The organism is Staphylococcus simulans, from assembly GCF_002994445.1.
In the GTDB taxonomy this organism is placed as follows: domain Bacteria; phylum Bacillota; class Bacilli; order Staphylococcales; family Staphylococcaceae; genus Staphylococcus; species Staphylococcus simulans_B.
Window position 1 is genome coordinate 172,140 of the sequence record NZ_MRZJ01000001.1, and the last position, 57,671, is coordinate 229,810.

The following is a 57,671-nucleotide window of genomic DNA, read 5'->3' on the forward strand; positions in this document are numbered from 1 at the left end:
AACCAGCAAGTCATTTGGAATGCGATAGAGCAATATTTATAATCGTTCTAATGTAGCAGTCAAAAGTGCCATGAAAGTGCAATAACAATCTATGTATACAAAAAGCACAGCAAGCGTTATAGCACTTGTGTCTAAAATATGAATGATTTTTACATTGATTCTTAAATTTGACGAATTTTTGACTGAACAAATGCTAGATTAGAATATTTCTAAATAAACCGGCTTGATGACTTTAAGGTTATAATTTGTGTGTTATAATGTAGGTATTGTCAATAGTATGGAGGGCGTTATAAATGCATATAATTGCGATAAGCATCAACCATCGTACCGCTGATGTAGCACTGAGAGAAAAAGTTGCTTTCAAAGCTGATGCCATACATGAATCGCATATTGATTTGTTTGAAACAAAATCAATATTAGAAAATGTAATATTGTCTACGTGCAACCGCACAGAAGTATACGCTGTTGCGGATCAAATCCACACAGGCCGTTATTACATTCAGCGCTTCTTAGCTCGTAAATTCGGTTTGGAAGTAGATGAAATCAAGGCGATGTCAGAAGCGTTGGTTGGAGACGAAGCTGTAGAACACTTATTTAATGTAACATCTGGATTAGACTCAATTGTGTTAGGGGAAACACAAATTTTAGGTCAAATGAGAGATGCGTTCTTTACAGCACAAGAAGTAGGTACAACAGGTACGATATTTAATCATTTATTCAAACAAGCAATCACATTCGCTAAACGCGCGCACAACGAAACAGATATCGCAGATAATGCGGTAAGTGTTTCTTATGCGGCCGTTGAGCTTGCTAAAAAAGTGTTTGGTAACTTGAAATCACAGCATGCGGTGATTATCGGTGCAGGCGAAATGAGCGAATTGTCATTGTTAAATCTGTTAGGTTCTGGAATTGAGAAAGTTACAGTCGTTAACAGAACTGCTGAACGCGCACGCGAATTAGCAGATAAGCATCAAGTAGATTATGCACAATTAGACGAACTAGGATCATTATTAGTCAACGCTGATATTGTAATCAGTTCAACAAGTGCATCAGAATATATTATTACTCAAAGCATGATGGAAACTGTTACACGTCAACGCAAACAAGAACCGATGGTATTAATTGATATCGCAGTGCCGAGAGATATCGATCCAGCTATTGAGTCAGACATGAATGTGTTCAGTTACGATATCGACGATCTTAAAGGTTTAGTAGATGCCAACTTGCGTGAAAGAGAAGCAGCAGCAGCACAAATTGCTGACCAAATCCCGCATGAAATTGCTTCACACAATGATTGGGTGAACATGCTAGGCGTTGTTCCTGTTATCAGAGCATTGCGTGAAAAAGCAATGAATATCCAACAAGAAACAATGGACAGCATTGATCGTAAATTACCTGATTTAAGCGAACGTGAGCGCAAGGTTATCTCAAAACATACCAAGAGCATTATTAACCAAATGCTGAAAGATCCGATTAAACAAGCAAAAGAGTTGAGTAATGATAAAAATAGCAGTGAAAAATTAGAGCTGTTCCAAAACATCTTTGATATTGAGGCTGAAAGCGAGTATGAAAAGAGCGTCGCAAAGAAAGAACGCAAACTCTCAGCACGACAAATCTTAGGTTTTGAATAAGCAGCCATAGTATGGTGATAATATGCAAGATATGTTTTTCGTGCGTTTCCATGAAGTAACTTTGCTGATTTACTTACTCAGTATTTCTTGCTATTTTTATGATTTTTTTAAAAAGAATCATAAAATTAGAACGTTAGGGTTTTACACACTAGGGATTGTTTGGGTATTGCAAACAATCTCTTTGTCTTTATATATCAATATGGCTAAAGCAGTTCCGTTAGGATCAGTTTTTGATGTGTTTTATTTTTTAAACTGGCTGATTTTATCATTTTCTATTGTAATCAGTGTAGTAAAACACTTGGAGTTTTCTATATTTTTGTTCAATGCCATAGGGTTTATTGTAATGGCGATTCACACATTCAGACCGAATGAAACGTTTATTGAAAAAGCAGAATTTAATGTAAACCATGAGTTATTAATCATTCATGTCTCATTAGCTATCGTCAGTTATGCATTCTTTTCATTTGCGTTTGTGAATGCTACCTTATATGTATTGCAGTATCGCAACCTTAAACAAAAGCATTTTGACCAAAAATATTTTAGAATAGGTAGTGTAAACACCTTAGAAAAGATGACTTTTTATTCGACTATCATTGGTTTTACTTTGCTGGTCATTGGTGTCATCCTTGGAGCACAATGGGGTTTTCAGACAATAGGTTATAATATCTTATTAGACCCTAAAGTGATATCTTCAATTATAGTAATGGTGAGCTATGTGATATACATTCTTATTCGCACTAAGAAATGGGTAAGCCCTATAAATCAAGTGCTGTTTAATATGCTGATTTATATGTTCAGTATGTTTAACTTAATATTCGTTTCGCATTTCCCGAACTTTTTTGGGTAATGACAACCTTTAAGCAGAGGAGGAAGTTGACGTGCGCAAGCTTGTCGTTGGTTCAAGAAGAAGTAAGCTCGCATTGACGCAAAGCCGTCAATTTATTGAAAAGTTAAAAGAGGTACAACCAGATTTAGATATTGAAATAAAGGAAATTGTCACAAAAGGTGACCAAATCGTAGATAGACAATTATCTAAAGTAGGCGGAAAAGGTTTGTTTGTCAAAGAGATTCAACAAGCTTTGTTCGACCATGAAATTGATTTTGCCATCCACTCATTAAAGGATGTGCCAAGTGAGTTGCCGGACGGATTAACACTCGGCTGTGTTCCTGATAGAGAAATTCCATTTGATGCATTTATTTCAAAAAATCATGTACAGCTCCAAGATTTGCCGGATGGCAGTATTGTAGGAACAAGTTCATTAAGACGCGGAGCACAAATATTAGCAAAATATCCTAATTTAGAAATCAAATGGATTCGAGGCAATATCGATACGCGTCTGCATAAACTAGAAACAGAAGACTATGATGCGATTATTTTAGCTGCTGCAGGATTGCGCAGAATGGGCTGGTCAGACGATATCGTAACGCAATATCTTGAACAAGATATGCTGATTCCAGCTATCGGCCAAGGCGCATTAGGTATTGAGTGCCGCAGCGATGATGAAGAATTATTAGAATTATTGACGAAAGTACACAATCAAAGTGTAGCTGAATGTGTAACGGCAGAGCGTACATTCTTAAAAGAAATGAACGGCAGCTGCCAAGTGCCGATCGGCGGTTATGCGACAGTCGGCGATAATGGTCAGCTTTCATTCACTGGTTTGATAATGTCTCCAGACGGCAAACAACGCTTTGAACATTCTGTGACAGGTCAAAATCCAGTGGAATTAGGCAAAGAAGTCAGCGATGTTTTGAAAAAACAAGGTGCTGATAAAATTATTGAAGCATTAAACGAGGAAGAGTAGTCTATAATACGGAGATGAATTCTTATGCCATCATCAGTCATAATGACACAAACGAGTTCCATTCATGATACAAGCAATGATTTGATTCATTTGCCATTCATCAAAATCCAACCATTGTCATTTGATGAAAGCTTACTCACTCATCACTATCATTGGATTATCTTTTCATCAAAGAATGCAGTTAGGTATTTTTTACCTTATTTAGATCAAGTAAAGTATGATAAAGTTGCGGTAATTGGTGAAAAAACCCGACGTTTTTGCGGTTTGCATGATATTTTTGTCGACTTTTGTCCTGACGACTACTCTCAAGAAGGCTTTTTAGCAGCATTTTCTTTTAATAAAGATGAAACTATTTTTATTCCAAGCAGTGCTGCTGCACGTCCTTTGCTGGAAAATGAGCTTGCACAACGAGGCGCAAAAGTAACTAAAGTCGACTTATATCGACCGGTTCAGCATAAGACTAATATTGAAAAAGCGATTCAATTATTACGCATGCAGCAGGCGGAAGGTATTGCATTTGCGAGTTCTTCTTCTGCAGATAATTTTTTTAATACTTTGAAGCAAAAGCATTTGAAATTATCATTTTCATGTTATGCCATCGGCCAACCTACTTATGATACGATTCATAAGTTCGGATATGATGCATATATCGCAAAAATACAAACAATCGACGGTTTAATCAATACAATTAAAGAAAGTAGGAATCATAAATGAGTTTTGACAGACACAGAAGATTACGCGTTAATGAATCTATGCGTAGTCTTGTAAGAGAAAATCACGTAAGAAAAGAAGATTTGATTTATCCTATCTTTGTAGTGGAAAGAGATGATGTTAAAGAAGAAATTCCTTCCATGCCTGGTATTTATCAAATCAGCTTAAATCGATTAGATGAAGAGCTAAAAGAAGCGTATGATTTAGGAATACGAGCAGTGATGTTCTTTGGTGTCCCAAACGAAAAAGATGCGGTTGGAACAGGTGCTTATGCACATGAAGGTATCATTCAAAAAGCAACACGCAAATCTAAAAAGCTTTATCCAGATATGCTTGTATTAGCAGATACTTGCTTATGCGAATACACTGATCACGGCCATTGCGGTTTAATCGATGATCATACACATGACGTTGATAACGATAAAACATTGCCTTTATTGGTTAAAACAGCTGTATCGCAAGTTGAAGCAGGCGCTGATATCATTGCACCAAGCAATATGATGGATGGTTTCGTTGCTGAAATCCGTAAAGGTTTAGATGATGCAGGCTACTACAATATTCCAATCATGAGTTATGGTATTAAATACGCATCTAGTTTCTACGGTCCATTCCGTGATGCAGCAGAATCAACACCATCATTCGGTGATAGAAAAACGTATCAAATGGATCCTTCAAACAGAAGAGAAGCTTTGCTTGAATTAGAAAGCGACTTAAAAGAAGGCGCTGACATGATGATTGTCAAACCAGCACTTAGTTTCTTAGATATCATCAGAGATGTCAGAGAAAGAACAAATGTTCCGGTTATCGCTTATAACGTCAGCGGTGAATACAGCATGACAAAAGCAGCAGCACTTCAAGGTTGGATTGATGAAGAAAAAATTGTAATGGAACAAATGATTTCTATGAAACGTGCAGGCGCAGATATGATTATTACGTATTTCTCAAAAGATATTTGCCGTTACTTAGATAATAAGGAGGACGAATAAATGGGTTACGAAAAATCGATTGAAGCATTTAAGAAAGCTGAACAATTAATGCCTGGCGGTGTCAACAGTCCAGTACGTGCATTTAAATCTGTTGATATGCCAGCCATCTTTATGGATCATGGGAAAGGCTCTAAGATTTATGACATTGATGGCAACGAGTATATAGACTATGTATTAAGCTGGGGACCTCTAATCCTTGGACATGAAAATAAACAAGTAATCGACAGTTTGCATAAAGCGGTTGATAAAGGTACAAGCTTTGGTGCTTCAACTCTTGAAGAAATCAAGTTAGCTGAACTTGTGATTGATCGTGTACCTTCAATCGAAAAAGTAAGAATGGTGTCTTCTGGTACAGAAGCAACACAAGATACAATTCGATTAGCAAGAGGTTACACAGGCCGAGATAAAATCGTTAAGTTTGAAGGCTGTTACCATGGGCATAGTGATTCACTACTTATCAAAGCAGGGTCAGGTGTCGCAACTTTAGGTTTGCCTGATTCTCCAGGTGTACCTGAAGGCACAGCTAAAAGTACAATTACAGTGCCATACAATGATTTAGATGCGATTAAACAAGCATTTGAAACGTATGGAGATGACATTGCAGGTGTGATTGTTGAACCGGTAGCTGGTAATATGGGTGTAGTTCCGCCAGTTGAAGGCTTCTTGCAAGGCTTAAGAGATATCACAAATGAATATGGTTCATTGCTTATCTTTGACGAAGTCATGACTGGATTCAGAGTCGGTTACAACTGTGCGCAAGGCTACTTCGATGTTATGCCAGATTTAACTTGCTTAGGTAAAGTTATCGGCGGCGGTTTACCTGTAGGTGCTTTCGGCGGTAAAGCAGAGATTATGGATAATATTGCACCGGTAGGTTCTATTTATCAAGCTGGTACATTATCAGGTAACCCATTAGCAATGACAAGCGGTTATGAAACATTGAGCCAATTAACACCAGAAAGCTACGATTACTTCAATGAACTTGGCGATATTTTAGAAGAAGGCTTGAAAAAAGTAGCAGAAAAACACAATGTGCCGATGACAGTTAACCGTGCTGGTTCTATGATTGGTTACTTCCTTAATGAAGGACCAGTAACGAACTTTAAACAAGCTAATGCCAGCGACTTGAAACTCTTCTCAGAAATGTATCGTGAAATGGCGAAAGAAGGCGTCTTCTTACCACCATCTCAATTCGAAGGTACATTCTTATCTACAGCGCACACGAAAGAAGATATTGAAAAAACAATCGAAGCATTCGATAAAGCGTTTGAAAGAGTCGCAAAATAATTATTAGATTAAGCAAATTAAATGATTCAGAGAGTGAAATGTCTGCAGAGATATTTCACTCTCTTTTTCATCATTTCAGTATAGAAAAGCACTATGGAAACGGCTCCAAATCAATCCCTAACTTTTTCGTATCAAGCGTGTTATGATAAATACAATGGATAAGAAGTGGGATAAAGGTAGTGATAAAATATGAATAAAAAATTGCGTAATAATATTATTGTATTATTGATGGCAATTGTTATCAGTCTGATCTTATCAGCAATGCATATCATGCTACCATTTATGTTTGGTCCCATAATTGCGAGTATCATATGCATACGCTTGTTTAAAATGGAAATTGAATGGCCATTTTGGATAAGTCAAATAGGTTTGATTTTGTTAGGGGTACAAATCGGATCTACCTTTACACGTACTGTAGTGAATGACATAACAAATAATTGGTTCTCAATTATTTTAGTAACTGTATTGCTATTGGTTATGGCAATCTTAATTGCTTATTTCTTCAAAAAGATAGCGAATGTTAATAATGAAACAGCATTATTAAGTGTCATTCCAGGGGCTTTGAGTCAAATGCTGATTATGGCTGAAGAAGACAAACGTGCTAATATTTTAGTGGTGAGTTTAACACAAACTTCGAGAATTATTTTCGTTGTGATTTTGATTCCGATGTTATCTTACTTTATGTCCAGCGGAAGCGAAGATGTTCATGCCAGCAAGCTCATGAAACTCAAACCTTTGAGCGAAGTATTAAATTTATGGCAAGTATTGTTTATTATTTTGGCTATCGCTGTAGTGTACTTCATCATGGGTAAAATCAATTTCCCGACAAGACAATTATTAGCGCCAATCGTTGTTTTAATCGCATGGAACATGCTGACAAATGCGACATTTACTTTAGATAACTATTTGATTGCAGCAGCGCAAATTGCTTATATGATTCGAATTGGTATTCAAATTTCTAAATTGCTGAATGATTTGAAAGGCCGTGTTGCAGTCGCAATTGTCATTCAGAATGTGTTGTTGATTTTACTTGCAGCTGTAATGGTATACGTTATTTCGATTTTTAACCATATGCCGTTAAATGACTTATTCTTAGGTGCTGCACCAGGCGGGATGAGCCAAATCGTTCTGGTTGCTATGGAGACACATGCAGATGTAGCAATTATATCGAGTTTCCATATCTTTAGAATTTTCTTCATATTATTCTTGGTTGCACCAATGATTAAGTACTTCTTAAGCTATACAGGACGCAAATTAAATAAGTAAGCACACAAAGAAAACCGCCATTTCGGCGGTTTTTTATTGTATTAATGCGTTTGTCCTAATGCAATATTTTCGTCGCGATTGTCTGGTGACAGGACTTCAATTGCGGCTGTGAGTCCTTTAGCGATCGTGCTGAGGGCCATAGAAGGGGTATTAGGTTTAGAGACAACTTGTTTTGGTATAAACGGTACATGAATAAATCCGAATTGAATATAAGGGAAAGTTGTCGCATGCAAATAACCTAATTGATATAAAATATGATTACATACAAAGGTACCTGCAGTATTCGATAATGAAGCCGGAACATCTGCATCTTTAATGGCTTGTGTCATACGTTTGACCGGCATATTAGAAAAGTAGGCGGGTGCACCTTCTGCTTGAATGGTCTCATCAATCGGTTGATTGCCTTCATTATCAGCAATTCTGGCATCATCGATATTAATACCGATTCGTTCGGGTGTAAGTTCAAAACGGCCGCCGGCTTGTCCTACAGCAAGTACTGCATCATAATGTTCAATTTTGAGCTGTTGTTTAATGACGTCTAACGATTTGTGGAATACGGTTGGAATTTCTAATTTTGTAATAGTATGTTCGCCGATAGTCTCAGGCAATAATTTAACAGCTTCAAGCGCTGGATTTGTTTCTTCTTTACCAAATGGATCAAATGCAGTTACAAGTATATTCATATTATCGTCTCCTTTATATTAAAATGCCCAAAAGTACATTAAAGCAATATGGACTATAATTAAGATAAATGCTACGGGTATTTGTGCTTTAATCACACTGAATTCACTTTTCATTTCAAGCAAAGCAACGGGTAATGTATTGAAATTTGCGGCCATAGGTGTTAACAAAGTACCGCAAAAACCGCCAGTCATTGCTAGTGCACCTGCTATTGCAGGATCTGCACCTTGTGCAATCACAAATGGAATACCAATACTAGCGGTAATGACAGTAAATGCCGCGAAAGCATTACCCATCAGCATGGTAAACAGTACCATACCTAATATATAAGCAGCAGCGCCGATAAGGTGATTACCTTCAGGCAAGAAACCGGAAATACTATTTGAAATCACTTTGCCTACACCGCTGACCGTAAATAAGACACCTAATGCGGCTAAAAATTGCGGTAAAATACCGACAGTTCCGACTTGTTGAGTCAGGCGGTCACTGTCATATAAGATATATTGGACTTTAGGTTTAATTACTATGTAGGCAGCAATTAAGCCTACGATTGATGCGATACCTAAACCTATGGCACCGCCTAAAGGTGTCCAATTTGAGATAATCACCGCAACAACAGCTAAGACAACTGCCGGCCAAAAGAGTTTGTTTCCATAACGTTTTGCGCCTGTTTCGCCTTGCTTTTCAGTGACATCCACTATATTTTTGATTGTGACTTGTTTAAAGAGTGTCAATACACCCATTAACAAGATAATAGCGCCGTTTACAACATTCGGCAGGTAAGGACCGAAAATAAATGTAATCGCAAGCAGTGTCCAAAATAGGGCGGTACCTATACGTTTTGTTTTATCTTTATCTTTTAGTACACGATAAGCGGTATAGATTAATTGAATACCGATTAAAATATAAAAGCATTCAAGGATGGTATCAAGTGTGTGCTGACTCATGACTGATCCTCCTTGTGCTGATATTTTCTAGCCAAATAACGATCAAGCATAATATTCTTAACGGCCACAATGATTAAAGTAATGATTGCTATCGGTACTGAAGCAATGGCAAGATTGACTGCGTTGACTTTAATATCTAAAGAATTAAAAGTACCGACCATTAGTAGGACACCAGCAGCGCCTACGAAAAGGTTCTGCCCAAAGAAATTGCCGTAATTTTCCATAGCAGATGCTTCTGCTTTTATTTTTTCGACATCTTTTTTGTCTATTTGGTCAGGTTTGAGTCGATATTTCGTTGCGAGTGCACCTTGTACCATAGGATTGATCAACGGACGTACAAATTGAGGATGTCCGCCGATACGTATCGAAGCTAAACCTGCCAATTCACGTATCAGCAAATAAAGCGATAATAACCTCCCGCTGGTTATAGATTTGATTTTTCCTATCAATACTGTAGATTGTTTCTTAAGTCCGAAACGTTCAATCAAACCCACCATAGGCAAAGTTAATAGGAAAAGGGAAACCAAGCGGTTATCGATAAATGCTTTGCCGAGTACATCTAATATTTCAAAGAAATGCATACCAGACACAAGTCCAGTTACGATTGCTGCAGCTAATATGACTGCTATCGTATCAAATTTTAATAGGAATCCGATTATAATTACCAAGATACCTATTAATTTCAACCATTCCATACAATTCCTCCTTCAAAAAATAATATAAATGTCATTTTAGCATAAATTAGAAGGAATTTTTAGATAATTTCAAATATTATAAATAAAAGTAAGAACAAAAATTGTTCCTACTTTTGAGATGGCTTACATGGACAGCCGATTAAATGTGCATCATATAATCCTGCAGCTTCTAAAAATGAAAACATAGTTACAGGACCCATAAACTTAAATCCGTAATGTTTTAAAGCTTTCGACATCTTTTTTGCTCTATCATCAACTGTAATACGGTCTTTAGGTGTTTTGTATTTTAAATCGATAGGGTGATAATCAACAAATGACCAAAGATAATCACTGAAGCTTCCGTGTTCTTTTTCAATTGCTATATAACCTTTGGCTTGGCTGACTATAGCTTCTAATTTTTTTCTGTAATGGACAATGTTTGGAAATTCCATCAGTGCATCGATATCTTTTTCTGTCATTTGTGCTATTTTATATGGGTCAAATTGATAAAAGGCTTCCCGGTAAGCAGGACGTTTCTTTAATATCGTCAGCCATGATAAACCTGCATGCTGCGACTCTAATGCCATTAATTCAAAAAGTTTTTGGCTATCATATAAAGGTTGTCCCCATTCTTTGTCATGATATTCAATATAAAGGGGATCAGATGTCCCAAAGGCACATTCATTCACAAAATTTCACTCCATCCGCATTGACTTATTTTAGAGTTCTATTATACTATAAATTAGTAGTGAATATAGAAATCGGGAAGAGTAAGCAGTTTTTAATTTCAAAGAGAGTGTATGGTCGCTGAAAATACATAATTATTGCTGTCGAAGGTAGCCCGCTTAGTTCTTTAACTGAACTGATAGTAAGTTAAAGCGTGTTTGAGCGTTAATCATAATTAAGTGCAATATAGATGAACTATGTTGAATTTAGGTGGTACCACGGAACATCCGTCCTATGTTTAGGAACGGGTGTTTTTATTTTTAAGGAGGCGTTTGTCCTATGGAAATGAAACCAAAATACAATCCGAATGAGGTTGAAGCTGGCCGCTATCAAAAATGGGTAGAAAAAGGCTACTTCAAACCTAGCGGAGACCAATCAAAAGAAACATACACTATTGTTATCCCACCTCCGAATGTAACAGGTAAATTACATTTAGGCCATGCTTGGGATACAACTTTGCAAGATATTTTAACAAGAATGAAACGTATGCAAGGCTACGATACTTTGTACTTGCCTGGTATGGACCATGCTGGGATTGCGACACAAGCAAAAGTAGAAGCTAAATTACATGAACAAGGCATTTCAAGACATGATTTAGGCCGAGAAAAATTCCTTGAAGAAGTTTGGAGCTGGAAAGAAGAATATGCTTCATTTATTCGTCAGCAATGGGCGAAATTAGGTCTTGGTCTGGATTATGACAGAGAGCGTTTTACTTTAGATGAAGGATTAAGCAAAGCGGTAAGAAAAGTCTTTGTTGATATGTATAAAAAAGGCTTGATTTATCGCGGAGAACGCATCATCAACTGGGATCCGGTTGCTAAAACAGCGATTTCTGATATCGAAGTAATACATGAAGATACAGCCGGTAAATTCTATCACTTCAAATATCCATATGCAGATGGGGAAGGCTATATTGAAATTGCGACAACACGTCCGGAAACAATGCTAGGCGATACAGCTATCGTAGTCAATCCGAATGACGAACGCTATAAAGATGTTATCGGCAGAAAAGTTATCTTGCCGATTGTCGGACGCGAATTACCGATTTTAGCAGACGAGTATGTTGATGTTGAATTTGGTAGTGGTGCGATGAAAGTTACACCTGCACATGACCCTAATGACTTCGAATTAGGTAAACGTCATAACTTAGAATCAATCATCGTTATGGATGAATCAGGCAAAATGAATGACAAAGCAGGCAAATACGAAGGTATGGACCGCTTCGAATGCCGTGAACAATTAGTCAAAGATTTAGAAGCTGAAGACTTAGTTATCAAAATCGAAGACCATACACATTCAGTCGGCCACTCTGAAAGAAGCGGTGCGATTGTCGAACCTTATTTATCTACACAATGGTTCGTTAATATGGATCCGCTTGCTAAAAAAGCATTAGACAATCAAAAAACAGATAACCGTATTAACTTTGTACCGGAACGTTTTGAACATACATTCAATCAATGGATGGAAAATATCCGCGACTGGACAATTTCTCGTCAATTATGGTGGGGGCATCAAATTCCAGCTTGGTACCATAATGAAACAGGAGAAATTTATGTAGACGAAGAAGCACCGGCAGATAGTGAAAACTGGACACAAGACGAAGACGTTTTGGATACATGGTTCTCAAGTGCTTTATGGCCATTCTCTACTTTAGGCTGGCCGGATACAGAAGCAGAAGATTTCCAACGCTATTATCCTACTAATGCGTTAGTTACAGGATATGATATTATCTTCTTCTGGGTTGCACGTATGATTTTCCAAGGTCTTGAGTTTACAGAAACTCGTCCATTTAATGATGTATTGCTCCATGGTTTAGTACGTGCTGAAGATGGACGCAAAATGAGTAAATCACTAGGCAACGGTGTAGATCCTATGGATGTTATTGATCAATACGGTGCTGACAGCTTGAGATATTTCTTAGCAACAGGTTCATCACCTGGTCATGATTTACGTTATTCTACAGAAAAAGTAGAAGCGGTTTGGAACTTTATCAATAAAATCTGGAATGCGGCGCGCTTCAGCTTAATGAACATCGGGGAAGATTTCAAATTTGAAGATATCGATTTATCTAAGAATTTATCACTTGCTGATAAATGGATCTTAACGCGTCTTAATGAAACTGTGAAAACAGTAACAGATTTAAGCGATAAATATGAATTTGGCGAAGTCGGCCGTGCTCTATACAACTTCATTTGGGATGAGTTCTGCGACTGGTATATCGAAATGAGTAAAATTCCGATGAACGGTGAAGACGAAGACCAAAAACAAGCAACTCGTTCAGTATTGAGCTATGTATTAGATCGTACAATGCGTATGCTTCACCCGTATATGCCGTTTGTTACAGAAGAAATTTGGCAAAACTTGCCGCATGAAGGCGAAACAATTGTGACAAGTGCATGGCCGAAAGTTCAATCAGAATTCATGTTTGAAGAAAGTAAACAAGCGATGCAATATGTGGTAGAAATTATCAAAGCTGTACGTCAAGCACGTTCAGAAGTTAATACACCATTATCTAAAGCAATTCCTATCTATATTAAAACGAAAAGCGAAGCCATCACTGAAATGTTAGAAGAAAACAAACACTACATTGATCGTTTCGGACACCCAAGTGAACTAGTGATTGCGACAGATATCGAAACACCAGATAAAGCAATGACATCTGTTGTAGGTGCAGGTGAAGTGATTTTACCGCTTGAAGGTTTAATTGATATGGACAAAGAAATTGCACGTCTTGAAAAAGAATTAGATAAATGGCAAAGCGAACTTGACCGCGTAGATAAAAAATTATCTAATGAAAACTTTGTTAATAAAGCACCAGAAAAAATTATTAATGAAGAACGTGCGAAAAAAGAAGATTATCAAGAAAAATACGATAGCGTTAAAGCTAGAATCGAACAATTAAAAGCATAGGAGTCCTGATTATGAATTACCTAGACAGCTTATATTGGATACATGAAAGAAATACGTTTGGTATCAAGCCTGGTACTAAACGTATGGAATGGATGCTTGAACGTCTAGGCCATCCTGAACAAAATATAAAAGGTATCCATGTCGGCGGAACAAACGGCAAAGGTTCAACAGTTGCTTACTTGCGTGCTGCGCTTGTCGAAAATGGTTATGACGTCGGTACATTTACGTCGCCTTATATTGAAACTTTTAATGAAAGAATCAGTTTAAACGGCGAACCTGTAAGCAATGAAACCATTGTTGAACTTGTGACTCGCGTCAAGCCAGTGAGCGAAGCGTTAGAAGAAGAAACTGAATATGGTACAGCTACAGAATTTGAAATCATTACGACAATGATGTTCTTATATTTCGGTGCGTTGCACCCAGTGGATTTTGTGATAGTAGAAGCGGGTCTTGGAATTAAAAATGACTCTACCAATGTATTTTCACCGATTATGACGGTATTGACGAGTATCGGATTAGATCATACAGATCTGCTAGGCCCAACTTATTTAGATATCGCAAAAGACAAAGGCGACATCGTGAAGCCGAAAACACCATTTATTTATGCAGTGAAAAATGAAGAAGCATTGAAATATCTCGGCACATATGCTGAAAAGCAGCAAGCACCTGCTTATGAGTTGGATAAAGATATTTCTGTTGTTTCCCAAGAAGATGAGTTCACGTACCGCTTCAAAGACTATGAACTCGAAAACATTGCATTGCATATGCTGGGTGAACATCAAAAAGAAAATGCGGCACTTGCAATTACTGCTTTGATTATTTTGTTCGAAGAAGGACAAATTCATTTAGACTTTAATAAGATGATTAAAGCAATGGAAAATGTAAGTTGGACTGGACGTATCGAACAAGTGAAAGCAGAACCGCTCATGATTATTGACGGTGCGCATAACAATGAAAGTATCGATGCGTTAGTAGACACGATTAAAAACTATTATCATAAAGATAAAGTGGATATCTTGTTCTCTGCAGTCAGCGGCAAACCGATTCATCATATGCTCGAGGATTTAAGCGAGATTGCAAATCAAGTGTATATCACTGATTTTGATTTCTATCGAGCAAAACCAAAAGAAGAGATTGCAGAAGAAGCGGAAAACTTTAATCCGATTCTTATCGATGATTACAATACGTTTATCGAAAATTATGATGGTGATACATTAGTTATCACTGGCAGTCTTTATTTCATCAGTGAAGTTAAAGCAAAAGTTGATTTCGAAAAATAAATAGTAACTATAGCCTTCCTTTTTCAGTCTCAAGCAGAGATTGTACGGGAAGGCTTTTTTATATAGAGGGATAAAAAAATGCGTTTTTTGAACTCAAAACGAGACATAATTATCATATTTGATTTTATTATAATTATATTTGTTAAACCGAAATCAGGAGCGTATAATAAGATATTATTTCAGAAAGTAGGTGAAGCACCTGACGCTTCTTTTATCATCATTGGTATGTCTTATTTTGGAAAGCTTCTTATTTCAATTGTGTCATGTAAGACAATTAAGGTTCAGTTATTTTAAACAGCGCTCTCAATGTGAATATTGCAGGCAGTTGATTCGATGGTATGATTTGATTCCAGTTGCAAGTTTCCTATTATTAAAGGGGAAATGCAGGTATTGCCATGCACAGTTATCTATCCTTTATTTGGCAGGTGAGGTCTTGGCATGTATTCCTGTGGTGCTGTTATGTAATCATGTTGTACTGTTGCCACAAAGCTTGTTTACAGCACTTTATTTATTATTGCTTGCGGCTGCATTATATGACATTCAAACACAAACAATTCCTCTGCATTATCTCCTTATCACTTTCATTACCGCACTAACGCTTGCACCTCATATTTATGTTTTCAACCTTTTCATAGTAGGCTTGCTGCATTTGTTGTTCTTTGTATCGCGTTATGCAATAGGGTATGGCGATATCTTCCTATTCTCTATCATCAGCCTCACGATTCCATATCTCTTTTTCCTTTTTTTATTCTGTATCACATTTATTATTGGCGGTTGTTTTATTTTAATATGTTTGTGGTGTAAGAAACGTATCCTTCACATACCGTTAATTCCTTTTATTTTTCTTTCTTTTGTATCAACCTCTGTCTTTTACGCAGACCTTTTATATTTTTTCAACTTTAACTGATAGGAGCATGAAAATTGAATATTAAACAATTACCTGATTGTGATAAACCCAGAGAAAAGCTGGTGACGAAAGGTGCAGATAAGCTGTCTGAATCAGAATTGCTGGCAATATTATTTAATACAGGCACTAAAGGAAAGTCCAGTATGGAACTTGCTCAGGACTTACTCCATTTAACGACGAACCTCAAAGATTTGAAGTTATTGTCTTTAGACGATATGACAAAAGTTAAAGGGATTGGTTTGTATAAAGCTGTGATTTTAAAAGCTGCCTTTGAATTAGGAGAACGTATGAACGCGCCAGATCAAAAAGAAAAGGTGAAAATCAATTCACCGCAAGATGCGGCAGACTATTTCATGTCCAGAATGATGCATTTAAAGCATGAACAGTTCGAAGTTTTATTTTTGAATTCGAAAAATATAGTTATTCGGCACGAAGTAATATTTGTAGGGACATTGAATTCGTCTGTTGTTCATCCAAGGGAAGTATTTAAAGCGGCAATCAAATGGTCGAGCAATGCGATTATTGTCGTACATAATCATCCTTCAGGGGATGTTACGCCTTCTTTAGAAGATATACGGACAACACAACGATTGCAGGAGTGCGGCAGAGTACTTGGAATAGAAGTGCTCGATCATATTATTATAGGAGATGCTAAGTACTTGAGTATGGTAGAAAAGGGGTATTTTGATGCATAATAAAACCCGACTATAACATTTGTGTATAATCGGGGAAACTATCTATTTCGCTTAAAAGAGATGCAGTTGGAAGTAATCATTCAACCATACAACGCCTTGATAAGCGAGATAAATAACTAATGCTAATATCGCTAATTTTATAATAAAACGCAATAATGAAATGCCCACTCTAAAGAGCAGTCCAATAAGCAGTACTATTAATATTATTGTTAAAATTGACATGGTCGCCACTCCTTTAATTACATTTTAACTGAAACTATCAGATGATGCATCAGTCCTGGGATAGACATTTGAAGTCATTCTCTAGTCTGATGCAAACATTTATATTTTCGGCTAAAATAAAGACAATAATAATGAGGCGGTGTGAGCATGCGTTTTCTCTTCAACATTATAAAAAATATCATCGCTGTTGTATGTATTATTGTTATCGTATTTTTTGCATTGAAATACGCACCGTTCTTAAAGGAACAAGAGTGGAATCCTATCAGCAACAAAACGACGTATTCCTCTTATCATGGAGGCAATGTACCTGTTGAAGACTTCAAAGCAGGACAGCGTTACGTTGTTGAAAAGAACGATTTACTAAATAACATGCCTGCAAGTCAGACTAAAAATATCTTCGGCATGCTGGACAAACAAGAATTTATGGATGTCAGCGGAATCAGCAGAATGGGTTATAACGATAAATATTTAATCGGACAACGCGGGAATCAATTTATTATGTATCGCTTCGGTTCGAAAGAAATAAGAATCTATGCGACTGAAATCGAATTGCAGCAGGATTTGCGAGCGATGCAGCAAAATATACAGATGCAGCCGGTTTCGGCTTTTAAGTAAAAGCACTTCAACAGTTAAGAATCTTGAAAATATACCTGTCTTGCGTTAACCTTGTGTTGAATCATTAAAAAGAGAGGTTTGGTGTTTGCAATGAGTAAGCAAGCGAATGGTAAGAAAGCTGACGAACAATCAAAAGCGCAAAAACTATTCGAACAGTGGAGAAAAGAAGAAACACTGTATAAAGAAGACGAGAAAGACAACAACAGCCAGAAGAAATGATTCACGTTAGAAATGCAGGGATTAACATTTAAAGCTGATTTTTGAAATAATAATAGAGTAAAAAACACTTTGGAGTATCAGCAAATTGATTTGAATTTGTTGGTACTCTTTTATTTTGTAAAGTGAGTTATAAATTAGGGGGTTCGTACTTTATATAACGAACAGAGTAATATAAAATAAAATGAGATATGAAAAATTGAGTTAATAGAGGTGTTCAGGTTGTCCAAGTTTTTTAAAAATAACAAACTGATTGTTATTTTCTGTTCCCTGATTCTATTTATATCATTAATAGGGTTATCGATCAGATCACATCACCAGTCTCCGGTGGAACAATATGTCGGTGATACTGTTTCAGTTCCGCAACGCGTATTATCTTACCCATTACATATGGTGACTGGTTCAATCAGCGGCTTATTCGATGGGAAATCATCTGAGAAAGATAAAAATAAAATTAAGCAATTAGAAGCGGAAAACGAACGTTTAAAATCAGAAAACAAAGATTTCCGCAAAGAGCTTGATATTAAAGACATATCCAAATACGAACCTTTGAGTGCTACTGTAATTGCCAGAAATCCAGATCAATGGATGAATAAAGCAATTATCGATAAAGGTAAAAAAGCGGGTGTCAAACAAAACCAAGCTGTGATTACGACGAAAGGTTTAGTCGGCAGAGTTTCGAAAGTCAATCAGTTTTCATCTCAAGTCGATTTCCTTTCTACATCATCAAGAAATGGTAAATTAGCAGTCAATATTCAACATAATTCAAACAAAGTCTTCGGTCTTATCAATCACTATGATACGAAGACAAATGAATTAGTAATCAGCGATATAGACAACAAAGACAAAATTGCCAAAGGCGATAAAGTCGTAACAAGCGGACTTGCTGAACAATTGCCGAGCAACTTATATATTGGAGAAGTTACAAAAGTCGAAAACGATCAATATGGTCTTTCTAAAGAAGTGAGAGTAAAAACAGCGGCTGATTTAAGTGATTTAGGTCATGTCTATGTCGCACAACGCGATCCTCAAACACTTCCTGACGAAAGCGGTGATGAATAATGCGTGCATTTTGTTATTTTTTGATAGGGGCGGTATTGTTTTATCTTGATGCGCTCATCGCATTAGTCATCCCGATGCAGATTTCTGGTAAAAGTATTATCTTTGTACCGCATCTGCTGTTGATGTATTTGCTGATGATTACAATTTATAAGAAACCAAGCATTGCAGTAGTTCTAGCAATTATTTTCGGGTTAACAACTGATTTGTATTACGGTACGATTTATGGTCTGAACACTTTCGGTTATTTATTATTCGTGATTTTAATGGACTTTTTCTTTAAAGTTTATTATCGCGATCATACAATGATTTTCTTGGGTGTTTGGATATTTACAATCATTTTTGAAATCTACCAAGCCATTATATACGGACTCCTCGGATTGATCCGATTTAATTTAGGCGAGTTTATTTTATTCAGAATGCTGCCTACTGCTTTCATCAATTTATTGCTGTTAATTATTATTTTCAGCCTGATTAGAAAAATCGTAAAAAAATTAGATTTGTCAATTGACAGGAAAGCATAAGGATGGTAAGCTTTAGCAGTTGAGTAGTTTATAGCTACATACAACCGCTCAAATATAGGTTTAAGAATACCATGTGTATCACCTATATATGGCGTGACTTATTATATAGGAGGTGCAAAGTATGTTTGCTATTATCGAAACAGGCGGTAAACAAATTAAAGTAGAAGAAGGTCAAGAAATCTACGTTGAAAAATTAGACGTAAATGAAGGTGACGCTTTCACTTTTGACAAAGTTTTATTTGTAGGCGGAGACTCAGTTAAAGTTGGTGCTCCAACAGTAGAAGGTGCTACTGTAACAGCTACAGTAAACAAACAAGGTCGCGGTAAGAAAATCACTGTATTTACTTACAAACGTCGTAAAGACTATAAACGTAAAAAAGGCCATCGTCAACCATACACTAAATTAACAATCGACAAAATCAACGCTTAATCATGATAAATATAGACGTTTCGTTTAACGATGAAGGTCAAGTTACAGATGTCATCATGGATGGTCATGCTGAACATGGCGAGTATGGTCATGATATTGTCTGTGCTGGAGCTTCAGCTGTCTTATTTGGAAGTGTAAATGCCATTCTTGGATTAACATCTGAAAGACCCGATATTGATTACGACGATGATGGAGGTTATTTCCACATCCGAAGTGTAAACGTAAACGATGATCAAGCACAATTAATTTTGCAAGCAATGCTCGTTTCGCTTCAAACTATTGAAGACGAATACCAAGATAATATAAAATTAAATTATAAGTGAGGTGTATCCAGATGTTAAAATTAAACTTACAATTCTTCGCATCGAAAAAAGGGGTAAGTTCTACTAAAAACGGACGTGACTCTGAATCTAAACGTCTTGGCGCTAAACGTGCTGACGGACAATTCGTAACAGGCGGTTCTATTTTATTCCGTCAACGCGGAACTAAAATTTACGCTGGTGAAAATGTAGGTCGCGGCGGCGATGACACATTATTCGCTAAAATTGACGGCGTTGTTAAATTCGAACGCAAAGGCCGTAACAAAAAACAAGTTTCAGTTTACGCTGCAGCTGAGTAATTTTGTTGACGCAACACCAGAAGTTTAACTTCTGGTGTTTTATTTTTGTCTTTATTTCTCTGGGTACATAAATAATGATATAATATTCTAGATATTGCATTAGAAAACATAAAAAAAAGAGGTGAGAAACATGTTTGTCGATCAAGTGAAAATACTATTAAAAGCTGGTGACGGCGGTAACGGCATTACAGCATACAGAAGAGAGAAATATGTTCCATTCGGAGGACCAGCAGGCGGCGATGGCGGTCGCGGTGCATCAGTGATATTCGAAGTAGATGAAGGATTAAGAACATTGCTTGACTTTAGATACCAACGTCAATTTAAAGCAAAACGCGGCGAAGGCGGTCAAGGCAGCAACATGCACGGAAGAAATGCAGAGGATTTAGTTCTTAAAGTACCGCCAGGCACTATTATCAAAGAAGTTGAAACAGGCGAAGTCCTAGCGGATTTAGTTGAAAACGGCCAACGTGCAGTCATTGCCAAAGGCGGCCGCGGAGGACGAGGCAACTCTCGTTTTGCGACTCCAAGAAACCCTGCGCCTGATTTCAGTGAAAACGGCGAACCAGGCGAAGAAATTGAAGTTACATTAGAATTGAAATTATTAGCGGATGTAGGACTTGTCGGTTTCCCTAGTGTCGGTAAATCTACATTGCTTTCTACAGTGTCAAAAGCTAAACCAAAAATCGGTGCTTACCACTTTACTACTATCAAACCTAATTTAGGTGTGGTTTCAACACCGGATGGCAGAAGCTTTGTTATGGCAGACTTACCAGGATTAATCGAAGGGGCTTCTGAAGGTGTCGGTTTAGGCCATCAATTCTTGCGACATGTAGAAAGAACTAAAGTTATTGTACATGTTATCGATATGAGCGGTTCTGAAGGCAGAGACCCATTAGAAGACTATGAAACGATTAATAACGAATTGAAATCATATGGTCAACGATTAGAAGATCGTCCGCAGATTGTTGTTGCGAATAAAATGGATTTGCCTGATTCAGAAGATAATTTAGAATTATTCAAAGCATCTGTCGGTAAAGATATTGAAATTATTCCAGTTTCAGCATATACACGCGACAATATCGATCAGTTGCTATATGCGGTAGCTGATAAATTAGAAGAGTATAAAGATGTAGACTTCTCTAAAGAGGATGATGAAGCATTAGGTGTAAACCGTGTACTTTATAAACATACACCATCACAAGATACATTTACGATTACACGTGATGATGATGCGGCTTATGTTGTCAGCGGTAAAGCAATTGAAAGAATGTTCAAGATGACTGACTTTAACAGTGATCCTGCAGTTAGACGCTTTGCACGTCAAATGCGTTCAATGGGTATTGATGATGCATTACGAGAACGCGGAGCGAAAAATGGAGATATCGTCAGAATTTTAGGCGGAGAATTTGAATTCGTTGAATAGAGGTGTCTAAGTGAACGATAAACAAGTTAAGAAGTTCTATCTGATACGAGAAGATGTGCTGCCTGAATCTGTAATCAAAACATTGCAGATTAAAGACGCTTTAAAGGACAATCCGCACTTATCCATTTACGAAGCAGTGAAAAAGTTCGGTTTATCCCGCAGTGCGTTTTATAAGTACAAAGATACTATTTTCCCCATTGATGAAAAGATGGAGGAAAGCAAAGAGTTTACGATTATTCTTTATGTGCATGATAAGGTAGGTATGCTTGCGCAAGTTCTCAATACGATATCTCAAATTCAAATGTCGATATTAACGATTCATCAAAGTATTCCTATGGAAGATAAAGCAACCATTACACTTTCTTTGAATTCAGCTGGCAGTCAAGCCTCAATGGAAGATGTGATTTATGCGTTGAGAAATATAGAAAATGTATATAAAGTAGAAATTATAAGTATGTCCATGTAAGGAAGTGACGGCATGTATGCATATATAAAAGGGCAATTGACGCAGCTTTTTCCAACACATGTTGTGGTTGAAACAAATGGCGTCGGTTATGAGATTCAAACACCGAACTCTTATCGTTTTCAATCATCTTATCAAAAGGAAGTTGTTATTTATACTTCCTTAGTAGTAAGAGAAGATGCGCAATTACTTTACGGATTTGTTTCTGAAGAAGAAAAAGAAATGTTTTTAAGTTTGAATAAAGTAACGGGTATCGGTCCTAAATCAGCCTTAGCAATTTTAGCTGCCAGTACCCCGAATGAAGTTAAAATAGGAATTGAAAATGAAAACGAAGCGTATTTAACGAAGTTTCCGGGCATCGGTAAAAAGACAGCTAGACAAATTATTTTAGATTTGAAAGGCAAAGTTAAAATTACTGAAGAAAGCGCAAGTACTTTATTAACGCAGCCGGACAGCAATGTGTCTGGCAACGATCCGGTTGTCGAAGAAGCATTGCTTGCTTTAGATGCCTTAGGCTATTCTAAGCGTGAATTGAATAAAGTTGAAAAGAAACTCAATGCAGAACATTTCGAGTCTGTAGACGATGCAGTCAAAGCAGGTTTGAAACTGCTTATTTCATAAATTTGTGATAAGGAGGGGACAAAATGGATGACAGAATGGTAGATCAGTCCGTGCATGATGATGAATATTCATTTGAATTATCATTAAGACCGCATTTACTAAGACAATATATTGGCCAAGCATCAATTAAAGCCAATTTAGAAGTTTTTATCAAAGCAGCTAAAATGCGTGAAGAGCCATTAGACCATGTCTTATTATTCGGTCCCCCTGGACTCGGTAAAACGACACTGTCTAATATTATTGCGAATGAAATGGGTGTCAATATCAGAACGGTAACCGGTCCTGCAATTGAACGCCCAGGCGACTTAGCAGCCATACTCAATGGCTTGCAGCCGGGTGATGTCTTATTTATTGATGAAATCCATCGCTTGAGCAGTGTAGTCGAAGAAGTGCTTTATCCTGCAATGGAGGACTTTTATTTAGATATTGTTATCGGTAAAGGCGAAGAAGCGAGAAGTATCCGCATTGACCTGCCTCCGTTTACACTTGTCGGAGCTACTACGAGAGCCGGCAGTTTAACTGGTCCGCTGCGCGATCGCTTTGGTGTACATTTGCGTTTAGAGTTTTATAAGGAAAATGAACTCAAAGATATTATTAAAAGAACAGCAGATGTCTTGGATACAGAAATCGATGATGAAAGTGCAGTTGAACTTGCAAAACGCAGCCGCGGTACACCGCGTATTGCGAATCGATTATTAAAACGTGTACGTGATTTCCAACAAGTAAATGAAGATGACAAAATTTATATTGAAACGACAAAACGTGCTTTACAGCTCTTGCAGGTAGATGATTATGGTTTGGATTACATTGACCATAAAATGATGCGTTGTATTATCAACCAATATAACGGCGGACCTGTCGGTTTAGACACCATTGCAGTTTCAATCGGAGAAGAACGTATTACTATTGAAGATGTCTATGAACCTTTCTTGATTCAAAAAGGGTTTTTAGAACGTACGCCTAGAGGCAGAAAAGCAACACCCCTAGCTTACGAACACTTTGGTACAGAACATGGAAAGAGGGACGATTTTGAATATTGAAGAATTTGATTACCATTTGCCAGAATCACTGATTGCACAAACGCCTTTAAAAAACAGAGATACTAGTCGTTTGTTAGTGCTGCATAAAACGAATGGCGAAATTGAACATCGTCACTTTAAAGATATTTTAGAATATATCAACCCAGGCGATACATTAGTATTAAACGATACGAAAGTGATGCCTGCACGTTTATTCGGAATAAAAGAAGATACAAAAGCAAAAGTTGAAATGCTGATGCTGACACAAATAGAAGGCGATGATTGGGAAGTATTGCTGAAACCTGCCAAACGTATTAAAGTCGGACAAAAATTATCATTTGGAGAAGGCAAAATTATTGCTGAGTGTGTAAAAGAATTAGAACAAGGCGGACGCATCATGCGTTTATCTTATGAAGGTATTTTGCAAGAACGTTTGGACGAGCTTGGAGAAATGCCTTTGCCGCCATACATCAAAGAGCGCTTAGATGACCCGGATCGTTATCAAACAGTGTATGCAAAAGCAGCAGGTTCTGCAGCTGCACCAACAGCAGGACTGCATTTTACAGACGCATTATTAGAACAGCTGAAAGAAAAACAAGTGAATCTTGCTTTTGTGACATTACATGTCGGTCTGGGCACTTTCAGACCTGTCAGTGTAGAAAACATCGATGATCACAAAATGCATAGCGAGTACTATCAAATGTCGCAAGCAACAGCGGATTTATTGAATGAGACTAAGGCACAAGGAAAACGAATTATCTCTGTGGGTACAACTTCGACAAGAACACTTGAAACGATTCGCAGAGACCATGACCAATTCGTAGCAAAAAGCGGTTGGACAGATATATTTATTTATCCAGGCTTTGAATTTAAAGCCATTGATGGTTTGATTACGAATTTCCATTTGCCTAAATCAACACTTGTCATGCTGGTTTCAGCATTCAGTTCAAAACAATACATTTTAAATGCATATCAAACCGCTGTTGAAATGAAATATCGTTTCTTCAGTTTCGGCGATGCAATGTTAATTATTTAAGGGAGTCGTGAAAAAGTTATGCCTGCAGTAACTTATGAACATATTAAAACATGTAAACAATCCGGTGCGAGGTTAGGAATTGTGCATACACCGCACGGTTCTTTCGAAACACCGATGTTTATGCCAGTTGGAACAAAAGCCACAGTAAAAACAATGAGTCCAGAAGACTTGCGTGCGATTAACGCAGAAATCATTTTAGGAAACACATATCATTTATGGCTACAGCCGGGCAGCGAAATTATCAAACGTGCTGGCGGACTGCATAAATTTATGAACTGGGATGGTCCGATTCTTACAGATTCAGGCGGTTTCCAAGTCTTCAGTTTAAGCAATCTGCGTAAAATCACAGAAGAAGGCGTACATTTCAGACATCATAAAAATGGTTCTAAACTCTTTTTAAGTCCAGAAAAATCAATGGAAATTCAAAATGATTTAGGATCAGATATTATGATGGCTTTTGATGAATGTCCTCCGATGCCGGCTGAATACGAATATGTTAAAGATTCTATCGAACGCACAACAAGATGGGCTGCACGATGCAAAGCAGCGCATCAGCGTACTGAGGATCAAGCATTATTCGGTATTATCCAAGGCGGAGAATATAAAGACTTGCGTCAGCAAAGTGCTGAAGAATTAGTCAAACTAGATTTTCCAGGATATGCTATCGGTGGATTATCTGTGGGTGAGCCTAAACCAGTCATGTATGATATGGTTGAACACACAGAACAATTTATGCCGAAAGATAAACCGCGCTATTTAATGGGTGTAGGTTCTCCTGATGCATTAATTGAATGCAGTATCAGAGGTATGGACATGTTTGATTGTGTCTTGCCTACACGTATTGCCAGAAACGGTACATGTATGACTTCAAATGGCCGTGTCGTAATTAAAAATGCTAAGTATGCGGAAGATTTAGGTCCATTGGACGAAAATTGTGATTGCTATACATGCCGCATTTATTCTAGAGCATATCTTCGCCACTTGATAAAAGAGGAAGAAACTTTCGGTATACGTCTAACTACTTACCATAATTTATATTTTCTGTTAAAATTAATGGAGGATATCAGACAGGCCATTCGGGAAGATCGTCTTTTAGATTTTAAAGAGGAGTTTTTCGAACAATATGGATTGAATGTAGAAAATCCTAAAAACTTTTAATTAAAGGAGAATGTTTGTGAATTTAACCGGTCTTATTTTACCTATTGCATTACTAGCTTTAATGTGGTTCTTCATGATCAGACCACAACAAAAGCGTCAAAAAGAACACCGCGAAATGGTGAATCGTTTGGAATCAGGACAACACGTTACAACAATCGGCGGAATCAAAGGTGTGGTTCGCGCAGTTGATGAAACAACAGTTGTGATTTCAGTTAACGATAAAGGCACTCAAATCACTTTTGAAAAAGGTGCTGTTAAACAAGTTAATCCAGACTAATCGCATATTGCGTTAACAAAGTATAGGTTTTTGAACAAAGCAATTCCTGTACATAGATTAACAACATTACATCCCGTATAGATCCTTAGAGGATTTGTACGGGGTGTTTTTGTTCATTTGAAATACTTCACTTCCTTGAAAAATAGTTTTAAATTAGTGTTAGAGCGTGTATAATTCATTATTGGAATACGACTTAATAGGATTCTGTATAGTTCAACCGTAATTAAATCGCATTATAAATTAAGTTGAAATATGCATGAATTTCAATGCGGTCTGTTTTGAAAGTGAAGGAAGGATGTAGTAAGCTATAAAGGTTCATTCAAATAGATTGTATGTCAAAACAATTCACATAATGCAATGCAGTTTTGGCTTGCAGTTGGTTTGAAAAATCAAGTATGCTATTTACATAAGTAAATAATGAGGTGTTCATGTGAAGAAAAACAGTAGAATAATTGCATTCTTGTTACTTGTTGTTTTGCTTTTTGCAGGCATGGGAGCTACATATAAGAGTGTAATTAAAGATGTTCGTTTAGGCTTGGACCTTCAAGGTGGATTTGAGGTACTTTACCAAGTAAATCCATTGCAAAAGGGTGATAAGATAGACGATAAGGCTGTACAAGCCACAGCCAAGACATTAGAAAACAGGGTTAACGTTTTAGGGGTATCAGAACCTAAAATTACAGTAGAAGATAATAACCGTATCCGTGTACAATTAGCGGGTGTCAAAAACCAAAATGAGGCAAGGGATATTTTATCTTCACAAGCGAATTTAACGATTCGAGACTCTGATGACAATGTTAAATTAACAGGTAAGGATTTAGTTCAAGGTTCTGCGAAACAAGAATTCAAGCAGAATACAAATCAGCCGGCAGTTACGTTTAAATTGAAAGACAGCAAAAAATTCAAAAAAGTAACTGAAGAGATTTCAAAACGCAAAGAAAACGTAATGGTTGTTTGGTTGGACTATGAAAAAGGCGACAGTTACCAAAAAGAAAAAGATAAAAAAGATCCGAAATACGTATCAGCCGCTTCAGTTGATCAACCAATCAACTCAGACAGCGTAGAGATTTCTGGCGGATTCAACGGTGAAGAAGGCGTACAAAAAGCCAAACAAATTGCGGACTTATTGAACTCTGGTTCATTACCGGTTCAATTAAAAGAAATCTACTCTAACTCAGTAGGTGCACAATTTGGTCAAGACGCACTTGATAAAACAATCTTCGGATCATTATTAGGTGTCGGCATTATTTATTTATTCATGGTAGGATTCTACAGATTGCCGGGTATCATTGCCGTGATTACGTTGACAACATATATTTATTTAACACTTGTTGCATTCAACTTCATTCATGGTGTGCTTACATTGCCAGGTTTAGCCGCACTCGTATTAGGTGTCGGTATGGCAGTCGATGCGAACATTATCATGTATGAACGTATCAAAGATGAACTGAGAATCGGACGAACGTTGAAACAAGCGTTCCATAAAGCTAATAAGAGTTCCTTCATCACTATTTTAGATGCGAACTTAACAACTGTCTTAGCCGCAGCTGTACTGTTCTTCTTCGGTGAAAGTGCAGTTAAAGGTTTCGCAACAATGTTATTACTTGCGATTCTTATGAGTTTCGTAACAGCAGTATTCTTAACACGCATTTTATTATCACTGCTTGTACAATCAAATTACTTCAAGAAAAGCTTTGGATTATTCGGTGTTAATAAAAAACATAGACATGATATCAACGAAGGTATCGATGTGTATCAATTGAAAACACCTTATGACCACTGGAACTTTATGAAGCTTGCTAAACCATTGTTCTGGGCAAGCGGTGTGGTTATTGTTGCAGGTATCGTGATTCTGTTTATCTTCAAATTGAACTTAGGTATCGACTTTACCAGCGGTACACGTGTTGATATGAAAGCAGATCACAAAATCACACAACAAGAAGTGACTAAAAAGATTGAAGATGCAGGTCTGAAAGCAGACAGAGTTGCATTATCAGGCAATAACGATAGTGCATCAGTTCAATTCAAAGATGATTTATCGAAAAATGAAGTGGCTAAAGTCAAATCAATGATGAAAAAAGAATTCGGCAACGATCCGACTGTTAACACAGTATCGCCTGTAATCGGACAAGAGATTGCGAAAAACGCATTATTATCTCTGATTTATGCATCGATCGGTATGATTATTTATATTTCACTACGATTCGAATGGCGAATGGGGCTTTCATCCATTATTGCATTGCTGCATGACGCGTTTATGATTGTCGCAGTGTTCAGTCTCTTCAGAATCGAAGTCGATGTAACATTTATCGCTGCAGTGTTAACTATCATCGGTTATTCAATCAACGATACTATCGTTACATTCGACCGTGTACGTGAGAACTTGCATAAGATTAAAGTTATTACCAAACCAGAACAAATTGATAAAATTGTAAACCGTTCTATCCGACAAACAATGACACGTTCCATCAATACAGTATTGACTGTTGTGATTGTAGTCGTAGCATTATTAATCTTCGGTGCATCAAGTATCTTCAACTTTGCACTGGCATTATTAATCGGTTTAGTTTCTGGGGTATTCTCATCTATCTTCATTGCCGTTCCATTATGGGGCATGATGAAGAAAAAACAACTTAAAAATTCACCAAATCAAAAACTTGTGGTTCATCGTGAAAAACGTAAAAACGAAGACAAAATCCTTGTTTAATTTGATTTTGGTATTAACTCTCAGACTTTTTCAGTCTGGGAGTTTTTTTATGCGAAAGAAAAACAGGATTTCAGTAGAAGTTGCTTTTTATTTTTTGGGTTCTTCTGTATAATGACATGTGGAAAAGAGGGAAGTCGTTCTATGATTAAAGCTAAGTATAAATGGGACTTACAACAAAATAATACGGAAATCGCACCTGAAGTTGTACAATCATTGAAATTAACACCGATTGTGCAAAAAGTACTGCAAAGCAAAGGTATTGTTGCACAAGATGAGATTCAAAAACTGCTTGCATCATCTCAGTTGAAACATGATCCGTTTTTATTAAGCGATATGCAGAAGACTGTTGATAGAATCAATCATGCACTCGACAAAAAAGAGCGCATTTTGGTTTATGGAGATTATGATGCAGATGGTGTTACGTCTACTTCTATTTTAGTTACGGCTTTGCGTGAATTGGGAGCTGAAGTCGGCTGGTACATACCGAATCGTTTCTCAGAAGGTTATGGTCCGAATGAAGCAGCGTTTAAAAATGCGGCTGATGAAGGTATTAATCTAATTATTACAGTCGATAACGGCATTCAAGGCCATCATGAAATTGAAGTCGCAAAATCATTGGGTATCGATGTGATTGTGACTGATCACCATGAAATCGGTGAAACTTTGCCGGACGCATATGCAATCGTACATCCAATGCATCCTGAATTTGATTATCCGTTCAAATATTTAAGCGGTGCAGGTGTTGCTTTGAAAATTGCACAAGCATTACTGGATCATCCATCACCATCTTTTACGGCTTTAGCAGCTATCGGTACTGTAGCGGATTTAGTCTCATTAACAGATGAAAACCGTGCCATCGTTCAACAAGGATTGAAAGTTATGAACGATCAGCCGTTTGATTCAATCACAGCTTTATTGAATCAAGCAGGTCATAACGACGTGATTACAGAAGAAACTATCGGTTTTATAATCGGTCCGAGATTAAATGCGGTCGGCCGCTTGGATGATGCAGGATTAGCTGCAGAATTATTAATGTGCGAAAGTGCAGATGAAGCTGAGTTCTTAGCTGAACAAGTTGAACACTTTAATCAAGAACGAAAAGATATCGTTCAAGAGATTGCTGAAGAGGCATTAGAGATGGCGCAAACAGAAGTCGATGCCGGAAATCGTTTCTTAATTCTCGCTAAAGAAGGCTGGCATGAAGGTGTCTTAGGTATCGTTGCTTCACGTATCGTAGAAACATACGGCTTGCCGACAATCATTTTAAATATCGATACTGCACAAGACTTTGCGAAAGGTTCAGCACGAAGTATCGAGCAAGTATCAATGTATGAAATACTTGATAAAGAGCGCAGCTTGATTTCGAAATTCGGCGGCCACCATATGGCAGCAGGAATGACACTTCCAATAGAAAGTATCGAACCTTTGAAAGCAGCATTGAACCAACACATGGAAGAAATTGCACAAACAGAAGATTTAACGCCAAGAAAGAAAGTGGATTTAGTTTTGACCGAATCGGACATCACAGTTAAAAATATCGCAGATATTCAAAAACTGAGACCGTACGGTACTGATTTTACAAGTCCGTTGTTCGAACTAGATAATGTTGTTGTCAAGCAAGCAAAAGGTATCGGACAAGAAGGCAAGCACTTGAAAATGACTTTAGGGGATTCAAAACTGCAAGCACTTTATTGGCAGCACGGAGAATATGCGAATCAGCTCGAACCGAATGAACCATTGAATATGATTGGTGCGCTTCAAATTAATGAATGGAACGGCAATCAATCACCGCAGTTCATGGTGCAGGATATGGCCTCAGAAGCACTTCAAATTCTTGATTTCAGAGGCAAAGCGCGTCAACATGAAATGCATGACGAAGCTTCTACAGCAGAAATTATCAATGCACAGCAAACTAAAACACATGAGCATCAATATTATTATGGGGATATGATTGATAGACCGTATGAACGCTATGTGTTTAAAGAATTGCCGTTGAATTTAGAAACAATGGAGACAACACTAAACTCCATGCAAGAGAGTCAGATTATTTTAGAATTAAAACATAAGCAGTCGATTTACTTTGACGGCATGCCGAGTATGAATCATTTTAAAGCGTGTTATAAAGCGCTGATGGCTAAGCATGAAGTCAAGCTTCAGCAAGACGGCATGCAGTTATGCGAATTTCTGAAAATCAAGCCGCCATTGCTTATTTTTATCCTCAAAGTATTCAATGAATTGGATTTCATTGAGGATAATCATGGTATAATCAAAGTGAACCAGAATGTGGTTAAAAAGGACATTGCATCCAGCAAGCTTTACCAAGCAAGACAAAAGCGGATGGATGTTGAAAAATTCTTATTGTATGATGATTTTTCAAAAGTTAAAAATTGGATTAAAGCACAGCTAGCTAAGTAATTAGGAGGATATATAGAAATGGATTTAAAACAATATGTTTCAGAGGTACAAGATTGGCCGAAAGAGGGCGTAAACTTTAAAGACATCACAACAATTATGGATAACGGTGAAGCTTATGGCTACGCTACAGATCAAATCGTCAACTTTGCTAAAGAAAAAGAAGTTGATATCGTAGTCGGACCAGAAGCTCGCGGTTTCATTATCGGATGTCCGGTAGCTTACTCTATGGGAATTGGTTTTGCACCTGTAAGAAAAGAAGGTAAATTACCGCGTGAAGTCATTAAATACGAATATGACTTAGAGTATGGTACTAACGTTCTTACAATGCATAAAGACGCAATCAAACCAGGTCAACGTGTCTTAATTACTGATGACTTGCTAGCAACTGGCGGAACAATTGAAGCAACAATCAAACTTGTTGAGGAATTAGGCGGCATTGTAGCTGGTATTGCATTCATTATCGAATTGAAATACTTGCATGGTATTGAAAAAATAAAAGATTATGAAGTATTAAGTTTAATTTCATACGATGAATAATAGAATGTATCGCTTGCTTTCGTTTGGCAGGCGATACATTTATTTATTTGCAATATCAGACTTTTATTTTTAAAATAAATATTAATTCCGTATAAAGAAAGGTTCGCTGTATATTGCAGGATAATTGTGAATGTTTAAACAACGTGGTTCGTATAGTGGTTCAATTATCTGTCAATGTATAGTAGAATAGATATATTATTTAATATAAATGTAGGTCGCGGTTAAAGAATGAGGTCAATTGTATATGAGATAGGAGTGGTAACCTATCATCATTTTCAAAATACTTAAATAAAATTCATCTGAATTCTATGCGGTATGCCTCTTTATACTTGAAACATAACATTTATATGAAAAATGAATATGTGGGGGTGTCTAATGTGAATAATGAATATCCGTACAGTGCAGACGAGGTCCTGTACAAAGCAAAGTCTTATTTAAGTAAAGAAGAATATGAACATGTCCTTAAGAGTTATCATATTGCGTATGAAGCACACCAAGGACAATTCAGAAAAAATGGTCTGCCATATATTATGCATCCCATTCAAGTGGCTGGAATTTTAACTGAAATGCATCTGGATGGTCCGACCATTGTTGCGGGCTTTTTACATGATGTTATCGAGGATACGCCTTACACATTTGATGACGTAAAAGCAATGTTTAATGATGAAGTAGCCATGATTGTAGAAGGGGTTACTAAGTTAAAGAAAGTAAAGTATCGTTCCAAAGAAGAACAACAAGCTGAAAACCATCGTAAATTGTTTATTGCGATTGCAAAAGATGTTCGGGTCATCTTAGTAAAATTAGCCGATAGACTGCATAATATGCGAACATTAAAAGCAATGCCGAGAGAAAAGCAAATCAGAATTTCTAAAGAAACATTAGAAATCTATGCACCGCTTGCACACCGTTTAGGGATTAATACCATTAAATGGGAACTTGAAGATATCGCATTGCGCTATATTGACGGCGTACAGTACTTCCGTATTGTTAATCTCATGAAGAAAAAGCGCAGCGAGCGTGAAGCATATATTAAAAATGCAATTGAACGTATTCGTGCTGAGATGGATAAAATGCATATTGAAGGCGAAATTAATGGTCGTCCGAAGCATATCTACAGCATTTATCGCAAAATGATGAAACAAAAGAAACAGTTCGATCAGATTTTCGACTTATTAGCTGTCCGTATTATTGTGGATTCGATTAAAGATTGTTATGCGGTCTTAGGTTTGGTACATACGTTATGGAAACCTATGCCCGGAAGATTTAAAGACTATATTGCCATGCCGAAACAAAACATGTATCAATCCTTGCATACGACTGTAGTCGGTCCGAACGGCGACCCGCTGGAGATTCAAATCAGAACGCATGAAATGCATGAAATAGCAGAACATGGGGTTGCGGCACACTGGGCATACAAAGAAGGTAAAAAAGTAACAGATGATAATTCAGGTTATGCAAAAAAATTATCATGGCTGAAAGATTTGGCTGAAGCGGATAAAACAGCAAATGATGCACAAGAATTCATGGAATCATTGAAGTTTGATCTGCAAAGTGATAAAGTATACGCCTTCACACCGCAAAGTGATGTTATCGAGCTGCCGTATGGTGCAGTGCCGATAGACTTTGCTTATGCTGTGCATAGTGAAGTCGGCAATAAAATGATTGGTGCGAAAGTCAACGGTAAAATCGAACCGATTGATTATGTACTGCAAACTGGCGATATTGTTGAAATTCGTACGAGTAAACATTCGTACGGACCGAGTCGCGATTGGTTGAAAATTGTGCGCTCATCCAGTGCTAAAAGCAAGATTAAAAGTTTCTTCAAGAAACAAGATCGTTCTTCTAACATTGAAAAAGGTAAATTCATGGTAGAAGCTGAAATCAAAGAACAAGGTTTCAAAACAGAGGATGTTTTAACTGAATCTAATATTGAAATTGTGAATCAAAAATACAACTTCTCAAATGAAGATGATTTATTCGCAGCAGTCGGTTTCGGCGGTGTGACATCTTCTCAAATCGTCAACAAATTAACTGAGAAACAACGCATTCTTGATAAACAGCGTGCATTGAATGAAGCACAAGAAGTGACAAAATCAGTGCCGATTAAAGATAATATTACAACTGACAGCGGTGTGTATGTAGAAGGTATAGAAAACGTATTGATTAAATTATCGAAATGCTGCAATCCTATACCTGGAGACGACATTGTCGGTTATATTACTAAAGGACATGGTATTAAAGTGCACAGAACCGATTGTCCGAACATTAAAAACGAAACAGAACGTTTAATCAATGTGGAGTGGGTAAAATCAAAAGACTCCACACAACGTTATCAAGTTGATTTAGAAGTAACCGCGTATGACCGTAATGGCCTGCTTAATGAAGTATTGCAGGCAGTGAATGCAACAGATAGTAATCTAGTTAAGGTTTCTGGTAAATCTGACGTAGAGAAAAATGCTATCATTAACTTGAGTGTTATGGTTAAAAATGTTAATGAAGTCTTCAAAGTTGTTGAGCGTATCAAACAACTAGGAGATGTTTATACAGTTACAAGAGTCTGGAACTAACTGAGGTGTTTATTATATGAGAGTAGTAGTACAACGTGTTAAACAAGCATCTGTAACAAATGACTCGATCAACGCATCTATCGGGAAAGGTTTATGTTTATTGGTCGGTGTCGGACAAGATTCTACAGAAGCAGATGTGAAAGCAGTAGCAAAAAAGATTGCAAACGCAAGAATATTTGAAGATGAACAAGGAAAAATGAATTTGAATGTACAGCAAATCGGAGGTTCTGTATTGTCGATTTCTCAATTCACACTTTATGCGGATGTTAAGAAAGGCAACAGACCCGGATTTACAAATTCAAAAGCTCCTGATGAAGCGAATCGTTTGTATGAAGCTTTAAATGACGAATTACGACAATTCGATCTTGAAGTGAAGACAGGTGAATTCGGAACAGATATGTTGGTGGATATCGCAAATGACGGTCCTGTAACTATTATCTATGAAAGTCAGGACGGCAAAGTGATATGAACCGAATTGAACGGTGGTTTAAAAAGAATAGACTGAAACCTATTCCCGTGCTGATTGCCCTGATTCTGATTATCATTTTGGTCTTTATCATCATATTGGTAGCGAATTATCAATACAAACATGATGATAGTGTCACTATGAAAGAAGATGCCGAATTAAGAACCGGACCTAACGCAGTCTATCCTGAAATTTTTCCAGCTGAGAAAGGCCAAACCTTTCATCAAATTGATAAAAGGGGCAAATGGCTTTATGTAGAAACAAAAGACGGCAAAGATAAAGGTTGGGTTGCCGGATGGCATACGGATTTAGATATTCCTCCGGATAATGATCCGAATGCTAAGCCGTTAAAAGGCAAAGTGATTGTACTGGATCCTGGTCATGGCGGAGGCGACCAGGGTGCTTCCAGTTCAACCCAATATAATTCACTTGAAAAAGTCTATACCTTAAAAACAGGTTTAGAACTTAAAAAGAAATTAGAACAAGAAGGCGCTAAAGTCAAAATGACAAGAGATAAAGATGAATACGTCAAATTGAAAGACAGAAATTTCAAAGGCGACGCATTTATCAGCTTACATAATGATGCATTGAAATCACCTGAAGCCAATGGTGTAACAGTATACTGGTTTAAGAAGCAGCAAGAAGGCCTTGCGGAAGCTTTGAGCATGAGTATACAGAAAAAAGGATTGTTATCGCCTAAAGGTGCAAGACAAGAAAATTATCAAGTACTGAGACAGTCGAAACTGCCGGCAGTATTGATTGAATTAGGCTATATCAGCAATCCGACAGATGAAATGATGATTCGCGATAAATTGCATCGTCAAGTATTGGAACAAGCCATTGTTGACGGTCTGCGCATGTACTTTTCATCTTAAATAGTTGCAATCAATGCTTAAAATCGTTATGATAGTATCTGAATAAAATAATTAAAACCGATATGATTCTTGAATAGACATTACGAAATGGCAAAAGAGAAATAATCCTTGGCTGAAAGATTATGCAGAGTAAGCGTGTCAATATTGAACACAAGAAGAGGTGAAGTGCAATACTTGATGTTGTACTTCCGTAAGACATACGTTAAATGTTTAAAGTGGAGCTGATTTTTCAGCTCAATTAGGGTGGCAACACGGAAAATTCGTCCCTTGTGTGATAGTGATATCATGCAGGGGATTTTTTATTTCTAAAAGGAAGTGACGAGATGATAAATATACCGCGCGGTACACAAGATATACTGCCTGATCAAAGCAGAAAATGGAGATATATTGAATCAAAATTAGATGAATTAATGGAACTTTATAATTATAAAGAAATCCGTACACCGATTTTCGAAAGCACAGATTTATTTGCGAGAGGTGTCGGCGACTCTACAGATGTCGTTCAAAAAGAAATGTATACATTTAAAGATAAAGGCGACAGAAGTATTACATTAAGACCTGAAGGTACAGCTGCAGTTGTGCGTTCATATATTGAAAATAAAATGCAAGGCGACCCGAACCAGCCGATTAAATTGTATTACAACGGTCCTATGTTCAGATATGAACGTAAACAAAAAGGACGTTATCGCCAATTCAACCAATTCGGTGTTGAAGCGATTGGTGCACAAGACCCAAGTATTGATGCTGAAATACTTGCTATGGTAATGCACATTTATCAATCATTCGGCTTAAAACACTTAAAATTAGTGATTAACAGTGTCGGTGATTTTGAATCACGTAAAGAATATAACCAAGCATTGATTGAACACTTCGAACCTGTTATCGATACATTCTGCAGTGATTGTCAATCACGTTTGTATACAAATCCAATGCGTATTCTTGACTGTAAAGTCGATAGAGATAAAGAAGCGGTTAAAACAGCACCGCGTATTACAGAATATCTCAACGAAGAATCTAAAACCTATTTCGAACAAGTGAAAAGTTATTTAGATGAATTAGGCATTCCGTATGTAGAAGATCCTAATCTTGTACGCGGATTAGACTACTACACACACACAGCATTTGAATTGATGATTGATAGTCCAGATTACGATGGTGCAATCACAACGGTATGCGGCGGCGGAAGATACAATGGTCTGCTTGAACTGTTAGACGGGCCTAAACAAACAGGTATCGGTTTTGCTTTAAGTATCGAACGTTTACTGTTGGCACTAGAAGAAGAAGGTATCGAAATCGAAGACGAAGATCACTTAGATTTATTCGTCGTAACAATGGGCGACACAGCAGATCGCTATGCCGTTAAATTATTAAACGACTTGCGTCACCACGGTATTAAAGCAGATAAAGATTATTTGAAACGTAAAATCAAAGGTCAAATGAAACAAGCAAACCGTGTCGGTGCAGAATATACCATTGTTATCGGTGATCAAGAACTTGAAGATGGAAAAATCGATATTAAACATATGGAAAGCGGAGAAACTGAAAGTATTCAGTTAACGGATTTAGTATCGTATTTCGAAGAAAAGAAAGCAAAATAAGAGGAGAGTATGAAAATGAGTAAAAGAACAACTTATTGTGGTCTTGTAACTGAAGACTTTTTAGGACAGCACGTAACATTGAAAGGATGGGTGCATAACCGCAGAGACTTAGGCGGATTGATTTTTGTGGACTTGCGTGACCGCGAAGGCTATGTACAAATCGTATTCAACCCTGATTTTTCTGAAGAAGCATTAGAAATTGCAGAATCTATCCGTTCAGAATATGTCATCGAAGTTGAAGGTACTGTAACTAAACGTGATCCTGAAACAGTCAATAATAAAATCAAAACAGGTAATGTTGAAGTACAAGTAGATAAAATCAACATTATTAATAAAGCACAAACACCTCCGTTTTCAATCAACGATGATTCACAACAAGTTGACGAAAATATTCGTTTGAAATATCGTTATTTAGACTTAAGAAGACAAGAATTGGCACAAACAATCAAAATGCGTCACCATATTACACGTTCAATTCATGAATATCTAGATAACGAAGGTTTCTTAGATATTGAAACACCATTCTTAACAAAATCAACACCTGAAGGTGCACGTGACTACTTAGTTCCATCTCGTGTGCATGAAGGCAAATTCTATGCCTTACCGCAATCTCCGCAATTATTCAAACAATTATTGATGATCAGCGGATTCGACAAATACTATCAAATCGTTAAATGTTTCCGTGACGAAGACTTGCGTGCAGACAGACAACCTGAATTTACACAAGTCGATATTGAAATGAGCTTTGTTGACCAAGAAGATGTTATGGAAATGGGCGAAGACATGCTTAAAAAAGTCGTAAAAGACGTAAAAGGTATCGAATTGACTGAACAATTCCCACGCATGACATATGCTGAAGCAATGGCACGTTACGGTTCTGATAAACCAGATACACGTTTCGACATGGAATTATTAGACGTATCTGAACTTGGTCAAACAATGGACTTCAAAGTTTTCAAAGATACAGTTGAAAAAGGCGGAGAAGTTAAAGCCTTAGTAGCAGAAGGCACTTCAGACAAATATACACGTAAAGACATCGATAAATTAACAGAATTTGTTAATATCTATGGTGCTAAAGGATTAGCATGGGTAAAAGTTGTTGAAGACGGCTTAAGCGGTCCGATTGCAAGATTCTTCGAAGATACAGATGTTGAAAAGTTAAAATCATTAACAGGCGCAAAAGCAGGGGATTTAGTATTATTCGTTGCTGATAAACCAAGTGTTGTGGCACAAAGTTTAGGTGCATTACGTGTGAAACTTGCACATGAGTTAGGTTTAATCGACGAAGACAAATTAAACTTCTTATGGGTAACAGATTGGCCGTTATTAGAATATGACGAAGATGAAAAACGTTATGTGGCAGCACACCATCCATTCACATCACCTAAAGATGAAGACTTGGAAAAATTAGATTCAGAACCAGAAAATGCTCAAGCAAAAGCATATGATATCGTATTAAACGGTTATGAACTTGGCGGCGGTTCAATCAGAATTCACAATGGTGATATTCAATCTAAAATGTTTGAAGTGCTTGGATTTACAAAAGAAGAAGCACAAGATCAATTCGGCTTCTTGCTTGATGCCTTCAAATATGGTGCACCACCACATGGCGGTATCGCATTAGGTTTAGACCGTTTTGTAATGTTATTGACAGGCCGTACAAACTTGCGCGATACAATCGCATTCCCTAAAACAGCATCAGCTGTATCATTGATGACACAAGCACCAAGCGAAGTATCTGACAAACAACTTGAAGAGCTAGCCTTACGTATTCGTCACTAATAAAATATTTCCATTTCAAGGGCTTTTAAATTTGCAAATTGGAAATAATGTGGTAATATTTAATTATAAGATAGTCGTCTGAAATACTCGTAGTTTGCTGTATGTATTTTGACCTAACACTCTTTGATCAGGGAGCCCAATAGGTTTTCTTGCAGCGCACACGCCTCTAAAGGAGGACGTGCAAAACAAGAAACAGGGCACCCACCTGTAATTAGCAGGCCAAAATGATCAAGCGCTAACAACTACGGTACAACGGATTCTATCGTACGTAGGACTTCGGTCCTGCGTATTTTTTTTACAAAAGTTTAGAAAATGTTAAGAAATGAACTTGCAAAAGTTTGTTATAATGGTTCAATGTTAGTTAAGTAATTCAAAAGGAGTAAGAAGTAGAATGAAGCATCAATTTTCACGTAATGAATTGGCTTATGGTAAAGAAGGACTGGATTTATTAAAAGAACAAACAGTTGCTGTATTAGGCGTTGGGGGTGTTGGTTCTTTTGCTGCTGAAGCATTAGCAAGAACAAATATTGGTCATATTATTTTAATCGATAAAGATGATGTGGATATAACGAATGTTAACCGTCAGCTGCATGCATTGACGACAACAATCGGCCAAAGCAAAGTAACATTAATGGAAGAACGTATTAAGTTGATTAACCCGGATTGTAAAGTGACTTCATTACATATGTTCTATAACGAAGATACATATGAAGCGCTGTTCAATGACTATGATATTGACTATATCATTGATGCAAGCGATACAATTATTTATAAAGTTCACTTAATGGAAGAATGCTTAAAACGCGATATTAAATTGATTTCTAGTATGGGTGCTGCAAATAAGACAGATCCTACACGCTTCCAAATTGCGGATATTTCAAAAACACATACAGATCCGATTGCGAAAATCATTAGACAAAAGCTTAAAAAAGATGGGATTAAAAAAGGCGTACCTGTAGTATTCTCTGATGAAAGTCCGATTGTAATCAGAGAAGATGTAAAAGAAACTGTGGGCGATAAAAATGCGGCAACAAGAAAAGGACAAATACCGCCATCATCAAATGCTTTTGTACCAAGTGTTGTAGGTTTGATTTGTGCAAGTTATGTCATTAATGACGTGTTGAAAGATATTCCTGTAACACGTATTAAAGACGGCAAGCAAAAATAAAAGGCTGATTAAAAATCGTAATTTTGCATTACGATTCTCATATCAACCTGCTTATGATTTGTGTTGTTGTTTTGAAATATTATCATAGATTTGTTTGAATTGCTGCTCAGCTTTTGAAGTTGTTTTCGGCTTATAATACTGTCTGTTTTTAAGTTTATCCGGTAAATACTGCTGCGGAATAAAACCATTTTCTGAGTTGTGAGGGTATTGATAGCCGATGGCACGGCCAAGCTCTTTAGCACCGGCATAATGACCATCTTTAAGATGGCTTGGGATTTGCCCGACATGACCTTTTTTAATGTCAGATAATGCCGCATCGATGGCTGTAATGCCTGAATTTGATTTCGGAGACAAGCATAATTCGATGACTGCTTGGCTTAACGGAATACGTGCTTCAGGAAAACCTAAGCGTTCAGCAGCTTCAATCGCAGCAAGTGTTCTTTGTCCTGCACCGGGAGAAGCTAAACCTATGTCTTCATAACTGATAACAAGCAATCGTCTAGCAATAGTCGGCAAATCACCGGCTTCTATCAATCTGGCTAAATAATGAAGCGCTGCATCAGTATCGCTGCCGCGAATCGACTTTTGAAATGCACTCATGACATCGTAATGCATATCGCCGTCTTTGTCTGAGACAAAACTGCCTTTTTGCATACAGTCTTTTGCATCTTCAAGCGTGACATGGATTGTACCATCCTCTTGCGGTTTTGCGCTCAGCACAGCGAGTTCCAAAGCATTCAATGCACTGCGGACATCGCCATGACTTTGTGTTGAGAAGTACAGCATAGCATCTTCATCAAGTTCAGCATTGTATTTTGCTAAACCTCTGTCTTCTTCAGAAAGTGCACGCTCTAATGCAATCTTGACATCATTCTCATCCAAAGGATAGAGTTCGAAAATCTGTGCACGAGAACGTATAGCTGGATTGATTGCATGATAAGGATTAGAAGTTGTTGCGCCGATTAAGACAATTTTGCCGTTCTCTAAATGCGGCAGCAAGAAGTCTTGTTTAGCTTTGTCTAAGCGATGAATCTCATCTAATAACAAGATAACTTGACCAGACATTTTCGCTTCTTCAACAACCATTTGCATGTCTTTCTTAGTATTTGTAACAGCGTTTAACTGTCTGAATTTATATTCAGTTGAGCCTGCTATCGCTTTAGCAATACTCGTCTTTCCAATACCAGGCGGTCCATAGAATATCATAGAAGTTAAACGTTTGGATTCAACCATTCTTCTAATGATGCCTTTTGGACCCACCAAGTGTTGTTGTGATATGATTTCATCTAGGTTTTGCGGACGCATTCTAGATGCTAAAGGTTCATTATTCAATATTGAGTCACACCTTTCTATTACTATATTAACGTAAAAAATGCTAGAATTGAATAAAACAAAATCGGATTAAGCGAGGTAATAAAATGAAAATTTCTACAAAAGGGAGATACGGCTTAACCTTGATGATTTCTCTTGCCAAGAGAGAAGGACAAGGCTGCGTATCGTTAAAAACAATTGCAGAAGAAAATAATCTTAGTGATCTATACTTAGAACAATTAGTGGGGCCGTTAAGAAATGCGGGATTGATTCGAAGTGTACGTGGTGCTAAAGGTGGATACCAACTTCGTGTGCCAGCTGATGAAATCAAAGCTGGTGACATTATTCGACTCCTAGAAGGTCCGATTTCCTTTGTCGAAAGTATAGATTCAGAACCGCCAGCGCAAAAAGAACTATGGTTGCGCATGAGAGATGCGGTAAGAGAAGTGCTCGATGGTACAACATTAAAATATCTTGCTGAGTTTAAAGATAACGATAAACTTAATAACTACATGTTCTACATTTAATAAGGACCGATAAAGCAGCTGGTATACTTTTGTATTCAGCTGCTTTATTGTTTTTTTGTTTGCTGACATTTTTATTGTGGTAGAACAAATTATAAATCAATTATACTTCGAACGGAGGAATAAATGATGACAAACAAAGGCGAAAGTAAATTAGAACAAGCTAAAGGTAATGTTAAAGAAACTGTAGGCAACGCTACAAACAACAAAGAATTAGAAAATGAAGGCAAAGCAGATAAAGCATCAGGCAAAGTCAACGAAAAAGTTGATGAAGCAGCAGATAAAGTAAAAGATACTGCTGATAAAGTTAAAGGTAAATTAAACGATAAATAAATTTTGATAGTAACGATAAAATGGGTGGAACGCTACGTTATACGTTCCACCCATTTTTTATGCCGTTTATTATGTTAAGCAGTTGTTATTTATTGTTGATTTCAGAGACAACTTTTTGAATGCGTTTGAATGAATCAATTTGTTTATCTTGATCGTAAACATAACTGATTGCCATTAACTCATCAATATCTCCGTAAATATCGATAAAGTTTTCAAGTTGTGCTTTCACTGTTGCTTCAGAACCGATTAATGAAGATTTTGCTCGGCTTTCAGCCATTTTCAGTTCGTTAGGAGTTAACAGTGATGCTAGATCATCTGTAGGGGGTTGCAGCGGTTCCATTCTGCCTCTTGCGATACTTACTGCTACTTGTGCTAATGTTGTAGCAAGTTTCTTCGCTTCTTCGTCTGTTTCAGCTACAATCGCATTTAAACAAACAATCATATAAGGTTTGTCTAATACATCAGATGGCTCGAATAATTCTTTGTAGATTGCCATAGCTTCTCTCATTTGCTGAGGCGCAAAGTGGCCGGCAAATACATAAGGCAAGCCCATTCTTGCTGCTAAATGTGCTGAATCAGTAGATGAGCCTAATACGTATAACGGTACTTCTTTACCGACAGCCGGATAAGCTCTGACATAACCTTGCTGTTTTTCAGGACCAAAATATTTTTGGAGCTGTGCAACTTCTTCAGGGAAAGCAAATACCCCGTTATGCTGATCGCGGCGCAAAGCGCTTGCTGTCATCATATCTGTACCAGGTGCACGGCCTAAACCTAAATCAACACGGTTAGGGAACATTGTTTCTAATGTTCCGAATTGCTCAGCCACGACTAAAGGTGCATGGTTCGGAAGCATAATACCGCCTGAACCGACACGGATGTTTTGTGTATGTTCTAATGTATGTTGAATTAATAACGCTGTTGCTGAACTGACCAAATTCGGTGCATTATGATGTTCAGCAATCCAATAGCGTTCAAAGCCGAGTTGATCAAGATTTTGTGCTAAGTCTATCATGTTATCAATGGCTTGCTTTTCATCTTGACCGTCTTTAATCGGCACTAAATTTAAAGCTGATACTTTTATATTACTCAAAAAATGACCTCCTCTTTAAAACTCGTAACTTAATTATAACAAGGGCGAAATAGAGAAAGAATTTTATTGCTTAACCACACCTTTTTGCATGTTATAATAATTGTTGAACAGAGTACTAGAAAATTTGTAGTGATGGTGCTAGAATTGGAACATTGATAAAATTGTGAGGAAGTGTCTGACAAAATGGAAGTATATGCAGATTATGCAGCAACAACTCCTGTTAAACCAGAGGTTATAGAGAAGATGATGGACTTGTATGCAAAGCATTACGGCAATCCTTCGTCCATCCATCATGTAGGTAGAGATGCCAGACAATATTTAGATGAATCAAGAAGAACAATTGCAAAGTTATTAAGCGCAAACCCGAATGAAGTAATTTTCACAAGCGGTGCAACAGAATCCAACAACACTGCAATCAAGGGCTTGGCTTACGCTAATCAGCATAAAGGCAAACATTTAATTACATCAAAAATCGAACATCATTCTGTTTTGCATGTATTCGAACAGCTGGAAAAAGAAGGTTTTGAAGTCACATATCTTGATGTAGACAAAGAAGGCCTTGTAGATTTAGAGCAATTAAAAACAGTTATGCGCGACGATACGATTTTAGTTTCTATTATGTTCGTTAACAATGAAGTTGGGACTGTTCAGCCGATGTATGACATTGAAGAAATAGTCAAAAGCCGCGGCGCATTATTACATGTCGATGCAGTACAAGCAATCGAACATCTGCCGATTGAATTCGATGACTTTGATATTGATACAATGAGTATGACAGCACATAAATTCGGCGGTCCTAAAGGTGTGGGTGTCTTATTAGTCAAACCAAATACACCGATTCAATATTCACAACTTGGCGGAGAACAAGAAACCAAGCGTCGTGCAGGTACTGAAAATGTACCGCAAATAGCAGGTATGGCCGAAGCATTGAAACTTGCGGCTGAAAATCGTGATGCAAACAATGTGCATTTAATGAATTTGAAAGAGCAGTTTTTAGTGAATCTCCAAGAACGCAGCATTCCATTTGAAGTTAATGGATCAATGACAGATACAACGGGGCACATTTTGAATTTATACTTCCCGTTTATCGATGTAGAAACGATGCTGACGCTGCTTGATTTAGCCAATATTGCTGTATCATCAGGTTCAGCATGTACAGCAGGTTCAACATTGCCGTCCCATGTCTTAGCAGCAATGTACGGCGAAGACGATAATCGCACAAAACAATCTATCCGCTTCAGCTTCAACGAACTGACAACTGAGCGTGAAATCAAATATATCGTAGCAGAAATTCACAAGATTTATCACAAATTTAAGGAGGAATAAAACGTGAGCAACCAAGATACACGTGTAGTAGTAGGTATGTCAGGCGGCGTTGACAGCTCTGTCACTGCTTATCTGCTTAAAGAACAAGGTTACGACGTTATTGGTATCTTCATGAAAAACTGGGATGATACTGACGAAAACGGCGTATGTACAGCAACTGAAGATTACAATGATGTCATTGCTGTGTGCAACCAAATCGGTATACCTTACTATGCGGTTAATTTTGAAAAAGAATACTGGGATAAAGTCTTTACTTACTTCCTAGATGAATATAAAAAGGGTCGCACACCTAACCCTGATGTAATGTGCAATAAAGAAATCAAATTCAAAGCATTTTTAAACCATGCAATGAAATTAGGTGCTGATTATGTGGCTACAGGCCATTATGCGAGAGTTAGACGCAATGACGACGGAACAGTAGAAATGTTAAGAGGTGTGGATAATAACAAAGATCAAACCTACTTCCTAAACCAATTAACAAATGAACAATTATCTAAAGTAATGTTCCCGTTAGGCGGCATGGAAAAATCTGAAGTCAGAAAAATTGCCTTAGAACAAGATTTAGCGACAGCCAAGAAAAAAGATTCAACAGGTATCTGCTTTATCGGAGAACGTAATTTCAAAGATTTCTTATCTAATTACCTGCCTGCACAATCAGGTGATATGCGTACGCTCAACGGCAAGAAAATGGGAACACACAGCGGTTTAATGTATTATACAATCGGACAGCGGCATGGCTTAGGAATCGGCGGAGACGGCGATCCATGGTTTGTTGTAGGCAAAAACTTAGACCAAAACATTTTATATGTTGAGCAAGGTTTCCATCACGATGCTTTATACAGTGATTATTTAATCGCATCTGATGTATCATTAGTTAATCCTATCGATTTAAGCGAAGGCTATGAATGTACAGCAAAATTCAGATACCGCCAAAAAGATACCAAAGTCACAGTGACACAAATCGCAGACAATCAAATCCGTGTAGATTTCGAAGAACCTGTGCGTGCGATTACACCTGGACAAGCAGTCGTATTATATGACGGCGAAGTCTGCTTAGGGGGCGCGACAATAGATGATGTTTATAAAAATGAAGGACAACTCACATACGTAGTTTAACTTGCTTGAAGAGACAAGGGAGCAATTCCTCGTCTCTTTTTTACATAGTTGCGTTAATTTCTGATAAAATAAAGAGTTGAATATGAAAGAAATGAGGACAAAGCATGAAACAAGAAGAAATTTATCAGTTGATTAAAGATGGACAATTCGAAGCGGCTTTAAAAGCCCTTTTTGAAAATATAGATGCACATCCAGAAGCCATTGAAAATTATATCAACTCCGGTATATTGCTTGCGGAAGCTGGAGAAGTGGAAAAAGCTGAAAAATTTTTCCAAAAAGCCTTAACAATCGATCCGGATAACGGTGCGATTTATTATAACTTAGCCAATGTTTATTACAACGCTGAAAGTTATAACGATGCTATCAAGTTGTATCATCAAGCCCTCCAAACAGGTGTTAATGAAGCAGATACTAATTATATGATCGGCATGTCATTCAACCAGTTGGGCGACTTTAAATCTGCTTTGCCGTTTTTAATGCGTGCTGCAGAATTAGATCAAAATCAAGACGAAGAAATCCAATTCCAATACGGTTTGGTGCTATGTCATATGGAAATGTTTGAACAAGGCATTCAACAATTAGATAAAGTACTAAAAATCAATCCGAAACATACCGATGCTTTATATAACAGAGGGTTAGCAGGATTCATGCATACAGAAGAGACGGACCAAGCTTTACCGTATTTTGAAAAAGCCGTAGAGATTGATCCGAAACATTTATTAAGCCAGCACGCGATTAAAACATTCAGTCAGCTTAAAGAAGAGGAGGAATAACCTTTGAAGGACCCTACATTATTTGATTATTCAATGGTCAAAGGAACAGTGGAAGCCATCCTGTTTCAAAACAAAGACAATTTTTATACGGTATTAAAAGTAGAACCGATTGAAACCAATGAAGACTTTGATGCGATGCCTACGATTGTAGGGTTCTTTCCTGAAATTGCTGAAGGAGATGTCTACACATTCAAAGGCCAAGCTGTAACCCATCCTAAATATGGCAAGCAGCTGAAAGCAGAAACTTTCGAAAAAGAAGTGCCGCAAACCAAAGATGCTATCGTCAGCTATCTATCCAGCGATTTGTTTAAAGGTATCGGTAAGAAAACTGCAGAAAATATTGTTGCAACATTAGGAGAAAATACGATTAATAAAATCTTAGATGATAAAACCGTATTAAAAGATGTCCCTAACTTATCGAAGAAAAAGCAAGAACAAATTGCTGATCAGATATACAGCAATCAAGAAGTGGAAAAAATAATGATTCGGCTTCATGATTTAGGCTTCGGACCTAAACTTGCGATGAATATCTATCAGGTATATCAAAGCGATACGATTTCAACGATAGAAAAAAACCCCTATGACTTGGTTTATGATGTACGCGGGGTCGGCTTTAATAAAGCAGACACTTTAGCTAAAAATTTGGGCATTGCTTTTGATGCACCTGAACGTCTCAAGGCAGGGCTATTGTATACGATTGAAGAAGAGTGTATCAAACAAGGGCATACTTACTTGCCTAAAGACTATGTCATCGAAACTTCGCTTGCGATGCTCAGCGGCAGTTACAATGAACAGATTGAACCTGATTTGTTAGAACAGATGATTACTGAGCTTACAGAAGAAAGCAAGTTGATTGAAGCGGATGAAACATTATCTGTCCCAAGTTTGTATTATTCTGAAATGAAAAGTGTTCAAAATTTATATCGCATTCAATCTCATCAAACGAAGCTGATAGATATCGAACAATCTGACTTGCAGATGCATATCGGTGAAATTGAAGAAATGAATGATGTGAATTATGCGGCGTCACAAAAAGAAGCACTTGAGACAGCCATTAATTCCAAGGTAATGTTATTAACCGGCGGTCCTGGGACAGGCAAAACTACCGTTATTAAAGGTATTGTAGAATTATATGCGGAGATACACGGTTTATCGCTCGATTATGATGATTATGATGAAGATGATTATCCTGTTGCACTGGCTGCACCGACAGGCAGAGCCGCAAAACGGCTTCAAGAATCTACAGGTTTAGAAGCGATGACCATCCATCGTTTGATCGGCTGGAGCCAAGATACAAAACCTGAAGATGTCCTAGAAAATGAAATTACCGCAAAATTGATTATCATTGATGAAATGTCGATGGTGGATACATGGCTCTTCCATCAATTTTTAAATGCGGTACCGATTGATGCACAAATTATCTTAGTCGGCGATGAAGACCAATTGCCCTCTGTCGGACCCGGACAAGTATTTAAAGATTTAATTGATGCCAAAGTGATTCCGCGTGTCAATTTAACAGAAGTTTATCGCCAGCAAGACGGATCGAGTATTATCGAATTGGCACATAAGATGAAATTAGGACAGCCGATTGATATTACACAGCGTTTTCACGATAGAAGCTTTATTCCATGTACAGCAGAACAAATTCCGGATGTTGTCAATAAAGTGGTCAGCTCAGCAGTCAAAAAAGGCTATGATATGAGCGATATTCAAGTACTCGCACCGATGTATCGCGGCAGTGCCGGCATCAAACGGTTGAACAAAGTGCTGCAAGATATATTGAATCCGAAAGAAGAAGATGCGAGAGAGATTGAGTTTGGTGAAGCGGTCTTTAGAAAAGGCGATAAAGTACTTCAGCTGGTTAATCGTCCTAATGATAACATCTTTAACGGTGATATCGGTGTGATTATCGGTATCTTCTGGGCGAGAGAAAATGAAATGAATAAAGATATTTTGGTCGTTGATTTTGAAGGCAATGAGATTACATTTACCAAACAAGATATGATGGAATTAACACATGCTTATTGTACATCGATTCATAAAGCACAAGGTTCTGAATTCCCGATTGTCATCATGCCGATTGTTAAACAATATTATCGTATGCTGCAGCGTCCGATTATTTATACAGGATTGACACGTGCTAAACAATCACTTGTCTTCCTCGGCGACAGCCAAGCATTTGATATCGGTATGAAGACATATGGACAAGTCCGTATGACACGTCTTGCACAATTGTTGAGAGATTACTTCGGTGCTGAAGGAGATGAAGATGCAGCTTCTGATACAGATGATTCAACTCATGAAGCAGATAACGAATCATCAGCACCAGCAGGACATAAAGTTGTTGCACTGACAGAAGAGACAATCTATGACATTGACCCGATGATAGGTGTCGGTGATGTGACGCCATATACATTTAATCAATCTAAATGATGGTTAGCTATGAGATTTAGTTGACTTTTTGTATGTGTCAGACTAAAATAAAATTAATTCGCATAAAGCCGAGTAAGCAAAGACTATGGTGAAGAGAGATACCGGCAGGTGAAAGGTATCGCATAGCTTGCTGAACGCTACTTTATGTCAGTCCGTATATAACATTGAGTGATGTGATTAATTGATAATCGCATAACTAGGGTGGTACCGCGATGCATTCGTCCCTTTGTGGATGGATGCATTTTATTTTGCGTTCTAAGCATGCCTGATACGGAAATTGAACAACAATGCATAATTAGGAGTGAGGTTATTTATGAAACAGCTAAAAGCAAGTGAAATCAGACAAAATTTCATTGATTACTTTAAAGAACAAGGACATATGGTAGAACCTTCTGCACCATTAGTACCGATTGATGATGATTCATTACTTTGGATCAACTCAGGTGTTGCGACACTAAAAAAATTATTTTGACGGTCGAGAAATCCCGAAAAAACCGCGTATCGTCAACTCTCAAAAAGCGATTCGTACCAATGATATTGAAAATGTCGGCTTTACAGCACGCCACCATACATTCTTTGAAATGTTAGGCAACTTCTCTATCGGTGATTACTTCAAACGAGAAGCAATTGAATTTGCTTGGGAATTCTTAACTAGTGATCGCTGGATGGGTATGGAACCTGAAAAATTATATGTAACGATTCACCCTGAAGATATAGAAGCATATGATTTATGGCACGATGTAATCGGATTAGATGAAAGCCGTATTATTCGAATCGAAGGCAACTTCTGGGATATCGGGGAAGGCCCATCAGGTCCGAACACAGAGATTTTCTATGACCGCGGACCAGAATACGGCAAAGAAGACCCGGCTGAAGAAATGTATCCAGGTGGCGAAAACGAACGTTATTTAGAAGTATGGAACTTAGTATTCAGTGAGTTCAACCATAACAAAGATCATACGTATACACCGCTTCCTAATAAAAACATTGATACCGGCATGGGCTTAGAGCGTATGGCTTCTATTGCTCAAAATGTACGTACAAACTATGAAACAGACTTATTTATGCCGATTATTGAAGAAGTAGAACGTATTTCTGGCAAAAAATATCAAGAAAAAGAAGCACAAGATGTTGCTTTCAAAGTTATTTCTGACCATATCAGAACAATTGCCTTTGCGATTGGCGATGGTGCATTGCCTGCTAACGAAGGCCGCGGCTATGTATTACGTCGTTTATTACGCCGCGCAGTACGTTTCAGCCAATCATTAGACATCAACAAACCATTTATGTATGAACTTGTTGATACAGTGGCAGATATCATGGAACCGTATTATCCAGAAGTAAAACAAAAAGCAGACTTCATCAAACGTGTGATCAAATCAGAAGAAGAACGCTTCCACGAAACATTAGAAGAAGGATTAAACATTTTAAATGAATTGACTAAAACTGCCAAACAAGGCGATAAAGTCATCAACGGAAAAGATGCTTTCAAACTTTATGACACTTACGGTTTCCCAATCGAATTAACAGAAGAAATCGCACAAAACGAAGGCTTAACAGTCGACATGGCAACTTTCGAACAAGAAATGCAGCAACAAAGAGACCGTGCACGTCAAGCACGTCAAAACTCTCAATCTATGCAAATTCAAAGCGAAGTGCTTAAAAACATCACTACTGAAAGTGAGTTTGTTGGTTATGATGTTATGGATCAGCACACAACACTTACTGACTTGATTTATAACGGAGAAAAAGTTGAACAAGCAGAAGCTGGAGAAACAGTTTACTTTGTATTGAAACAAACACCATTCTACGCTGTCAGCGGTGGACAAGTTGCAGATAATGGTACAGTCGGCAACGATAACTTTGAAATTGAAGTAACAGAAGTTACAAAAGCACCGAACGGACAAAACTTGCACAAAGGTGTGGTGCAATTCGGTCAAGTCACAGCAGGTGCTGAAGTAGAGGCATCCGTTAATCATGAAGAACGCCGAGACATTACGAAAAACCACAGTGCAACACACTTATTGCACGCTGCGTTGAAAGAAGTATTAGGCGATCATGTCAACCAAGCTGGTTCATTAGTTGAAGGCGAACGTTTGCGTTTTGATTTCTCTCACTTTGGTCCTGTGACTAAAGATGAATTAGAAAAAATCGAACGCCGTGTGAATGAAGAAATCTGGAAAGGTATTAATGTTACAATTAAAGAATTGCCGATTGAAGAAGCCAAAGCATCAGGTGCAATGGCGTTATTCGGCGAAAAATACGGCGATATCGTGCGCGTTGTAGATATGGCGCCATTCTCAATTGAATTATGCGGCGGTATCCATGTTAAAAACACATCTGAAATCGGATTGTTTAAAATCGTCAGCGAATCGGGTACAGGTGCTGGTGTAAGACGTATTGAAGCTTTAACAGGCAAAGCAGCATTCTTATATCTCGAAGACATTCAAGATAAATTCAATACAGTTAAAGATCAAGTCAAAGCAAAATCTGATGATCAAGTTGCTGAAAAAGTTGCACATGTAATCGACAGCGAAAAACAATTGCATAAACAACTAGAACAGCGCAATCAAGAAATTACAGCACTTAAAATGGGTAATATCGATGACCAAGTCGAAGATATCAATGGTCTTAAAGTATTAGCATTACAAGTAGATGCTGATAATGCAAAAGGCCTAAGACAAACTATGGATGACTTCAAATCTAAATTGCAAGATGCAGTGATTATCTTAGCAAGTGATGTCGGCGGCAAAGTTGCATTAGTTGCGACAGTACCTAAATCAGAAACAGATAAAGTTAAAGCAGGCGACATTATTAAAGAAATGGCTCCGATTGTCGGAGGTAAAGGCGGCGGACGCCCAGATATGGCCCAAGGCGGCGGCAGCGACCCTAGCAAGATAACAGAGTCATTACAATTCATTAAAAACTATATTAAATCTCTATAATCTCCTTGCACTCTCATGTAGAATAGAGATGTATCAGCCTACTATAGTATAAGGAGTGTGTAATGATATGAATAATTTCGACAAAACGATGCGTTTTAATATTGACGAAGTGCCAAAAGATGATGTTAAATCCGTGCTGACAAATGTGTATAATACGCTTGAAGAACGTGGTTACAATCCAGTAAACCAAATTGTAGGTTACTTGCTGTCAGGTGATCCGGCATACATTCCACGCCACAATGAAGCGAGAAATCAAATCCGAAGAATTGATCGCGACGACATTATGGAAGAACTTGTTTCTTACTACTTGAAAGTATCTGATCAAGATTAATTTATGTTAAAACATAAAATTATCGGATTAGATGTCGGCAGCAAAACAGTCGGCGTTGCTGTCAGCGATTTAATGGGTTGGACTGCTCAAGGCTTAGATACACTCCGAATCAATGAAGAAGAAAATGAACTAGGTATAGACCGATTGGCAGAAATCATCAAAGAAGAAGATGCAGATACTGTCGTCATAGGTTTGCCGAAAAACATGAATAATTCTATTGGATTTAGAGGCGAAGCTTCGATAAAATACAAAGAAGCACTGCTAGAAGCATTACCGGATATTAATGTGGTAATGTGGGATGAACGCCTTAGTACAATGGCTGCTGAAAGGTCATTGCTGGAAGCAGATGTTTCCAGAAAAAAACGGAGTCAAGTGATTGATAAAATGGCTGCTGTTTTTATCTTGCAAGGTTATTTAGATTCACTTTAATTTACCGTAAAAGGAGAGTTATTTATGTCAGAACAAAATCATAATCAAGATGCAGAATTACAAATCAATAACGATGAGGAATTATTAACATTATACGATGAAGACGGAAATGAAGTATTATATCGCAAAGTCTTAGAATTCTATCATCCTGGATTTGAAAAAGAATATGTTATTTTAGCTGAAGAAGGCGATACTTCAGACGATGATGACATGATTGAATTGATTCCTATGATTAACGTACCAGATGATTCTGGCGACGGTGGTAAATTCTTACCAGTTGAAACAGAGGAAGAGTGGGACATGATTGAAGAAATCGTGAACACTGAAATGGAATAAATGAGCAGTTTGAAGCGGAGGAGCTACCTCCGCTTTTTCTATGCACGGCTATAGCACTAGAGAAGTTTTTAAACTGAGGGATAAGTTTGAAAATTTATTAGCAGATATTCACTTTGAGTACTTAATATTCAACAAGATATATGGTAAAATATGTAAAGTTAATTTATGAAAAGTGCAGTGTTAAATAAGATAAGAATCAGTCATAAAACGACTGGTTTCTTTTTATTAAACCAGCACTCAGTATGGATAAAGGAAGAGAAACATGAGTAAAAATGAAAGTTATTTAGTCGCTTTATCACAAAAGCATCCGCACAAGTTAGAAGCGCTCAGACCCTATGCAATAGAACATGAGGTACCGATTATTCATCCTTTATCATTAGATATGGTTAAACAATTGATACGTATTCATCAGCCTAAACATATTTTAGAAATTGGTACTGCAATCGGATACAGTGCAATGCATTTTGCGTCAGTCGATCCTGATATCCGTATTACTACGATTGAGCGAAATGAAGATATGTATCAGCAAGCGAAACAAAATATCGCAGACTACGGCTATCAAGAACAAATCGAAATCATCTTCGAAGATGCCAGAGAAGCATTTGATGCAGTAGCTGATCGACAATTAGATATGATCTTCATCGATGCGGCCAAAGCACAAACGAAGAAGTTCTTTGAATTGTATACGCCGCTGCTTAAAACAGGCGGTCTCGTCGTGATTGATAATATTTTATATCACGATTTTGTGGCTGATATTGATGTGGTAAGAAGCAGAAATGTTAGACAGATGGTTAAGAAAATACAAAAATTCAACACTTGGTTAAATGATAACGAAGCGTATCACACTAACTTTTTAGATATAGAAGACGGCTTAGCAATAGCTGTAAAAGGAGAGTCGAAATGACAGAATTATTAGTGACACCGAAGTCGGTAGATCATATTGAAACGTTAATTTACAGAGGCGCTGATGCATTTGTGATTGGCGAACAAAAGTTCGGTTTGCGTTTAGCAGGCGAATTTGACAGAGAAGCAATGAAAGAAGCAGTTGAAATGATTCATGCACACGGCAAAAAAGCCTATGCTGCTGTGAATGGTATCTTCCATAATTATCACCTCAATGCTTTAGAAGACTATATTCAATTCTTGCATGAAATCAAAGTAGATAGAATTATCTTCGGCGACCCGGCAGTTGTAATGTATGTGAAGGAACAAGCGAATCCCATTCCTTTGAACTGGGACGCTGAAACATTAGTTACCAATTATTTCCAATGCAACTACTGGGGTAAACGCGGTGCTAAAAGAGCAGTATTAGCACGCGAATTAAGTTTAGACGAAATTTTGCATATTAAAGAAAATGCAGATGTTGAGATTGAAGTACAAGTACATGGTATGACTTGTATGTTCCAATCTAAACGTATGCTGCTCGGCAACTATTTTACATTCCAAGAGCGTCAAATGAAGATTCAGCGTGATGAAGAGACAGAGAATGATTTATTGCTGTATGATGAAGAACGAGAAAATCAATATCCGGTCTTTGAAGATTATAACGGCACACATATTATGTCTCCGAATGACATTTGTTTGATTGAAGAGTTAGAGCCGTTGTTTGAAGCGGGTATCGACAGTATTAAAATAGATGGTGTCTTGCATTCAGAAGAATATATTAACGAATGTACAGAGCAATACAGAGAAGCTATTGATTTATATAATGATGATCCGGAATCTTATGAAGACCAGAAATTCTTCTTGCTCGATGCGATTGAAAAAATTCAACCAGCACATCGACCATTTGACGAAGGTTTCTTATTCAAGCATACCGTATATTAAGGAGGAATTATCTTGGTTACTCAAGTTAAAGAAATGAAAACAAAATCTAAACGCCAAGTGAAAAAACCTGAATTATTGGCACCAGCCGGCAACTTAGAAAAACTGAAAATTGCAGTGCATTACGGTGCAGATGCTGTATTTTTAGGCGGTCAAGAGTACGGTTTGCGTTCAAATGCTGATAATTTCACAATGGAAGAAATTAAAGAAGGCGTTGAATTTGCAGCAAAATACGGTGCTAAAATCTATGTGACAACGAACATCATTGCGCATGATGAAAACATGGATGGATTAGAAACGTATTTGAAAAATCTAGAAGCGACAGGTGCAACAGGTATTATTGTAGCAGACCCGTTAATCATTGAAACATGCAAAAGCGTAGCACCGCGCTTAGAAATCCATTTATCAACTCAACAATCTTTAAGCAACTATAAAGCTGTTGAATATTGGAAAGAAGAAGGTTTGGACCGTGTAGTATTAGCACGTGAAACCGGTGCGATGGAAATGAAAGAAATGAAAGAAAAAGTGGATATCGAAATCGAAGCCTTTATCCACGGTGCAATGTGTATTGCCTATTCAGGCCGCTGTACATTAAGCAACCATATGACTGCCAGAGACTCAAACCGCGGAGGATGCTGCCAAAGCTGCCGCTGGGATTATGATTTATTAGAAGTAGAAGAAAACGGAGATCTAGATTTATACTACAAAGAAGGTAAAGTCGTACCGTTTGCGATGAGTCCTAAAGATTTAAAATTAATCGAATCTATTCCGAATATGATGGATATCGGCATCGATTCATTGAAAATCGAAGGCCGTATGAAATCTATTCATTACATTGCGACAGTTGTTTCTGTCTATCGTAAAGTGATTGATGCTTATGCTGAAGATCCGGATAACTTTAAAATCAAACCGGAATGGTTGGTTGAGCTGGACAAATGTGCCAACAGAGACACTGCTTCATCATTCTTTGAAGGTACACCTGGTTATCAACAGCAAATGTTCGGCAATGAGTCTAATAAAAAGACACCGTATGATTTCTGCGGCTTAGTCTTAGATTATGATAAAGAAACTAAAATTGCGACGGTACAACAACGCAACCACTTCAAACCAGGACAAGAAATTGAATTCTTCGGTCCTGAAATTGATGGTTTCACACAAGTGGTTGAAGCGATTTATGATGAAGAAGGCAATGAATTAGATGCTGCGCGCCATCCACTCCAAATCGTTCAGTTTAAAGTTGACCATGACATTTATCCAAACAACATGATGCGAAAGGAAATCGGATAATGAAAGCAACAACGATTATAGGTATTGCAGGCGGGTCTGGTTCAGGCAAAACATCAGTTACGAACGAAATTCTTCACAATTTAGAAGGTCATAGTGTTGCATTAATTGCACAAGACTACTATTATAAAGACCAATCGCATCTGACATTTGAAGAACGCTTGAAAACGAATTATGATCATCCGTTTGCGTTCGACAATGATTTATTGATTCAAAACTTGATTGATTTGCGCAACGGCATTCCAGTAGAGGTTCCGACATACGATTATGTCAATCATACGAGAAGCGCTGAAACCATTACATTTCAACCAAAAGATGTTATTATCGTAGAAGGAATATTTGCACTTGAAAACAAAACATTACGTGATTTAATGGATGTTAAGATTTATGTCGATACAGATGCGGATTTGCGTATCTTGAGACGCTTGATGCGCGATACAAAAGAACGCGGTCGTTCTATGGAGTCTGTCATTGAACAATATATGACAGTCGTGCGTCCGATGCACAATCAATTCATAGAACCGACGAAAAAGTATGCGGATATTATTATCCCTGAAGGCGGCAGCAATAAAGTCGCTATCGACATAATGACAACAAAAATCCAATCTTTAATAAAAAATCAATAGGAACACTTGAGTAAAGGAAGATGACAATATGGAAAACCAAAAACAATATCCAATGACCCAAGAAGGTTTTGAAAAGTTAGAACAAGAACTTGAAGAGTTAAAGACGGTTAAACGTCCTGAAGTTGTAGAAAAAATCAAAGTTGCACGTTCTTTCGGCGACCTTTCAGAGAACTCTGAGTACGATGCAGCTAAAGATGAACAAGGTTTCATCGAACAAGATATCCAACGTATTGAACATATGATCCGCAATGCACTGATCATTGAAGATACAGGCGACAACAATGTTGTTCAAATCGGGAAAACTGTTACATTTGTAGAAATTCCTGATGGTGAAGAAGAAGTTTACCAAATTGTCGGTTCTGCTGAAGCGGATGCTTTCAACGGCAAAATTTCTAACGAATCACCAATCGCTAAAAGTTTAATCGGAAAACACTTAGACGACGAAGTGCGTGTACCACTACCAAACGGTGCAGAAATGAAAGTTAAAATTACTAATATTCAATCTCAATAATTATGAAATAATGCAATCGTATTTGGATTGCTAAATAAAATGATGACGGTTGGCGATACTTTTTCTGTTTGAAACACACTTTCAATAAGCAAAAGTAAAGCGCCAACCTTTTTTTGTGGATTGAAGCTTTGTTGCAATGTGATTGGTCGTTGCGACTAGCAAATTATGATAAA

General features: G+C 37.5%; 56 protein-coding genes, 1 other RNA gene, 1 pseudogene and 2 other annotated features (1 of these 60 only partly in view). Of the genes and pseudogenes, 51 read left to right on the forward strand and 7 right to left on the reverse strand.

Features of this window, described 5'->3' with window-relative positions:
* The 8 genes from yihA to C7N65_RS00980 all read left to right on the forward strand — a co-directional run.
* Positions 1-42: the final stretch of a ribosome biogenesis GTP-binding protein YihA/YsxC gene (gene yihA / locus C7N65_RS00945; protein ID WP_105992594.1), read on the forward strand. Its footprint begins 546 nt before the window's first position; the window shows 42 of its 588 coding nt (coding positions 547-588); its start codon lies beyond the left edge, outside the window; it ends in the stop codon at positions 40-42.
* A 251-nt stretch (positions 43-293) separates the two neighbouring features.
* A complete protein-coding gene (gene hemA / locus C7N65_RS00950; protein WP_105992595.1) occupies positions 294-1,631 on the forward strand; it encodes a glutamyl-tRNA reductase in 1,338 nt (445 codons plus the stop codon).
* A 22-nt stretch (positions 1,632-1,653) separates the two neighbouring features.
* Complete coding sequence (locus tag C7N65_RS00955) at positions 1,654-2,478, forward strand: inner membrane protein YpjD (protein WP_105992596.1); 825 nt, start codon at positions 1,654-1,656, stop codon at positions 2,476-2,478.
* Between the two features lie 31 nt (positions 2,479-2,509).
* Positions 2,510-3,436 carry a hydroxymethylbilane synthase gene (gene hemC, locus C7N65_RS00960; RefSeq protein WP_105992597.1) on the forward strand — a complete coding sequence of 309 codons (927 nt, stop codon included), beginning with the start codon at positions 2,510-2,512 and terminating at the stop codon, positions 3,434-3,436.
* Between the two features lie 24 nt (positions 3,437-3,460).
* Entirely contained in the window at positions 3,461-4,150 is a 690-nt protein-coding gene (locus C7N65_RS00965; protein WP_105992598.1) for a uroporphyrinogen-III synthase, read from the forward strand.
* Positions 4,147-5,133, forward strand: coding sequence for a porphobilinogen synthase (hemB, locus tag C7N65_RS00970; RefSeq protein WP_105992599.1), 987 nt, complete (start codon positions 4,147-4,149; stop codon positions 5,131-5,133). The genes C7N65_RS00965 and hemB overlap by 4 nt, the downstream gene beginning before the upstream one ends.
* Complete coding sequence (gene hemL, locus C7N65_RS00975; protein WP_105992600.1) at positions 5,134-6,420, forward strand: glutamate-1-semialdehyde 2,1-aminomutase; 1,287 nt, start codon at positions 5,134-5,136, stop codon at positions 6,418-6,420.
* A gap of 189 nt (positions 6,421-6,609) precedes the next feature.
* Positions 6,610-7,686 (forward strand): AbrB family transcriptional regulator, encoded by a 1,077-nt coding sequence (locus tag C7N65_RS00980; protein ID WP_105992601.1) that lies wholly within the window; start codon positions 6,610-6,612, stop codon positions 7,684-7,686.
* 41 nt (positions 7,687-7,727) lie between these two features.
* Here C7N65_RS00980 and pcp read toward each other — a convergent pair whose 3' ends face one another.
* The 4 genes from pcp to C7N65_RS01000 form a co-directional block, all read right to left on the reverse strand.
* Positions 7,728-8,369, reverse strand: a complete 642-nt coding sequence (gene pcp / locus C7N65_RS00985; RefSeq protein ID WP_105992602.1) for a pyroglutamyl-peptidase I — start codon at positions 8,367-8,369, stop codon at positions 7,728-7,730.
* Positions 8,370-8,387: 18 nt separating this feature from the next.
* A complete protein-coding gene (locus tag C7N65_RS00990) occupies positions 8,388-9,314 on the reverse strand; it encodes a DUF979 domain-containing protein (protein ID WP_105992603.1) in 927 nt (308 codons plus the stop codon).
* A complete protein-coding gene (locus C7N65_RS00995) occupies positions 9,311-10,009 on the reverse strand; it encodes a DUF969 domain-containing protein (RefSeq protein ID WP_105992604.1) in 699 nt (232 codons plus the stop codon). Before C7N65_RS00995 ends, C7N65_RS00990 begins: the two co-directional genes overlap by 4 nt.
* Positions 10,010-10,116: 107 nt before the next feature.
* Positions 10,117-10,677: a DNA-3-methyladenine glycosylase I gene (locus C7N65_RS01000; protein ID WP_105992605.1), complete on the reverse strand. Its 561-nt coding sequence runs from the start codon at positions 10,675-10,677 to the stop codon at positions 10,117-10,119.
* A 59-nt stretch (positions 10,678-10,736) separates the two neighbouring features.
* Positions 10,737-10,952 (forward strand) — a binding site (T-box leader).
* 41 nt (positions 10,953-10,993) lie between these two features.
* Between C7N65_RS01000 and C7N65_RS01005 the strand changes: the two genes are divergently transcribed.
* From C7N65_RS01005 to radC, 4 genes are all read left to right on the forward strand, one after another.
* Positions 10,994-13,624, forward strand: coding sequence for a valine--tRNA ligase (locus C7N65_RS01005; protein ID WP_105992606.1), 2,631 nt, complete (start codon positions 10,994-10,996; stop codon positions 13,622-13,624).
* Positions 13,625-13,635: 11 nt separating this feature from the next.
* Positions 13,636-14,904, forward strand: a complete 1,269-nt coding sequence (locus C7N65_RS01010; protein WP_105992607.1) for a bifunctional folylpolyglutamate synthase/dihydrofolate synthase — start codon at positions 13,636-13,638, stop codon at positions 14,902-14,904.
* Between the two features lie 190 nt (positions 14,905-15,094).
* Positions 15,095-15,811: an A24 family peptidase gene (locus C7N65_RS12885; RefSeq protein WP_105992608.1), complete on the forward strand. Its 717-nt coding sequence runs from the start codon at positions 15,095-15,097 to the stop codon at positions 15,809-15,811.
* A gap of 14 nt (positions 15,812-15,825) precedes the next feature.
* The gene (radC, locus tag C7N65_RS01020) at positions 15,826-16,506 is read left to right on the forward strand and encodes a RadC family protein (protein ID WP_105992609.1); all 681 of its coding nucleotides are present in this window, start codon (positions 15,826-15,828) and stop codon (positions 16,504-16,506) included.
* 51 nt (positions 16,507-16,557) lie between these two features.
* Here the strand turns inward: radC and C7N65_RS12595 are convergent, their stop codons facing one another.
* Positions 16,558-16,728: a hypothetical protein gene (locus tag C7N65_RS12595; protein ID WP_199790637.1), complete on the reverse strand. Its 171-nt coding sequence runs from the start codon at positions 16,726-16,728 to the stop codon at positions 16,558-16,560.
* A 147-nt stretch (positions 16,729-16,875) separates the two neighbouring features.
* Between C7N65_RS12595 and C7N65_RS01025 the strand changes: the two genes are divergently transcribed.
* The 24 genes from C7N65_RS01025 (at position 16,876) to C7N65_RS01135 (ending at position 40,303) form a co-directional block, all read left to right on the forward strand.
* Entirely contained in the window at positions 16,876-17,343 is a 468-nt protein-coding gene (locus tag C7N65_RS01025) for a DUF4930 family protein (protein ID WP_105992610.1), read from the forward strand.
* A gap of 90 nt (positions 17,344-17,433) precedes the next feature.
* Positions 17,434-17,562, forward strand: a complete 129-nt coding sequence (locus tag C7N65_RS12795; protein ID WP_267894437.1) for a hypothetical protein — start codon at positions 17,434-17,436, stop codon at positions 17,560-17,562.
* 219 nt (positions 17,563-17,781) lie between these two features.
* Entirely contained in the window at positions 17,782-18,621 is an 840-nt protein-coding gene (gene mreC, locus C7N65_RS01030) for a rod shape-determining protein MreC (RefSeq protein WP_105992611.1), read from the forward strand.
* Positions 18,621-19,142, forward strand: a complete 522-nt coding sequence (gene mreD, locus C7N65_RS01035) for a rod shape-determining protein MreD (RefSeq protein ID WP_105992612.1) — start codon at positions 18,621-18,623, stop codon at positions 19,140-19,142. The genes mreC and mreD overlap by 1 nt, the downstream gene beginning before the upstream one ends.
* Before the next feature lie 32 nt (positions 19,143-19,174).
* Positions 19,175-19,251: a sequence feature (ribosomal protein L21 leader region), on the forward strand.
* 12 nt (positions 19,252-19,263) lie between these two features.
* Entirely contained in the window at positions 19,264-19,572 is a 309-nt protein-coding gene (gene rplU / locus C7N65_RS01040; RefSeq protein WP_105992613.1) for a 50S ribosomal protein L21, read from the forward strand.
* Positions 19,573-19,574: 2 nt separating this feature from the next.
* Positions 19,575-19,895: a ribosomal-processing cysteine protease Prp gene (locus C7N65_RS01045; protein WP_105992614.1), complete on the forward strand. Its 321-nt coding sequence runs from the start codon at positions 19,575-19,577 to the stop codon at positions 19,893-19,895.
* Positions 19,896-19,906: 11 nt separating this feature from the next.
* Positions 19,907-20,191 (forward strand): 50S ribosomal protein L27, encoded by a 285-nt coding sequence (gene rpmA / locus C7N65_RS01050; RefSeq protein ID WP_105992615.1) that lies wholly within the window; start codon positions 19,907-19,909, stop codon positions 20,189-20,191.
* Between the two features lie 130 nt (positions 20,192-20,321).
* Positions 20,322-21,614: a GTPase ObgE gene (obgE, locus tag C7N65_RS01055; protein ID WP_105992616.1), complete on the forward strand. Its 1,293-nt coding sequence runs from the start codon at positions 20,322-20,324 to the stop codon at positions 21,612-21,614.
* 10 nt (positions 21,615-21,624) lie between these two features.
* Positions 21,625-22,080, forward strand: coding sequence for an ACT domain-containing protein (locus C7N65_RS01060; RefSeq protein ID WP_105992617.1), 456 nt, complete (start codon positions 21,625-21,627; stop codon positions 22,078-22,080).
* Between the two features lie 12 nt (positions 22,081-22,092).
* A complete protein-coding gene (ruvA, locus tag C7N65_RS01065; RefSeq protein WP_105992618.1) occupies positions 22,093-22,698 on the forward strand; it encodes a Holliday junction branch migration protein RuvA in 606 nt (201 codons plus the stop codon).
* Between the two features lie 23 nt (positions 22,699-22,721).
* The gene (gene ruvB, locus C7N65_RS01070; RefSeq protein ID WP_105992619.1) at positions 22,722-23,738 is read left to right on the forward strand and encodes a Holliday junction branch migration DNA helicase RuvB; all 1,017 of its coding nucleotides are present in this window, start codon (positions 22,722-22,724) and stop codon (positions 23,736-23,738) included.
* Positions 23,728-24,753, forward strand: a complete 1,026-nt coding sequence (gene queA / locus C7N65_RS01075) for a tRNA preQ1(34) S-adenosylmethionine ribosyltransferase-isomerase QueA (protein WP_105992620.1) — start codon at positions 23,728-23,730, stop codon at positions 24,751-24,753. Before ruvB ends, queA begins: the two co-directional genes overlap by 11 nt.
* Positions 24,754-24,771: 18 nt before the next feature.
* A complete protein-coding gene (tgt, locus tag C7N65_RS01080; RefSeq protein ID WP_105992621.1) occupies positions 24,772-25,911 on the forward strand; it encodes a tRNA guanosine(34) transglycosylase Tgt in 1,140 nt (379 codons plus the stop codon).
* A gap of 16 nt (positions 25,912-25,927) precedes the next feature.
* Complete coding sequence (gene yajC / locus C7N65_RS01085) at positions 25,928-26,188, forward strand: preprotein translocase subunit YajC (protein ID WP_002481121.1); 261 nt, start codon at positions 25,928-25,930, stop codon at positions 26,186-26,188.
* 430 nt (positions 26,189-26,618) lie between these two features.
* Positions 26,619-28,895, forward strand: a complete 2,277-nt coding sequence (gene secDF, locus C7N65_RS01090) for a protein translocase subunit SecDF (protein WP_105992622.1) — start codon at positions 26,619-26,621, stop codon at positions 28,893-28,895.
* 141 nt (positions 28,896-29,036) lie between these two features.
* Positions 29,037-31,310, forward strand: a complete 2,274-nt coding sequence (gene recJ / locus C7N65_RS01095; protein WP_105992623.1) for a single-stranded-DNA-specific exonuclease RecJ — start codon at positions 29,037-29,039, stop codon at positions 31,308-31,310.
* An 18-nt stretch (positions 31,311-31,328) separates the two neighbouring features.
* Positions 31,329-31,847: an adenine phosphoribosyltransferase gene (locus tag C7N65_RS01100; protein WP_105992624.1), complete on the forward strand. Its 519-nt coding sequence runs from the start codon at positions 31,329-31,331 to the stop codon at positions 31,845-31,847.
* A gap of 377 nt (positions 31,848-32,224) precedes the next feature.
* A complete protein-coding gene (locus C7N65_RS01105; protein ID WP_105992625.1) occupies positions 32,225-34,414 on the forward strand; it encodes a RelA/SpoT family protein in 2,190 nt (729 codons plus the stop codon).
* Positions 34,415-34,430: 16 nt separating this feature from the next.
* Positions 34,431-34,883: a D-aminoacyl-tRNA deacylase gene (gene dtd / locus C7N65_RS01110; protein WP_105992626.1), complete on the forward strand. Its 453-nt coding sequence runs from the start codon at positions 34,431-34,433 to the stop codon at positions 34,881-34,883.
* Positions 34,880-35,755, forward strand: a complete 876-nt coding sequence (locus C7N65_RS01115; RefSeq protein WP_105992627.1) for an N-acetylmuramoyl-L-alanine amidase — start codon at positions 34,880-34,882, stop codon at positions 35,753-35,755. Before dtd ends, C7N65_RS01115 begins: the two co-directional genes overlap by 4 nt.
* 323 nt (positions 35,756-36,078) lie before the next feature.
* Positions 36,079-37,353 (forward strand): histidine--tRNA ligase, encoded by a 1,275-nt coding sequence (hisS, locus tag C7N65_RS01120; protein ID WP_105992628.1) that lies wholly within the window; start codon positions 36,079-36,081, stop codon positions 37,351-37,353.
* 15 nt (positions 37,354-37,368) lie between these two features.
* Positions 37,369-39,135 (forward strand): aspartate--tRNA ligase, encoded by a 1,767-nt coding sequence (gene aspS, locus C7N65_RS01125; protein ID WP_105992629.1) that lies wholly within the window; start codon positions 37,369-37,371, stop codon positions 39,133-39,135.
* Between the two features lie 72 nt (positions 39,136-39,207).
* Positions 39,208-39,398: non-coding RNA, 6S RNA (gene ssrS / locus C7N65_RS01130), on the forward strand.
* Positions 39,399-39,526: 128 nt separating this feature from the next.
* Positions 39,527-40,303, forward strand: coding sequence for a ThiF family adenylyltransferase (locus C7N65_RS01135; protein ID WP_105992630.1), 777 nt, complete (start codon positions 39,527-39,529; stop codon positions 40,301-40,303).
* Positions 40,304-40,354: 51 nt separating this feature from the next.
* Here the strand turns inward: C7N65_RS01135 and C7N65_RS01140 are convergent, their stop codons facing one another.
* Positions 40,355-41,635, reverse strand: coding sequence for a replication-associated recombination protein A (locus tag C7N65_RS01140; protein ID WP_105992631.1), 1,281 nt, complete (start codon positions 41,633-41,635; stop codon positions 40,355-40,357).
* Positions 41,636-41,721: 86 nt separating this feature from the next.
* Between C7N65_RS01140 and cymR the strand changes: the two genes are divergently transcribed.
* Together cymR and C7N65_RS01150 are read left to right on the forward strand one after the other, a co-directional pair.
* Positions 41,722-42,141 carry a cysteine metabolism transcriptional regulator CymR gene (gene cymR / locus C7N65_RS01145; RefSeq protein WP_105992632.1) on the forward strand — a complete coding sequence of 140 codons (420 nt, stop codon included), beginning with the start codon at positions 41,722-41,724 and terminating at the stop codon, positions 42,139-42,141.
* Between the two features lie 126 nt (positions 42,142-42,267).
* Positions 42,268-42,471 (forward strand): CsbD family protein, encoded by a 204-nt coding sequence (locus C7N65_RS01150; protein ID WP_105992633.1) that lies wholly within the window; start codon positions 42,268-42,270, stop codon positions 42,469-42,471.
* A gap of 85 nt (positions 42,472-42,556) precedes the next feature.
* On the opposite strand, the gene C7N65_RS01155 is transcribed toward C7N65_RS01150, so the two are convergent.
* Positions 42,557-43,564, reverse strand: a complete 1,008-nt coding sequence (locus C7N65_RS01155; RefSeq protein WP_105992634.1) for an LLM class flavin-dependent oxidoreductase — start codon at positions 43,562-43,564, stop codon at positions 42,557-42,559.
* A 183-nt stretch (positions 43,565-43,747) separates the two neighbouring features.
* Here C7N65_RS01155 and C7N65_RS01160 point away from each other — a divergent pair, with 183 nt between their 5' ends.
* The 13 genes and pseudogenes from C7N65_RS01160 (at position 43,748) to greA (ending at position 57,498) form a co-directional block, all read left to right on the forward strand.
* Entirely contained in the window at positions 43,748-44,890 is a 1,143-nt protein-coding gene (locus C7N65_RS01160) for a cysteine desulfurase family protein (RefSeq protein ID WP_105992635.1), read from the forward strand.
* 3 nt (positions 44,891-44,893) lie between these two features.
* Positions 44,894-46,006: a tRNA 2-thiouridine(34) synthase MnmA gene (gene mnmA / locus C7N65_RS01165; protein ID WP_105992636.1), complete on the forward strand. Its 1,113-nt coding sequence runs from the start codon at positions 44,894-44,896 to the stop codon at positions 46,004-46,006.
* Between the two features lie 104 nt (positions 46,007-46,110).
* Positions 46,111-46,779, forward strand: a complete 669-nt coding sequence (locus C7N65_RS01170) for a tetratricopeptide repeat protein (protein WP_105992637.1) — start codon at positions 46,111-46,113, stop codon at positions 46,777-46,779.
* A gap of 3 nt (positions 46,780-46,782) precedes the next feature.
* Complete coding sequence (locus tag C7N65_RS01175; protein ID WP_105992638.1) at positions 46,783-49,212, forward strand: ATP-dependent RecD-like DNA helicase; 2,430 nt, start codon at positions 46,783-46,785, stop codon at positions 49,210-49,212.
* Between the two features lie 313 nt (positions 49,213-49,525).
* A pseudogene (gene alaS, locus C7N65_RS01180) lies at positions 49,526-52,157 on the forward strand (alanine--tRNA ligase).
* A gap of 67 nt (positions 52,158-52,224) precedes the next feature.
* Complete coding sequence (locus tag C7N65_RS01185) at positions 52,225-52,488, forward strand: IreB family regulatory phosphoprotein (protein WP_105992639.1); 264 nt, start codon at positions 52,225-52,227, stop codon at positions 52,486-52,488.
* A 3-nt stretch (positions 52,489-52,491) separates the two neighbouring features.
* On the forward strand, positions 52,492-52,917 hold the full coding sequence (ruvX, locus tag C7N65_RS01190; protein ID WP_105992640.1) for a Holliday junction resolvase RuvX: 426 nt from the start codon (positions 52,492-52,494) through the stop codon (positions 52,915-52,917).
* A 24-nt stretch (positions 52,918-52,941) separates the two neighbouring features.
* Positions 52,942-53,253 (forward strand): DUF1292 domain-containing protein, encoded by a 312-nt coding sequence (locus C7N65_RS01195; RefSeq protein WP_105992641.1) that lies wholly within the window; start codon positions 52,942-52,944, stop codon positions 53,251-53,253.
* Between the two features lie 262 nt (positions 53,254-53,515).
* Positions 53,516-54,157, forward strand: coding sequence for an O-methyltransferase (locus C7N65_RS01200; RefSeq protein ID WP_105992642.1), 642 nt, complete (start codon positions 53,516-53,518; stop codon positions 54,155-54,157).
* Positions 54,154-55,080 (forward strand): peptidase U32 family protein, encoded by a 927-nt coding sequence (locus tag C7N65_RS01205; RefSeq protein ID WP_105992643.1) that lies wholly within the window; start codon positions 54,154-54,156, stop codon positions 55,078-55,080. Before C7N65_RS01200 ends, C7N65_RS01205 begins: the two co-directional genes overlap by 4 nt.
* Before the next feature lie 33 nt (positions 55,081-55,113).
* Positions 55,114-56,364: a peptidase U32 family protein gene (locus C7N65_RS01210; protein ID WP_105993050.1), complete on the forward strand. Its 1,251-nt coding sequence runs from the start codon at positions 55,114-55,116 to the stop codon at positions 56,362-56,364.
* Positions 56,364-56,987 (forward strand): uridine kinase, encoded by a 624-nt coding sequence (gene udk / locus C7N65_RS01215; RefSeq protein WP_105992644.1) that lies wholly within the window; start codon positions 56,364-56,366, stop codon positions 56,985-56,987. Before C7N65_RS01210 ends, udk begins: the two co-directional genes overlap by 1 nt.
* A gap of 28 nt (positions 56,988-57,015) precedes the next feature.
* Positions 57,016-57,498, forward strand: coding sequence for a transcription elongation factor GreA (gene greA, locus C7N65_RS01220; protein ID WP_105992645.1), 483 nt, complete (start codon positions 57,016-57,018; stop codon positions 57,496-57,498).
* Positions 57,499-57,671 lie beyond the last annotated feature (173 nt).

Coding starts and splice junctions, on each gene's coding strand:
- C7N65_RS01170 (WP_105992637.1), top strand. CDS start 46,111: ATGAAACAAGAAGAAATTTATCAGTTGATTAAAGATGGACAATTCGAA.
- C7N65_RS01100 (WP_105992624.1), top strand. CDS start 31,329: ATGGATTTAAAACAATATGTTTCAGAGGTACAAGATTGGCCGAAAGAG.
- cymR (WP_105992632.1), top strand. CDS start 41,722: ATGAAAATTTCTACAAAAGGGAGATACGGCTTAACCTTGATGATTTCT.
- rplU (WP_105992613.1), top strand. CDS start 19,264: ATGTTTGCTATTATCGAAACAGGCGGTAAACAAATTAAAGTAGAAGAA.
- mreD (WP_105992612.1), top strand. CDS start 18,621: ATGCGTGCATTTTGTTATTTTTTGATAGGGGCGGTATTGTTTTATCTT.
- hemB (WP_105992599.1), top strand. CDS start 4,147: ATGAGTTTTGACAGACACAGAAGATTACGCGTTAATGAATCTATGCGT.
- C7N65_RS01010 (WP_105992607.1), top strand. CDS start 13,636: ATGAATTACCTAGACAGCTTATATTGGATACATGAAAGAAATACGTTT.
- hisS (WP_105992628.1), top strand. CDS start 36,079: ATGATAAATATACCGCGCGGTACACAAGATATACTGCCTGATCAAAGC.
- C7N65_RS01005 (WP_105992606.1), top strand. CDS start 10,994: ATGGAAATGAAACCAAAATACAATCCGAATGAGGTTGAAGCTGGCCGC.
- aspS (WP_105992629.1), top strand. CDS start 37,369: ATGAGTAAAAGAACAACTTATTGTGGTCTTGTAACTGAAGACTTTTTA.
- C7N65_RS01185 (WP_105992639.1), top strand. CDS start 52,225: ATGAATAATTTCGACAAAACGATGCGTTTTAATATTGACGAAGTGCCA.
- ruvB (WP_105992619.1), top strand. CDS start 22,722: ATGGATGACAGAATGGTAGATCAGTCCGTGCATGATGATGAATATTCA.
- hemA (WP_105992595.1), top strand. CDS start 294: ATGCATATAATTGCGATAAGCATCAACCATCGTACCGCTGATGTAGCA.
- C7N65_RS01195 (WP_105992641.1), top strand. CDS start 52,942: ATGTCAGAACAAAATCATAATCAAGATGCAGAATTACAAATCAATAAC.
- C7N65_RS00955 (WP_105992596.1), top strand. CDS start 1,654: ATGCAAGATATGTTTTTCGTGCGTTTCCATGAAGTAACTTTGCTGATT.
- pcp (WP_105992602.1), bottom strand. CDS start 8,369: ATGAATATACTTGTAACTGCATTTGATCCATTTGGTAAAGAAGAAACA.
- C7N65_RS01205 (WP_105992643.1), top strand. CDS start 54,154: ATGACAGAATTATTAGTGACACCGAAGTCGGTAGATCATATTGAAACG.
- C7N65_RS00995 (WP_105992604.1), bottom strand. CDS start 10,009: ATGGAATGGTTGAAATTAATAGGTATCTTGGTAATTATAATCGGATTC.
- C7N65_RS00965 (WP_105992598.1), top strand. CDS start 3,461: ATGCCATCATCAGTCATAATGACACAAACGAGTTCCATTCATGATACA.
- C7N65_RS01210 (WP_105993050.1), top strand. CDS start 55,114: ATGAAAACAAAATCTAAACGCCAAGTGAAAAAACCTGAATTATTGGCA.
- C7N65_RS01200 (WP_105992642.1), top strand. CDS start 53,516: ATGAGTAAAAATGAAAGTTATTTAGTCGCTTTATCACAAAAGCATCCG.
- udk (WP_105992644.1), top strand. CDS start 56,364: ATGAAAGCAACAACGATTATAGGTATTGCAGGCGGGTCTGGTTCAGGC.
- C7N65_RS01135 (WP_105992630.1), top strand. CDS start 39,527: ATGAAGCATCAATTTTCACGTAATGAATTGGCTTATGGTAAAGAAGGA.
- C7N65_RS01150 (WP_105992633.1), top strand. CDS start 42,268: ATGACAAACAAAGGCGAAAGTAAATTAGAACAAGCTAAAGGTAATGTT.
- greA (WP_105992645.1), top strand. CDS start 57,016: ATGGAAAACCAAAAACAATATCCAATGACCCAAGAAGGTTTTGAAAAG.
- C7N65_RS01025 (WP_105992610.1), top strand. CDS start 16,876: ATGCGTTTTCTCTTCAACATTATAAAAAATATCATCGCTGTTGTATGT.
- C7N65_RS01115 (WP_105992627.1), top strand. CDS start 34,880: ATGAACCGAATTGAACGGTGGTTTAAAAAGAATAGACTGAAACCTATT.
- C7N65_RS00980 (WP_105992601.1), top strand. CDS start 6,610: ATGAATAAAAAATTGCGTAATAATATTATTGTATTATTGATGGCAATT.
- C7N65_RS00990 (WP_105992603.1), bottom strand. CDS start 9,314: ATGAGTCAGCACACACTTGATACCATCCTTGAATGCTTTTATATTTTA.
- C7N65_RS01045 (WP_105992614.1), top strand. CDS start 19,575: ATGATAAATATAGACGTTTCGTTTAACGATGAAGGTCAAGTTACAGAT.
- hemL (WP_105992600.1), top strand. CDS start 5,134: ATGGGTTACGAAAAATCGATTGAAGCATTTAAGAAAGCTGAACAATTA.
- recJ (WP_105992623.1), top strand. CDS start 29,037: ATGATTAAAGCTAAGTATAAATGGGACTTACAACAAAATAATACGGAA.
- rpmA (WP_105992615.1), top strand. CDS start 19,907: ATGTTAAAATTAAACTTACAATTCTTCGCATCGAAAAAAGGGGTAAGT.
- C7N65_RS12595 (WP_199790637.1), bottom strand. CDS start 16,728: ATGTCAATTTTAACAATAATATTAATAGTACTGCTTATTGGACTGCTC.
- tgt (WP_105992621.1), top strand. CDS start 24,772: ATGCCTGCAGTAACTTATGAACATATTAAAACATGTAAACAATCCGGT.
- obgE (WP_105992616.1), top strand. CDS start 20,322: ATGTTTGTCGATCAAGTGAAAATACTATTAAAAGCTGGTGACGGCGGT.
- C7N65_RS01160 (WP_105992635.1), top strand. CDS start 43,748: ATGGAAGTATATGCAGATTATGCAGCAACAACTCCTGTTAAACCAGAG.
- ruvX (WP_105992640.1), top strand. CDS start 52,492: ATGTTAAAACATAAAATTATCGGATTAGATGTCGGCAGCAAAACAGTC.
- C7N65_RS12795 (WP_267894437.1), top strand. CDS start 17,434: ATGAGTAAGCAAGCGAATGGTAAGAAAGCTGACGAACAATCAAAAGCG.
- ruvA (WP_105992618.1), top strand. CDS start 22,093: ATGTATGCATATATAAAAGGGCAATTGACGCAGCTTTTTCCAACACAT.
- dtd (WP_105992626.1), top strand. CDS start 34,431: ATGAGAGTAGTAGTACAACGTGTTAAACAAGCATCTGTAACAAATGAC.